Consider the following 57,671-nt stretch of genomic DNA (forward strand, 5'->3'; position numbering starts at 1 on the left):
AATGAAGCGCACGAGTCGGTTGGTGGACAACCCACTTGTATTGCTAGTGTTGATGTCAAATCTCTGGTACTTGCTAGTGGTTATAAGCAATATGTTAAGTTAGAATCAGAAGCGAAGTTGGACTGTTTTTGGAAAAATACCAGATTCAATGATGGCCCTTGGTTTGTTGAGGTAGTAGTCCGGGTAGGCTCCAGAAAAGACCTGGGAAGACCAAAACAATCACCTTTAGAAAATGCCAATTCGTTCCTAGAGTTTGCATTGCAAGAATAAAACTACAAAATGTATGCATCCAATCTACATAACCCGAATGTTACTGAAAGTAATGATATTAACACTACACTAAAAGAAAACTTGTTACCGGGGGAAACCCTACTGATTACAAGTCCTGGGTTTACTCGACGAGGAGTAACACCAAATATTCTTGAAGGTGTCGCTGATCGGGTACATCTATTGGACGATGTCAGTTCACACCCTCAATTAGAACAAATAAACAATTGGTTTGAGAAACTCAAAGGGGGTAACGTTGCCAATGTCATCGGCTTGGGGGGCGGCAGTGTTATTGATGTGAGTAAAATTTTAACAGGACTATTGGCTTCGCCACATTTTACATTCGAAGAAGTGATGACTCAGCAATTGGCGTTACCCAGGAGCAATACTAAACTATTAGTCATTCCAACAACGGCAGGAACTGGGGCAGAAGTAACCGCATTTGCTACAATTTGGGATCTTAAAAAAGGGAAGAAACACTCGATTAATTGTGCAAAACCAGATCTTGTTATTTTTGAGCCTGGACTTCTGTTTTCTTTACCTCCTGATGTAGTTCTCTATTCGGCTCTTGATGCTATATCACATGCTGTGGAATCGCTTTGGAATGTAAATCGCGATAAGTTGAGTGAACAACTAGCAATTCAAGCGTTAACAGCTTTAATTGATGGTGTTCCAAAAGTACTCCAGAACGCGAACGACCGGGAAGCCTGGAAACAAGTTCAATGGGCTGCTTTTAAGGCAGGTGCCGCGATAAATATTACAAAAACGGCTATTGCTCACGCAATATCTTACCCTTTAACAATACATTACGAAATTCCACATGGGTTGGCATGCAGCTTTACTATTAAAGCCATCATTGAAGATGTCGGGCCTGCAAGATTAAAGATTCCAGTTGACCTGGCCGATAAGCTTGTAAAGTTGCTTTCGAGCTTGCGTCTATCTGATGAAATGGCGCGATACCAAAATTGGCAAGACATTTTTGTTGACAACAGGTTTTATCTGGAGCCGAGCAGATGTGAAAACTTTATCGCGTCTGTGGATTCTAAATGGGCAAAAAATATCGCGTTGAAAAGTGGCTGAACCGAGTAAATCTTGTTTGCCGAAGTTTCAAATATACTATTGAGAAAAAATTGTTAGAAAATAAACCTTGCAAAGTACATGAACACAGAGGTGTCCTGATTTTCGGAGCAGGTCAGTCAGGTTTGTGTGCATTTACAAAACTCAAAGAATTGCATCACATTTTGGGGTTTGTTGACAATGACGAGACTAAACATGGGCAAACAATAGAAGGGCTTACGGTTTATTCACCTGATGTTCTTAAAAATATTGATTTTCATCTGATCTTTATTGCAAGTGAATATATCGAAAGCATACAGCAACAACTCATAGATGAATTTCATATCCCAAAGTCAAGAGTTAAGTCATTGCCTAGTTATATGACCCGGCCAATGCAAATTGGACAAAGTAACGACTCAACAAGAGCTGCCACTAAATTATTGCGATGGCTGTGTAGTACATTTAATACAGCCCAAATTCACTACTTTTTGGATGCAGGAACGTTGTTAGGGGTGATACGAGACGGGGCGTTGATCCCTTGGGATGATGACCTCGATATCGGGATTCCTCTGTCAGAGGTAGAGAAAGTGACTGAGTTATTACAGGCAAATTTGGATAGTTTGAAGCAACTAACAGACAAATATTGGACGCTAACCAAAGTATTCAGTAACACTGAATATGGTGTCATTAAGTCTGGTTATCTTCGCAGTCTGAAACTCAGTTGCGAGCAAGAGAACGTTTTATTTCCTATGGTCGATTTGTTTGTTAAGTATCCAAACGGGAAAGTTGCTGATTATGCATTGGCTTCCAGAGGCATTAGTATGCCGATAGAACATTTTGTGTCTACCGAGGTGAAGAAGTTTAACGGCGTCAACATGAAAGTGCCTGCATCACCTGAACTTTATTTGGAACGTTATTATGGGGATTGGAAAAAACCGAAAAAAGACTGGGATATTGGCATGATAAAAAGTGCCTGCAGTTTTACTTAATCATTGTGTAAAAGGCTAGACAATACATCCGTAAAGTAATGGTGAGACTTTGATTCAAAAAGTGATTTTATATGGTAATGGTGCATCAGCTCGAGGTTTTTTAACATCGGGTTTGACAGGCTATCAAGTATTGGCTGCGGCAACTGATTCCCCAAAAAGCAGTAGCTTTGAAGGAATAAAAAATATTTCCACAGAAGCAATTACAGATTGTGATTTTGATATAGTCATTGTGGCATCTTGGGCAATTCATGAGATTGCGCAGCGTTTGAATCGAATTGGCATCAATAACGAAAAAATCCATTGGTTTCAACATCATAAAAATCGCGTTTTGACTTGGGAGCATCCTGATTTCTATATGTCTCATCAGTTCGTACCTGAAGATGAGATATTGTATGCAGTTTACGATATGAACGTGGCAAGAGCTACTTATGATATTATCGGATTTTTGTGTCTCGCTGAATGCGAAAGATTAAAGCGAGGTCTTTCAGCCATACATGTTGTAATTGTTAACGCCAGTAATAACGAGTTTAATAAATCGAGACTGGGACTGCAAAATATAGCAGAGCATCAATGGCGTATTAATCATATTTTGATGCAATGTTGCGCTTTGTTACCTTCGTGCAAAGGGAGCAGCAAAACGGCTTCACGAGGGGAGGTTAGTAAATTAATTCATGGAAAGCAGACATACCCAGAATACTACACTGAATCCTGTCCAGTAATTGAATATGAATTTGACCAGTTGTTTTGCCGAGTGGAAAGCGGAGAAGAAATCGCGCATCTAAAAGCGAATCAGGAGGCTTGCAACTTCATAGGTCAACTCTTTCGCAGAGTAAACCCTGGAAATAAAAAGGTTGTTACTATTTCCTTGCGAGATTCAATTAGTAAACCGCTTCGCAATAGCAATAAAAAGGAGTGGCTGACATTCCTAAAATGGTTAGATAAAGAACAGTTTCTGCCTATTGTGATCCCTGATACAGAAAATGCTTTTGCCTCCACAGTTGACGAGTTTGGGCAGTACCTTTGTTTTGATGTCGCTGCATTTAATGTGGAGTTGCGCATGGCTCTCTACGAAATGAGTTACCTCAATTTGGGAGTTAACAATGGGCCTATTCATCTTTGTGCTTTATCAAAAAACTGTGCATATATTATGTACAAACAAGTGGTCGAACAATATCCACACTCTTCTAGTCAATCGTTTATAGACAGAGGTTTTACCCTAGGGGGTGATTTTCCCGGAGCTACTTCAAGACAAAAGTTTGTTTGGCAAGACGATGAATTTGCAGTGATTAAACATCATTTCCTTGACTTTGTAGGACGCGATGAACGGGCAGAATAATGACGATTAATCAAAATGAACCAACGAAAATACCTGATTTGATTATATGGGGGACCGGGGATTTGTGTGACCGGTTTTGGCAAGTATTTCCTTTCAAAAGTCAGGTAGCACGTTTTATCGATTCGAATTTGAGGGGCGAAAAATTTGGAAAGCCTATATTAGAACCTGGTAGCCTTAATAAAGTACCATGCAAAAAATTGTACATTTGCTCAACATGGATTGATGAAATAGTTAAAAATTGCCTGCAACTTGGGATTTCCAAAGAGGTGATTCATGTTGTTATGCCACGTTCTCTGGAAGTTATCCCGTTAACTCAATTCGAACAAATTTCTGAGGGCAGATACTACTTTCTACCATGGAAGCTGCAAATAGAAGACATTGAACAATCATTGAGCAGCGATATTGTCCACCCTGATGTATATAAAGATTTGGTGAAGAGCATCAGCTATTGCTTTATTTCTTCTGTTCAGGGGGATTTCGCTGAATTTGGAACTTGCTCTGGTTATACCGCATCTCTGATAGCTTTTGCTATTGATAAGTACACAAAAACTTTGGCAAAGCATGAAGCTGCTCACAAAATTTCTCCTCGTAAGTTGTGTTTGTTTGATAGTTTTGAAGGTTTTCCAGAAGCTAGCCTGCCAGAAGATACCGATTCACCTCACGTTGCATCAGGGATATGGGGGGCAGGCACTGCAAAGGGGCTTAGCGCGAATGAACTTAAATCTTTGATACATCGGTATCTGGTGAAGGAAAGAGTTTCGGTTTATGAGGGGTGGTTCAAAGATACCCTAACGCAAATAAATTCAGAAAAAAAGTTCGCATTTGTACATTTGGATTGTGACTTATACGAGTCTACTTTTGATGTATTGCATCACCTTTTCAGCTATCAACACTTGTCCGAAGGAGCAATGTTACTTTTTGATAATTGGTATTGCAACAAAGCCAGTAAAGCTTATGCTGAGCGACGAGCGTGGTTAGCCCTCTGCGAAGAATTTGATGTTGACTATACCGATTTGGGAATGTACGCATGCGTTGGGCATCGAATGATTATTCACAGCTATAACAAAAAATGACTAAGGTACAAATTGAGATGACATTATGAGAATATTGGTAACAGGCGCATGTGGATATAAAGGGACAGTATTGGTCCCTAAATTGTTACAAAGTGGTCATGACGTTATTGCTTTGGATACTCAATGGTTTGGGAATTTTTTGCCACAACATGCAAATTTAAGAGTATTAAAGCAAGATGTTCGTGCTACCAACAATATTAATTTAACTGGCGTTGATGCGATCATACACTTGGCTTCAATTGCTAATGATCCATGCGGAGACCTTAACCCAAAACTTACCTGGGAAGTGAGTGCGCTTGCAACAATGCAACTTGCTGACCGTGCCAAGCGCGAAGGTGTCAAACATTTTATATATGCATCTTCCGGCAGCGTTTATGGCATAAAGGATGAGGATCAGGTAACTGAAGACCTTACTCTTGAACCTATCTCTGAGTACAATAAAACCAAAATGGTATCGGAACGGGTACTACTTAGTTATGCTTCAGATATGGTGGTACAAGTAGTTCGCCCGGCCACAGTTTGTGGTCTCTCTCCACGAATGCGGCTTGATGTTTCAGTAAATATGCTGGCGGTACAAGCACTGGAAAATAAAAAGATAACCGTTTTTGGCGGCAATCAAACACGTCCCAATATTCATATCGATGACATCACGGACTTGTATGTTTTTCTATTGGAAAATCCACAGGTAACAGGCATTTTTAATGCTGGATTTGAAAATATTTCGATTCTCGATATTGCTAAGCATGTTAATGATTACGTCGATGCTGAAATAATTGTCACTCCTTCTAATGATCCCAGATCCTATCGAATAAACTCAGATAAGCTGTTAGCAACTGGCTTTAAACCTAAAAAGAGTGTCAAAATCGCAATTGAAGAGATTATTGCAGCCTGGAATGATGGCAAATTAGCAAATGAGAGCAGGTTTCATAACCTGAGGTGGATGCAGGAAAATAATCTGGCATGAAACAGCATATTAATAAATATATTGAGCAGTTAAACTCTGTTTTGAAGTCTTTTGATTGGGAACCTGTAGAGCATCTAGCAGAAGTGTTATTTAACTCCGTTGTTAGCGGTAAAAAGGTTTTTTTGTGCGGTAATGGGGGCAGTGCGGGGAATGCAATGCATTTGGCCAATGACTTTTTATATGGAATCTCACCCGATGGAAAGGCCCTGCAAGTTGAAGCTTTGCCATCGAATAGTGCAGTGATAACCTGCCTGGGCAATGATATCGGTTACGAAAATATATTCTCACATCAGCTCAAGGTAAAGGCTCAACGCGACGACGTGTTAATCGTTCTGTCTGGAAGTGGTAATTCACCCAATATTGTTAATGCACTGGCTGAAGCAAATGATTTGGGAGTAACTTCAGTTGCACTATTGGGCTTTTCAGGTGGAAAGGCCAAGGAACTGGCAAACATAGTGATTCATTTTGAAGTCGATGATATGCAAATATCAGAAGATACGCAGTTAATTGTTGGGCATATGCTTATGCAATACTTAAACGAAAAGCTAGACTGCAAAAAGGGCCGGAAGCAATGACAAACAATACAGCATGCGTAATTGGCAGTAATTCCTTTTCTGGCGCTAGTTTCTGTAAATATTTATTGGACAATGATTATCAGGTTATTGCAATAAGCCGCTCAAGAGAACCTATAAGGCCATTGCTGCCGTATAGTTGGAGTGAAAAGGCGGCTAATTTGCAATTCTATCAACTGGATATCAATCATAATTTGGCTGAAATAGAAGCAGTTTTTGACAAAGTTCAGTGTGGACATGTTTTTAATTTCGCTGCTCAAAGTATGGTTGGCCAGAGCTGGGAGTACCCTGAGCATTGGTTTCAAACCAATGCAGTAGCTACCATAAAATTGCACAATATGTTACGCCACAAGGATTATCTTGAACGTTATATCCATATTACTACACCGGAAGTTTACGGAAATTGTGAAGGCTTTGTAACAGAAGCGCAGCCATACAATCCTAGTACACCCTATGCAGTTTCAAGGGCTGCTGCCGACATGAGTCTCAAGACTTTCTTTGATGTGCATCGTTTTCCTGTTGTGTCTACCAGAGCTGCGAATGTTTTCGGGGAAGGACAACAGCTTTACCGCATTATTCCCAAAACCATCATGTCCATTCTGGCTGGTCAAAAGTTGCCTCTACACGGTGGTGGTCATTCTGTTCGCTCGTTTATTCATATTGATGATGTCTCTGCTGCAACCCTGGCAATAGCATGCGAAGGTTCCATTGGGGATTGCTATCATATTTCCACCAACGAGATGATTAGTATCCGTGATTTGGTGGCCAGAGTGTGTGAACGTCTGAATGTGGATTTTGAGCAGGTATGTGAGATTACCGAGGACAGGCCTGGGAAAGATTCTGCGTATCGACTGGATTCAACCAAATTACGATCAGAATTAGGGTGGTATGATCGAATCTCACTAAATGAGGGCTTAGCGCGCACTGTTGAGTGGGCGAAGGCCAATGTTTCTGATTTAAAACTGCAGCCATTAAGTTATGTTCACAAACCCTAAGAGTGTCGGAGTTTATGGAAATCGATTTACTAAAAAATTATCCAAAGAGTAAGCGCGATACCAAAGGCCGCAGCGAGATTATGTCTGAAGAAGTCAAAGCAATTGCGCGTCAGTACGGAAAGGATTTTTTTGATGGTGACAGGCTCTACGGATATGGTGGATTTAGCTACCATCCTCGTTTCTGGAAGCCTGTAGTTCCTGATCTTGTAGCGTATTTTAATCTTACCGCACAAAGTCGACTTTTAGATATTGGTTGCGCAAAAGGGTTTATGTTACATGATTTACGAGAACATATTCCCGGGATACGTGTTACTGGGATTGATATTTCAGAATATGCCATTGAGCATGCGAAAGCGGAAGTTAAGCCATTTTTGCGAGTTGGTGACGCGAAAGCGTTACCGTTTGAAGATAATTATTTTGATGCAGTAGTTAGCATTAATACAATCCACAACCTGGAACGTGATGAGTGCGGACAGGCACTCAGAGAAATAGAACGCGTTTCCAAAGGACGGTCGTTTATTACCGTTGACGCTTATCGTAATGATATTGAGAAAGAAAAGATGATGCAATGGGCGTTGACTGCCAAAACCATACTCCATGTTGATGAATGGAAGCAGTTCTTTAAAGAGAATGGATATACCGGGGGCTACTACTGGTTTATCCCCTAAGGTGCTCAATGAAAAATTATCGCATAGCCAGAATCAGCCCGTTAGTTAATCCGGTGTTGAAAAAGCGTTTAGATCAGGATCCTGAGCTTTCCGCACTCAATTATCAGGAAAAACTAGCCAAAATACACAGTTACCACTTTAACTACTCCAACAGTTTCAGCATTGAAATGGATAAGTTGGGCAATGAAAGCGTAGAGATCATTAGTGACCTTGAATCATTGCAAAAAACATGGGCAATTGAAAATGGAGTGAAAATAGCACCCAATGAGCGTTGGCAATTCAAAATTATTGCCGAGCAACTGAAACAATTAAAGCCAGACGTAGTTTTTTTACAAGGTATAACCAATATAACCGCAGTTGACATTGAGCGACTGGCTATAGACCTTCCAGAAATTAAACTAGTAGCCGTTCATACCGGATATCCTGGTGGGTTGGATGTGGTAAGTAAAAAAACTCTGGTGTTTTGTGCCACGCCTTCTATATATCAAAGTTTTCGAAATGCAGGGCTATCTGCGTATTTGCTATACCATTTTTTCGACCCAAGGGTAAATGACCTCCTCAGTTCTGGTTATTCACGGCACAGGTTTACGTTCGCAGGATCTTCCGGATACGGGTATGGAGCTGGACATATGTCTCGATACTGGGAGCTTCTGAAATTATCTTGCCATAGCCCATTAGAAATGTGGTTAGATGAAAGAGGGGTTGATATGGGAGCGTTGCGAGAAAACCCATTTCAAAAACGTCCTTTAAAAGAGCGTTTTTATGATCTATATGATCAAAATTGGCAAGAATATCCAGCACCATTTGCACCCTTATCCATGTTTGTCGACGCAGCACAAATAAATAAACCACTTTATGGGTTGCCATTTTACCAGTTATTAAAAGATTCAGAGGTAACTTTACACCGCCATACTAATGCTGTGCACAATGAAGTAGGCGCTATTCGGTTGTTTCAGGCTCCGGGTGTTGGGACCTGCCTATTAACTGACAGTGGTGACAATCTCAGAGATTTGTATGAACCCGACAACGAATTGGTAACCTATAATAGTGTTGATGAGTGTATTGAAAAGTACCGATACCTTGAAAGTAATCCCACTGTTAGGGAAGAGATAGCTAGTCGCGGCCAACAAAAAACGCTGAAAGAGCACACTGCGGAAAAAAGATACGAACAGGTTCATGAAGTAATTTCACAACAACTCAAGATGTTGTAGATATTCAATAAATCCCTGTTGGCGAAAATTAGAAGTTCAACGCACTTTTCATTAGGTGAAGCAAATTGAGTATGCATTATCAGTGTCACGAATCAGCCTGGGTTGATAGTGGCGCTAAAATTGGCAAGGGTACAAAAATCTGGTTCTTCTCACATGTTTGTGACGGAGCTGAGGTTGGTGAAAATTGTATCCTGGGTCAGGGGACTTATGTGGGTAGCAATACCAAAATCGGCAATGGTGTTAAGATTCAAAACAACGTTTCTGTCTACGACAATGTCATTCTCGAAGATGATGTTTTTTGTGGTCCCAGCGTTGTTTTTACAAATGTCATAAATCCCCGGGCATTTATCGAGCGGAAAACTGAATTTAAAACCACACTGGTGCGAAAGGGGAGTACGCTGGGGGCTAATTGTACGATCGTTTGTGGTGTTGAACTTGGTGAATATAGTTTTGTTGGTGCTGGGGCCGTCATTACAAAGGACGTACCACCTTATGCTGTCTTTACCGGTGTGCCGGCGCGACAGTCCGGATGGATAAGCAAAGCTGGAGGAGTGCTGGATTTACCTATTTCGGGTAAAGGTAAGGCAAGCTGTCCAATTAATGGAGAGCGTTACATTTTAAGAGGAAATCGGCTATTTCCTGAAAATGAAATGAGTACATTAGTGGAATAAATCCTGAAATCGGCGACAAATATTTAAATCTTATTCAATTTTTGCCGATCTAATAATAAAAAGAAGAATCGGAGTTTTCGATTGAACACTAAAATTGTAAGAGTTGCTCTGATCGGATGTGGCCGAATCAGTAAAAAACATGCTGAATTACTTGGCAGAGGGCACATAACAGGAATGTGCCTTGATAGCGTTTGTGATTTAGACAGTTACAAATCTAATGCCATTGCAACACAGTACCATGTGCCTGCATTTACAGATTATCACGAACTTATGCGAGAAAGGCAGCCGGACGTTGTAGTCATTTTAACTCCTAGTGGTTTGCATGCAAAACATACGATAGATCTGGCTCCTTACGGAAAAGATATTATTGTTGAAAAGCCTATGGCATTGCGACTTTGTGATGCGGATCAAATGATGATGGCATGTTCGAATCACGGATGTCGATTGTTTGTAGTCAAACAAAATCGCTTTAACATGCCCGTGGCCAAATTAAAAGAAGCATTAACGACTGGACGCTTTGGTAAATTGGTATTGGGCACAGTGAGAGTGAGGTGGTGTCGTCCACAAAACTACTATGACATGGATGATTGGCGAGGGACCTGGTCACAAGATGGTGGTGTACTCACTAATCAGGCAAGCCATCATATCGATTTGCTGGAATGGATGATGGGGGAAGTCGAAAGTGTTTTTGCAAAAAGTACAACTGCCCTCGTGGATATAGAGACCGAGGACACAGCGGTAGCGACATTAAAATTCAGAAATGGAGCATTGGGTATTATCGAAGCTACTACTGCCACCAGGCCCAAAGATCTGGAGGGTTCAATTTCTATATTAGGTGAAAAGGGTACAGTAGAAATTGGGGGATTTGCAGTAAACGAAATGAAAACATGGAGTTTCATTGAGCCTATGGAAGGCGACGAGACTATATCGGAGTTTTCTGAGAATCCTCCTAACGTATATGGTTTTGGTCACAAGGCATATTATGAAAGCGTGTTGTCGACAATCAGGGAAGGAAAGCCAGCGTTGGTAGATGGTTTACAGGGTAGAAAAAGTCTGGAATTGATCAATGCGCTCTACGAGTCAATTGAGACTGGGAAAGAGATAAGGTTGAGGTTTTCCCCGCAAAAATGTCGGTTGGGAGAAAGTGGATGATAAAACTGGCGAATCTTAATGCTCAGCACTCACAGTTGTTTACACAAATTCAAGATGCGATATATACAGTGATAGACAATTCTAGATTTGTAGGTGGTGATCCAGTTGTCGATTTTGAGAGGAATTTCGCTAAATATTGCCAGACTGAATACTGTCTTGGTGTTGGTAATGGCACGGATGCTTTGGAAATTGCTATTGCGTCTTTAGATTTGCCATTAGGTTCGGAGATCATTGTACCGGCAAATTCCTTTGTTGCAAGTGCTGAGGCTATTGTAAATACCGGTCACATTCCGGTTTTTATAGATTGCGATATTAACTCTCATGGGCTTTGCATCGAACAATTAGAAAGTGTAATTAACACAAATACACGTGCCATTATAGTTGTTCATCTATTCGGAAACCCGGTAGACATGTGCAGAGTTATGACACTTGCCAAAAAATTTGGTTTGAAGGTGATTGAGGATGCTGCTCAGGCACACGGTGCAAGATGGAAAAAACAATCGGTTGGCAGTATCGGGGATATCTCAACCTTTAGTTTTTTTCCGGGAAAAAACCTTGGAGCAATGGGGGATGGCGGGGCTATTTGCACTAATAATGAAAAATTATTTGAGCGCAGTAAGATGATCGCCAATCATGGCAGAGATAGCAAGTTTGATCATAAAATGTTAGGACGAAACAGTCGTTTAGATACACTCCAAGCGGCTATTTTGAATGTTAAACTACCCCATCTGGAATCGTGGAATCAGACCAGGCAAGCTAATGCTGATTTTTATTTTGAAGCGCTTTCTGGCTTGGATGGAATTGAAGTATTGACACTGTCACCAGATGCGACAGGCGTTTTTCATCAGTTTGTGGTGCGGTTATCCCAAAGGCAAAAGTGCCAACAATTTATGGCGCAACATGGCATAGAGACTGGGGTTCATTACCCTCGCATAATCACCCAATATCCACCATTTGCACACTTCGAAAGCTCAACACCTAATAGCAAATTGTTTGCCGACACTATGTTGAGCATACCCGTTCATCAATACCTGAGTAAATCTGACAAGCAACATGTTGTTGATACTATCAAGCGATTTGTTGAGTCAAACCTAAAGCTAAAATTTTCTGAATACGAGAAAGTAGATGTTAGACATAACGCATAGATTAACTGAGATCAATCAAGGCGCCGGTTATTCTGTCGGAAGGCTTGCACAAGAAGAGTTAACTATTTTAAGAAGTTTAGTTACTTCACAATTTTTACAAGTTATTGAACGTGTAGCACCACAATATTTGGACGCCTACCGTGCATCAGAAATTGATAACTATCACAATGTATACCAGTGTGAGCACTTTAATCACGCTGATGTTTGGGAAAAAAAACATCGCATCTTTCCTGCTCAGTTTGCAAAAACTACGCTGGAATTGCAGACTATATCGGACCTTTTTTGCCAATTAGGAACAGTCCATATCTCCGATGAAGAAAAACTGTTAAGACCAAATATTTATTGGCGTTTAGTGCGACCAGGAAGCTCGGATGTTGGCCCTGTGCATGCAGATCGGTGGTTTTGGGACTTAGGGCACGGTGAAACCCCTGCGAATTGTTACAGATTAAAAATCTGGATTGCTTTATATACAGTTTCAGGAGCAAGTGGACTCAGAGTCGTTCCAGGTTCCCAGAAGCGAAACGACTGGCCATATCATGGAGAAATTAAAGGTAACAAGACCAAACCTGTTCTGGACCTGAGCGAGGAGCAGCTTGATTTAGTCAATTTATCGCTTAATGCCGGTGATTTTATTTTATTTCATGACTCACTGTTGCATGGAGGGATGCCAAATAGAAGTGATAAGTCAAGAGTCAGTCTGGAATTCACATTACTAATTAAAAAGACTCCTTGAGTCAAATTAAGGAGGATTAAAATGGTAGATTCTAAACAATATATTATTAATCAGATTAGAAGTCAGTTAGTTGAGGTTTCGTTACGAAACAAAGTACCACATCTGGCCTGTTCGCTTTCATGCGTTGAAATTCTGTACGCATTATTTTTCGAAATTATGCGTATCAACCCGGGAGAGCCAAAATGGCCAGGACGGGACCGGTTCTTATTGGGTAAGGGCCATGCTGCTGCAGCACTATATAGCGTACTAGGCTTTCGAGGCTTTTTCGCCAAGAATGACATATTTGAACTGGGAAAGAATGGCAGTATGTTTGAAGAACATCCCGGTATTCATTCTCCTCCTGGAGTTGAGAATATATCGGGTTCTCTGGGACATGCTCTTGGCTTGGCGACAGGTATGGCGAAAGCAGCGAAAATCAAGGGGCTGAATAACCATTTTTATGTTTTGGTGGGGGATGGTGAACTCAATGAGGGAACAAACTGGGAAGCAGCCTTGTTTGCTCCTGCACATCAGCTTGATAATCTGACAGTGATAATAGACTTCAATAAATTACAAGGTACTGGAGCGAGTTGCGAAATCATGCAGTTGGAAGATATGGAGAAAAAGTGGTCCTCTTTTGGATGGTGCACCAGCCGGGTTGACGGTCACAATCTTTCAGAGTTAACAAACGCGTTGGCGGTTAGAGAGGACTCAAAACCCAGAGCAATTGTTGCAGATACCATAAAGGGGGCGGGTATTTCATTTATGGAAGCTGATAACAATTGGCATTACAGAATCCCTACAGAAGAGGAATTAATCAAAGTAAATCAAGAGCTAAATCTTTTACCTGGGACTGTAGAATGAGAAATAAGTTCGCACAATGCTTAACCAAATTAGCGCAGAATGATGATACTTTGTGCTTACTCTATGCTGACATTGGAAATCGACTTTTTGATGAATTGAAGACAGTAGCTGGTAAGCGAATTATCAATGCAGGAATCGCGGAAGCAAACATGGCGACAATGGCTTCCGGCATGGCATTGATGGGGTTTCGTCCATTCATTTATACCATAACACCTTTTACAACTGCACGAAATTTTGAGCAAATAAAAATTGATTTGGCTTATGCAAAGCAACCCGTTGTAATTGTTGGTACTGGGTCAGGGTTAAGTTACGCCAATCTCGGGCCTACGCATCATTCGTTTGAAGATATTGCATTGATGCGAGTTTTACCTAACATGCAGGTGGTATGCCCGGCAGACTCTGTGGAGTTGGAAGTTTTGATGCCCCAATTGACAAAGGTAGCCTTACCAACTTATTTACGCATAGGCAAAAAGAATGAACCACTCAATTACGATGAAGTTCCAAATCTTGTTATAGGTAAGGCTCACGTCTTGTGTAAGGGAGATGATATAGCTTTGTTGTGTACAGGAACTGCATTACATATTGGCAATCAGGTGCAGCGCATGTTGACTGAAATCGGATTCTCCGTTGAGTTGGTTAGTATGCACACGGTCAAACCATTAGATGAAGATTACCTTTATTCTATCAAACAGCGTAAGCTAATAGTTACTATTGAAGAACACAGTATAATTGGGGGGGTTGGAGCAGCCGTTTGCGATTGGTATAACTTCAGGAATTTATCTGTTCAACTATTGCGTTTTGGCATACCAGATCAATTTATTGACCAATTGCATTCTGCAGAAGCCGCTCGAGAGAGAATAGGTCTAACCAAAGAGAATATTTTTCAAAAGATTATTAGACGATTAGATTAGGATGAGAATTGGAATAGATTTTGATAACACCATCGTAAATTACGATGGTGTTTTCTACAATACAGCATTGGAGCTGGGGTGGCTAGGTGACATAACTAAAGATATTTCAGTTGGTAAGAGTAAAAGCGCAGTAAAAAATATACTTGTGGGCCAAGGAAAAGAGGAGCTTTGGACCCGTTTGCAAGGTATTGTTTATGGCAGCACAATAGCTGATGCGCTTCCATACAAGGGGCTTGAAGAGTCTTTGGATAAACTGAAACTAATCGGACTAGAACTATATGTTGTTAGCCATAAAACTCGGTATCCTATACTGGGTGAAAAGCTGGATTTTCACCAAGCTGCGCGTTCATGGATTAAAAGTAACGCGTTGGGTAGTTATTTTAGTGATTACTATTTTTGTCCAGAAAAAGATAAGAAAATTGCGAAAATAGTTGAATTAAATGTTGCCTGGTTTATCGATGATTTGATGCCAATATTAACAGCAAAGAGTTTTCCACAGGCAACGAATAAGATTCATTTTAGTCCTGACGAAAATAATTTGGTGGTTAAGCTGGAAGATGGCTTTTATAGGGCATCTGAATGGGCAGATATCGTGGATATTATTTTAGTCAACTCATGATAGACGCAGAATTATTCAACTGGGTCACTGTTTTTGCTGGAACCACCGGGGTTTGCTGGGAACGAGTGTCCGTTGGGAAAAATAATGCTGCATTCAAGCTATCAGTTAATGGAACCCCATTTTTTGTTAAACAGTATCACAAAGCTGATTTGTCAAGGTTTGAAAGAGAGGTTGGCTTTTTAACTTTACTAAACAAAAAGTGTATTAAACTTGTACCGGAATTAATAGCTACAAATAGAGAGATAGGCGCTGCAATATTGAGTCATATACCAGGCGCGCTTCCGGAAAAAGTGACTTCTGACCTTATAAGACAAAGTGCTCAGTTTATAGGTTTGATCAATGACGCGCCTTCTGGTCAATCAAAAACGTCTTCAATTCGGTTTGCGCGTGGGTCATTGATGAGTGGAGAGAGCTTTTTTAGTGATATTGACCAAAGGATAGATTCACTATTGCAACTAAACGCTGTGGATGAAGTTGACAGCATTATGCAACAATTTGTGCGCAACAACGTCATTCCTGAATTTACCAAATTAAAAAAGCTTTGTGGCGCTATATCTGCGGATAAAGCAAATTTTGAAGCTATCTTGTCCCCTTCAGACTTTGGCTTTCATAATACCTTATTAGACAATTCATTGAGATTTGTAGACTTTGAATATGCTGGTTGGGATAGTGCCGAAAAGTTGACTTGCGATTTTTTCGCTCAGCCTCGGTATGTACTCTCACACGAGCATCTTTCCGAATTTATTCAACTTGCCTTTCCATACCATTCAAACCCTCTGGGAATATCTCAACATTGTAAATTGTTGGCCCCTGTTACGAATTTAAAGTGGTGTTTAATTTTCCTCAATGAATTTAAAGTGCAAGAAGGTTGCAGGCGAGCATTCTCTGCTAATCAAACAGTGGGATTACAGAACAAGCTTTTACAATTGAGAAAGTCGCAAAACAGGTTGCAATATGTTGCTAAAATGTCTGGAGAATTGCTTTGAGCCGTGCATTACAACTTAAAATTCTGTATCCACGGGACAACCTTGTGGTGAGACTGCTCAGGGTTAAAATGGCAAAGTACACAATACCCCCCCTGGAGCGACAGTTGCTCAATCAAGGGGGAGTGTTGGCATTGGTTGGCTTTAAATAGATTGAATGGAAACAGATTTGCAAGTAAAAAAGATACTCATTATCGGTCCCGAGAGCCGATTAGCAATTCAGTTGCTTAACCAGCTTTCCGATCTTGACGGTTTTATAGTTAAGACGGCAGGTAAAAGTATCGGAGCTGATTTTTACATTGATCTTGCGAATTTACAGCAAGCTGCAATCACAATAAACGAACATTTTGATTGTGCTGTTGTTTTTGGGGGAATGACTCGAATAGTTGAATGTGAAAAAGCTCCTGAATTAGCAATGCGGATTAATCGGGATGCCGCTGTTAATTTGATGAACGTGTTAAACGTCCGACACTGGGTCATGTTTTCCACAAATTTGGTGTTTTCAGGGGAACAACCTGATGTGGATAAGTATACACCGCATTTTCCGAGATGTGCCTATGGACGAAGTAAAAGCGAGATGGAGGCGCAGGTGTTGAGTGGAAACAAATCTGTCGCCATTATTCGTATGACTAAGGTGCTACAACCAAATATGGCGTTGTTCGACGGGTTTATCAGGAAATTAAAGCTACATCAGCCGGTTGAAGTCTTTCATGACATGGTAATATCACCGGTGAGTGGGGTCGACTCAACGCGCTTTCTTATAAGTTTATTGAGTAATTTTAAACCCGGTATTTACCAGTTATCGGGTGCAGGAGATCACAGTTATTATCATGTGATTAAATATTGTGCTCAAAAATTGAGATTGGATGAAGATTTGATTGTCGCTGTTTCTAAAAACATGAACTCGCCTAAATACACTTCACTTAAGGTCGATAACATAGAAAAGCAGTATCAGTTTAATGCAAAAGCTTTTTCTGAAGTATTTGATGAATACTTGTTACTATCCAAGTGGCTATCGCCTGATTTTTAGTTAATTCAAGTACTATTGGCGGGAAGCGGTAAAGAGACGATCAGGTAATGGTATTTACTAAGAAGAAAACACAAGAAGTTATATTTGTCTCCGGTATTTTTAATGTATTGCATCCGGGACACATCCGAATGTTTCGCAGAGCTTCAGAGCTTGGTGGGAAACTGATAGTTGGTTTACAAAAAAGGAAGTCCAGCGATGCAGATATACTGGACGATGATGAACGCCTACAGGCGCTGCGCTCAATAAGTCTAATCGATGAAGTTCTGATGGTTGAAAGTCTGGAACTTACGCTAAAGCAATTACGACCAGATATCATTTTAAAGGGGAGGGAGCACCGAAACAGGGTAAATGTAGAATACGATATTATCTCTGAATGGGGAGGTCGTATTATTTTCAGTTCAGGTGAAACAAAGAGTAGTTCCTCAAGCTTTCTTCCAAATGGTCATTTTAAAGCTGATTTTAAATTCCCCAATTCTTATATTAACTTTGCGGCCCGTCACAATATAAATCGAAACGATATCATTCCGGCAATTGAAAAAATTAAATCTCTAAAGGTAGCCGTAATTGGGGATATTATATTAGATGAATATGTGGACTGCGACGCCGTTGGATTGTCTCGTGAAGATCCCACAATAGTCGTTACACCAACCGACAAAAATACATTTATTGGAGGAGCGGCAATAGTTGCCCAACATGCGCGCTCTTTTGGGGCGGCAGTAGACTTCTTTTCCGTAAGCGGTGTGGACGAATCAGCAGATTGGTTGGAATCAGAATTAAAATCCAAAGGGGTTCAATGTCATATTGTTAGAGATGATTCAAGACCAACCACTATCAAGCGTAGGTATAGAAGCGAAGGAAAGACATTACTGCGAGTAAATGATTATCGCAGCCATTCACTTGAAACGGACCTATCGAAACAACTCCTCAAAAACTTTGAATCACAGATCAATGATTACGATGTGGTTATTTTTTCAGATTTTAGTTATGGCCTGTTGCATTCAGGTTTAGTAGAAGCCTTACAAAAAGCAGCATACGAACAGGGTGTAGCAATGGTGGCAGATAGCCAGACTTCATCTCAACGAGGTGATTTAGGGAAGTTTAAAGGAACCCAGTTAGTCACACCAACAGAAATGGAAGCCCGTCTGGCAGCAGATATTATGGACAACGACGTAGGACTAGCTGTTGTTATCGAAGAGTTAGCGAATAAGATATCAGCCAAAAATGTAGTGATTACATTAGGTGCCGAAGGCGCCCTAATTTTGGATAACAGTGAACCAGATAATCCGCGTTTAGACTCTTTACCTGCACTGAATAAAAACCCTGTTGATGTTTCTGGAGCTGGAGACTTATTGCTGATCAGCTCAACACTTTTAATGCAGTCAGGCTGTAACCTTTGGCAGGCCTGTTTGATGGGAATGGTAGCTTCATCAATTCACATCAGTCGAGTTGGAAACTCTCCCATTGATTTGGATGAATTAATGCTGCATCTGGAAGCATTGTGAAAGCCTTTTTGTTAGCTGGGGGACTCGGAACCCGACTCAGGCCATTGACAGATAAAGTTCCTAAGTGTTTGGCTCCGGTATTGGACAAGCCGCTATTAGATTATTGGATTGAGCAGTTAATTGAGCAGGCCTGCTGCGACAGTATTCTTATTAATACTCATTATTTAAATGAACAAGTAGAATCGCATGTGCAACGCTCACCTTATCGAGATTATATAACATTGACACATGAAACAAGGTTATTGGGGACACTCGGATCTGTTAAAGCTAACGCTGATTTTTTTGAAGATGATAACTTTATTTTAGCCCACGCTGATAATCTTTGTGTCACCGATTGGTCAGAGTTTATCAACTACTTCAATAATCGACCTTCAAAATGCGATTTAACTATGATGCTATTCCATACCAATACGCCGGAAAGCTGTGGTATGGTAAAAATTGATGGTGATAATGTTTTAAACTCATACAAAGAGAAGCCTGCATCCGGTTGGAATGGAACATTGGCAAATGCTGCAGTGTTTATAATGAGCCCGGAAGCTTTGCTCTCTATCGTGCAGACCCCTGAGTACTTTGTTGATCTGTGTGGTGAGTTTATTCCTCAGCAAATCAGAAAGATTAACACATACATAAACAGACATATTTTAATTGATATAGGTACACCTGAAAAATTGGCCCTGGCCAATAAAGTCGTAAACAGAGACACAGTTAAGTGGCGGAAAGACAAATGACCAATTTGCGAAATGGGAAGTTCGACGCTATGAATTCAGATACAGATGTTGTGTTTGAACTTCTAAAATTGGAAGATCATACCGAATTGCAGCGGTTTCGATTTTCTACAGATGGAATTCACATGTGGCCGTTTATACGAATTGCCACACTATTAACTTGTCGTGATCAGGTCTTTGAGCTTAAGTACAATAAATTTGTTAATCCTCCTCTCAATACGCCAACAGAACGTAAACGCCTCCTGGAAGATACTACAATAGAGCAAATTTATGAGGAGGTAGATAGTTTAGTACCTGTTCAGACTATAGTGTTTACCAATGCCAGCAATTCAGCAGAAATTAACGGAGTAAAAAGAAACAAGTATTCGTACCCCTTCGAAGAAACTGTTGATAATTTTTTGCTGGTGGAAGATTCACCGACAGGCCAGATTTCAAGGCACACAGAAAACCTGTTCTGGCATGAAAAAATGTTTCACTTGGCGAGGCTTCAGGCAAAAGACGTTGCGATTTCCCAATTCGACGCCAGTAATATTGAAGAAATGATTTTATATTTACAATCGGTGTATGGAGATTTGTGTAATCCAGATTTTTTGAAACGTATCAAGAACCAGTTAACAACATTGGCTACGCGTTTACCTTTTTGGAAACAGTTTTACTTTCGATTACTTGAAAAAACGAAGCCAAAGTTTGTGGTTATTGATAATGCATCCTACGGCCACAGGGCAGGTCTCATCTTCTGGTTAAAGCAGATGAATATACCGGTTCTGGAATTGCAACATGGAGCCATCAATGAAGGAACACCCGCATATCGCCACAGAGGTTTACCAGTAACACAATGGTTTCAAAGTTATCTACCTGATAAAGTACTGTTTTGGGGGGAGTTTTGGTTAGATAAATATCAAGCTGAATTAGACAAAGTTGCGGTCGGCAATCCATTTTTCTTAGAAAGCACCAAAGGTTTTAAACGAACAAAAGAGCATGTATTAGTTTGTATTGTAGGTTTCAATCCAGACATAACATTGCCGATAATACATGGTTTGGCTGAGAGATTTCCTGAGCATCGGTTTAAGCTTAGATTACACCCCATTATTCGTAAAAACTGGCAATATTGGATCGACAGGTTGCCGGACAACTGTTTTTTCTGTCAGAATTCAATAAACAGCTCGTTATATGAAGATCTGTCTAAATCCTCATTAGTCCTTTCGGAACCCAGTACTGTCATATTCGAGGCTTCTCAATTGGGGATTCCTACATACCTCATGCAAACCAGCAATTGGCAATATCCTGTACCAATGGCAGAACAACTATTTAATGATCTCCAGCTACCTACTGAATTGCAACTTGAAATAAACCGTGAATATTATTTTGGTGATGATTGGCGCTCTGCGTTTCTAAAACATTTAAGCCCATTGTGTCAGTAATTAGGTTTGTACAAAGTATCGGTTTATAGAGAAGTATTGAACTAGTTTTGAAATTTCATCTGTTATCCTTTAACCAAAGTTGATTTTAATCAGACGTAAGCTACCAGCTTTGGTTTCACAGCGAGTTTACAAATGAACAACATTTCCAAATATATCTGCAATAGTAGATTTAAACTAAAGGAAAATTTTGAAAGGCCGATAGCTTGTGTAAAATTAGACGGGTGTAGTGAGGGAAGTTAGCAAGGGAGCTTTTCTATTCAAATTCGTTAGTTAATTAACCTGAAGGGTATCTATTTTGAGTCTTACCAAAGAGCCACAATACGAAGAGATTTTTGAACATCAACCAACTGAACTTGGTTTTATGACTAATCAGGTTTGGCATGACGATCCTAAGCGTCTGGTTTTTGTATTGGCTAGATATAAATTCGTAGCGAAGATGTTAGCGGGTAAAGGACGTGTAATCGAAATCGGTTGTGCCGATGCTTTTGCTTCAAAAATAGTCGCTCATGAGGTCGGCGAGTTGAACGTTAGTGATTTCGATCCTTACTTTATTGAAAAGGTGAGAAGTGAAGCAAAATCCGAGTGGCAGAAAAATGCAATTTTGCACGATATTACCCATTCAGCCCTTAATTCGAAGTATGATGCGGCCTATTGCCTTGATGTATTTGAGCACATTGAACTCGAACTTGAGAGTCAGGTATTATCTAACCTTAGAAACTCTGTTTCAGAGGATGGTGTTGTCATTATAGGTATTCCTTCGCTGGAGAGTCAGGTTTATGCTTCAGAACAGAGTAAAGTCGGCCATGTTAATTGCAAATCTGGAAATGAATTTAAATACTTGCTTGAGTCTCATTTTAAGCATGTCTTTCTTTTTTCTATGAATGACGAAGTTGTTCATACTGGTTTTTATCCAATGGCGCATTATTTACTGGCAATATGCATAAAGTAGGATTGCGCACTTCAATAGTGGTAACCAGCATTCAGATTTCTGGTTACCAGGTCTAGTAATCATATGTGTTACTTTTTTTCAGATTATATAGAGCGATTTGAAATACTATTCCGGCAAGGCAATTACCAAAAATTGCTCGACGAATGCTCCGCTCTTTTAAAAAGAGATCCGAACAATTCGCAATTATTACAATATAAGCTAAGAGCATTGCAAAACTTAGGGCAATCATTGGACGATCTTGGATTTTTGCGGAAATATTGCTGGTATTTTAGTCTGGACCCTCAAGGGTTTGAATGTCTTGCTCGGGGCTATTGGCAGGAAGGTGACTGGCGAAATGCTGTGATTGCATTGCTTTTTTTGTTGAGTGTCGACAAAGGGAATAAAGTAGCCAATAAAATGCTGAGCTCGATTTTACGGGAACATGGTTTTATTGACGCAAAACTGTCTGTGTTGCGAATTGAACGTATGGGGCATATGGTTTTGGAAGCTGACTTGTGGCTACGCAGATTGGCGTTGTCGGGGAAATTATCAAAGACATTGACCTTGTTTCTCTGCGATAGTGAAGATAAAGTCAGCAATAAATTTGCTTTCGACTTATTGTCCAGGGAAATTGACATTGTTCAAAATCCCTTCTGGCTGAAAATATTTCACTCCAGACCAGAGTTGCTGAATCCTGGATTTTATCAACAGTTACCTTATGACTCTTCCGGATGGTCAAAAGGTTTTGGAGCTTCTAATCTGTCGGTTTTGGAACGTCACAGAGAATCACAAGAACTATACGGATTGTGCCCCTCAGTTGTTTCGTTATCGGAATCTGAATTGAGAATAGGTTGGAACTTGCTAGCAAAAAAAGGGCTTTCTCCCAAAAGTAAAGTAGTGTGCTTGCATGTTAGAGATAAGGCGTTTATCGATCAGCTTTCGGGGGACAGTAATTCTCAGAGACTTAGCTATCACGATTACCGAGATGCAGATATTCGCACCTACGAAAGCGCGGTGAAATACTTATTAAAAAATGAATATATAGTGTTTCGTATGGGCAGTGTAAGTAACCAAAAGCTCTCCATAACACATCAGAACTATTTTGACCTCGATGAGCATTTTTCAAAGCAAGACGCGCGCTTTCTAGATGTCTTCCTTGCAGCTATTTGTACTTTTTATATTGGCACTACGAGTGGACCATTTGCCCTGGCTGCGCTTTTTGATACCCCTTTTCTCGTTACTAATGCTGTTCCTTTGGTTCCATATACTCTTCGTTATTCTATGTGTTTACCTAAAGTATACTTAGCTGATGATAAAGGAGCCTTAAACTTTGTGGAGGTTATTAATGGTGAACACCAAGAATTGGAAAGTGGTGATTCCTTGTTAAATTGTTTAAATGGTAATGAGCTGGAAAAATCGGGCTATAGTGTCAGAAACAATACCGAGAGGGAAATTCTGGAAGGGGTAGTTGAGTTTGAACAATGGGTGACGAAAAAAAAATTAAGTAAAATTATGTTACCTCTACAGAAAAAGTTTAAAAATCAGCTTAAGGAAGGTCATCCGTTAAAAGAGTCCAGCAGTTTGGTAATGGAAAGTTTCATGCGACAAAACCCGGGATTGTTTTAAGCTGATAGTTTTAATGTCGTGTTGTTGAAAAACAACAATAACTGTTTTATCTGGAGTTTGGGCTTTGCTATTAATAGTGATCTATTGCGATGAGAGTTAAGAAATTTAACGATGAAGTCTATTATCTGGAAGATAACATTCCTGTACTGACAGGTGAGGTCTTTGAATTTTTAAAAAGTAAAGCACTTCAAAATGAGCGTGCGAGGTGCCGAATATGTACGCACGAGTCTCCAGAGTCTTCGTTACATGAAATGTTTATATTGCATTCTAGAGGCAATTATGTTCCCCCCCACCGTCACCTTCGCAGTGATGAATCATTGACTATTATTTCGGGGGAAGCAGCAATGATATACTTTGAGCACGATGGACCAGTCCGCGAAGTTCATTATCTTAACCCGGCTCAAAAGGGGGCGGCTATGTATCTCCGAACCCCAAAAGGTGTATTACATTCTTTATACATTGAAAGTGATTTTTGTCTGTTTAAGGAGACTATTGAAGGTCCATTTTCACCTGATAATAACTTTGAACCGTCGTGGTCCCCAGATAAGCTGGGTTCAAAGACTGTAGCGGATTTTATGAAACGTTCTAAGGAGCTATTCGATTTTGCACGTGATAAAAGCCTATCAAAATCTGAGTAAATCTGCCGAAAAACTATATAACTAGAATATAAATTTGTTTCTTATCGTTGCTCAAGAGTCGAACGTTAGGGAAAGTAACTGGAGTTTACAATGCAAAGTCGCTACGAAGTCCCTTTTTTGGATTATTATGGTGCTCATCAGATCTCCCCTGTCTCACAGGAAATCTCTGATTTGAAAAAGCACTTTGATCGAAGAGAGGCATTATTTAAGCATTGTGGTATACCACCGGGCATGGTGGCAGGTAAGTCTGTTCTCGAGGTAGGACCCGGGACGGGACACAATGCATTGTATACTCATTCATTGGGGCCTATGCGATACTTACTGGTTGATGGCAATCCAACCAGCGTCGCGGAGACAACACAACGACTGGAAGAGTATTATCCTAACGATACTGCATTTGAAGTGGCCCTATCTACCTGGGAGTCTTTTGAAACTGACGAACAGTTTGATTTGGTAATTTGTGAGGGTGTTATCGCAAATCAGTTAGAACCGATAAAGTTCCTTAAGAAATTAGCTTCATTTGTCAAACCTTCAGGGATGCTTTTGGTGTCATGTATGGACTCTGTGTCTTATTTACCGGAGCGTTTGCGTTCCGCGATGTGCCACATCACTTTGCATGGCAAAACATTGTCTGAAAAAGAAAAAGTAGAATATCTTCTTCCTTTTGCCATAAGAAGTGTAAAACATTTGCCGGGAATGTCTCGTCCTCCTGAAGATTGGATCTATGACAATTTATTGCAACCCATGATTGGTAAACTTTTTTCGATTGAAGACGCCATTGTGAGCCTCCAGGACGACTTTCAGGTCTTTGGTACATCACCTCAGTTTATCCAGGATTGGCGATGGTACAAAGATATCTACGGCGACAATAAAAGTAACGGCGTTTCTCTAACTGGTTTCCTCCTGCAATTGCATAATTTATTGGATTTCAGAGAGATTCTTCCTCCACGCGAAATTGATCAAAATAGAAAGTTGCAACAACTCACCAATGCCTGTGTAGATTTGACAGTTGAAATAGTTAAAAAGCCAGGAGAAGTTTCTCTCATACAAGCACTACAACTTGAGTTAGAAAGGTTACTATCTGACGTTGAATCATTTTCACCAATTACGGCAAATGCTATCCGTGAATTTGAGAGGGCTCTACATGCATATCTTGTTGAGGGGCAGTTTCCTAAAGAATTGCCTCATTTTGAGTCATGGTTTGGCAGAGGGCAGCAGTATATTTCACTGCTAAAAAATCGTTAACCTAGAATAATAATGGCGAACTTTGGTTTGCAAGATATTTGAGTAGATTCATTATGTCTGACGTTTTTCGTGTTTTCCCCAACGATCCTATTCCTCCATTTGTTGATTATGCTTCGGGTATTTACGTTCACACCAAAGATGGGCGCAAGTTATTGGACACTACGGGCGGAGGAACTGCATATTCGATCGTAGGGTGGGGACATCCTGATGTTAATGAGGCCATGCAAAAACAGTTGCGTCGATTTGGGCACATGGATTACAAGATTTGGTCTGACGATAATGTGGAAGAACTTGCTTCGTTACTACTTTCCAAAGCAGAACATGGGCTGAACAAAGTATACTTTTCAGGAAACTCTGGCGCGGAAGCTTGTGAAGCGGCCATGAAAATGAGCTATCAAGTCCATTATGACCTTGGCAAAAAAGAAAAACGTTGGTTTATATCAAGAGAACAGTCCTATCACGGCTCATCAGCTGATGCATTAGTCTTGGGTGAGAGGCCAAATCTGGAATTCTACCGTCCGATGTTGTCTCCTTACAGAGCGAGAATAAAAATGCATCATCCATTATACATGATGGAGCAAGGAGAAAGCGTTGATGCATATGCGAGACGAAGTGCTGAGCAATTGGAAGCAAAAATACTCGAAATAGGGCCTGAGAAAGTGTGTGGGTTTGTCGCTGAAACCATTATGGGAGGTTTAGTAGGGGACGTGCCACCCGCACCGAACTATTGGAAATATATTCGTGAAGTATGTGATAAATATGATGTTCATTTGATACTGGATGAAGTGTACTGTGGGACGGGGACCTCCGGTAAAATATTTTGTTGTGACTGGGATGGTATTAAACCCGACTTTGTTTTCATAGGAAAAACGCTGGCAGCCGGTTATGGTGCGTTAAGTGCAGTCTTAACAAGTAGTCACATAGAATCTGTTATAAGACAGCATCAAGGAAGGTTACAGGTTACAACTACATATCAAGGGCATTCTTTAAGTGTCGCAGCTGCCTTGGCTGTCCAGAAAATTGTGCACAACGACACCCTGCTAAATCATGTTGTACAACTGGGTGAATATATGCGCTCAAGGCTAAAGAATGAATTAGGTCAACATGCCTTTTTCAGAGATGTGAGAGGGAGGGGACTCAGGTTTTCAATTGAATACAGTTGCCATCACCAAAATAAATTTGGTCAGGCCTTACAAACAGCGATGCTCGAGAAGCACAATATTTTAATCAGTGGTAAGTGGCATAGAGTTAGCTTTACACCGGCCCTGACTATATTAAAGACAGAAGCGGATCATGTTTTAGATTGTTTTATCGAGGAGTTCAAAACGCTTGCCAGTAGCGGGAACTATTAGCTTTAATATTGATAGAGCCTGAGCAGCAGCATGACATTTGCGTCTCAAAGGGAAAGAACATGAAAAATAGTACCATTGTTGAAGTTGTTGCTCCCAAGATTAACAACAATGAAGATACTGTCACACTAATTCAGTGTATGGAAAATTATCAATTCGTTGGCGCGGGAGATTTACTAGGCGTTGTGGAGTCCACTAAGGCGACATATGAAGTTACAGCACCGTGTAAGGGGTATGTCTATACTCTTTACACAAAAGGACAAGCTGTCCAGGTAGGAGATGTATTGTTTCTGGTGTTGTCTGAAAAAGAGGCCGATCTGACACAATATAGAGGCTGTGGAGCAGCAGTAGGAGAGCGCCTCATCTCACAGAAGGCTCAATCGTTGCTTGTGGAGCATAAAATTGATCAAACCATGTTGCCTGGGGACGGAGTAATCTCTGCACAGTTGGTAAGTCAATATATTGCAGAGTGTAGTGCAGCGCAAACAACATTACCTGAAATTAAAAAAAACTCATTATTGATTTATAGTGCTGGAAATCATGCTGAAGTTGTTTACGAAGCCGTTGAGGCTGCTGGTGTATATGAAGTTTTGGGGTTTGTTGATTATTCTGGACTACCTCAAACAGAAAGCTTATTTGGTTTACCCGTGTTTTCCCGGTTTCAACTTGATGCTCTTTTAGCTGCGGGTATTGATAAAGTTCATGTGAATAGCAATGATTTTAAAGAAACCCGACGGGTGGCAGACACAATTAAATCTTATGGGGGACTATTGATAAGTGTTATCCATCCAAGTGCCGTTGTCTCTCCCAGTGCGATACTTGAGGAAAATGTGTTTATTGGAGCTAATGCTGTTATCGGAACAAACGTTAGCATTGGTGCTTTTTCAAAAGTATTAAATTGTGCATCTGTCGCCCATCATTCTGGAATTGGGCAAAATACTCAGATTTCCGATGGTGCGCGTGTGGCCGGTTCTGTAAGCATTGGCAATCATTGTCTGATTGGGTTAGGCGCCACAGTTAATATGAAATTACAAGTTTGTGATGATGTGACGGTAGCCTCAGGAGTGAATTTATATAGCAGCATTACAAAAGCGGGGTTCATCACACAGTGAATGAAGTAGCGGTTCGTTTATACTCTCGCATGCTCACTATTCGAAAATTTGAAGAAATGTTACTCGCACTTTTTTCGAAAGGAGAATTATTCGGAACGACTCATAGTTATATTGGTCAGGAGGCAATTGCCTGTAGTTTAATTCCCCACCTGGAGCCACAAGACATCGTGCTTAGTAACCACAGATGCCATGGACATTACATCGAAAAAACCGATGATATTGAAGGTTTGTTGGCTGAAATCATGGGCAAAGAGGGGGCGGTTTGTGGCGGAGTTGGTGGTAGTCAACACATAAAAACGGGTGATTTCATATCCAATGGGATTCAGGGAAATCTAACCCCGGTCGGAGCTGGAATGGCATACGCGAATAAGCTATTAAATAAAGATCAAACCATTGTACTTTTTATAGGTGATGGAACTCTTGGTGAGGGGGTGGTTTACGAAACCTTAAACATGATCGCGTTGTATTCACTGCCCATATTGATTGTTGTCGAAAACAACCGATATGCACAGTCTACACCCATCGCAAACAATTTAAGCGGAACAATTTGTAATAGGTTTACTGCATTTGGACTGAGTTGTCACGAGCAGGTAGCTTCTGATGCTTTGCACCTTTACCACTACTTTGAACAATTAATTGCTCAGTTAAAGCTGACCCGACGACCTCATGTTGAAGTGCTTAACACTTATCGATTAGGACCTCATTCCAAAGGCGATGATTTCAGAAGTTCCAAAGAGATAAAGTATTGGCAAGAAAAAGATCCATTAATGACGATAAAAAGCCATCTTTCTGAACAACAAACAGGAGCAATTGAGGAAAGAGTGGCGAAACAACTATCTCAGCTATATGAAGATGTAAGTAGCCGGGAAACATTAGAATGAGATACATTGAATCAATTAATAGTAGTTTACATTCTCTGTTTGAAGAGGATGATAAGGTTGTACTTTTAGGTGAAGATATCTTGGACCCTTATGGAGGTGCATTCAAAGCTTCGAAGGGGTTGTCCGAAAAGTTTCCTGATAGAGTGATTAGCACCCCCATAAGTGAAGCAGCATTTACCGGAATGGGAGTCGGTATGGCATTGCAAGGGATGAAACCCATTGTTGAAATAATGTTTGGCGACTTTATTACACTATGCACTGACCAAATAGTAAATGGTGCTGTAAAATTTCCGCTAATGTATGGTAAACACGTGCCTTTGCATCTGACAATTCGAACTCCTATGGGAGCACGACGAGGATATGGCCCTACTCATAGCCAGACATTGGAGTCTATTTTTTTGTCTATTCCCAATATTCGCATCGTAGCCCCCTCTCATTTTCATATTCCCGGTTTACTTTTGATTGATTCTGTATATCGTGATGGCGTTGATCTATTTATTGAAAACAAGGCATTGTATGCAGAAAAATTATGGGAGTTGAGCAATGGTTTATCCTCTCAAATCAATGTTTTAAAAGACAAAGATCATACTATTGCAACCCAGTTAAAGGGGACTCAAAAAGCAGAACTGGCAATAATTGGGTATGGAGGAATGTCTCCCCTGATGCTGGAAGCGATGAAAAGGTTATTTGTTGAGCAGGAAATAGTATGCAAATTGATTTTACCGGCACAAATAAAACCCCTGAATCTCGATACTATGATAGGTCATTTGACTGATGTTTCGAGTGTGTTAATTATCGAAGAGGCTTGTAGTAATTTTAATTGGAGTGCCGAAGTTGCTTTTCAGATATACAGTAATTGTCCCAATGTGAAAAAGGTAGAAAGGTTGGGGGCTAAAGACTATCCCATTCCGAATGCGCTACCATTGGAAAATTCTGCATTGGTACAAGTCTCTGACATTATCACTGCGGTACTTAAAATGGTTTGATCAATATTTTCGACATCACTGAGTAGATGGAGCAAATAGAAAAAACTAATAATCATGACCAGTCAGCCGAATAAGAATATAAGCAACCTAATCGATGTTAGGTTCTTTTTTACTTGCAGTAAGCGCGAAGGTATGCCGATGCTGAAAAGTGTTTTTGAATTGTATCAAAGGATTGAAGGGAGAAATAATGACTGTAAAAGAAAAGTTCATGAATAATGGCTGGATGATACACAAGTTATCCAATGTTGAACCTGTGGAGCGTGCAAGGAGAATTTTGGATTCTCATTTCTCAGGAGAGCCAGATACTCATTGTACAGATCTATACAGAGAGCGGCTATTGGCCTGCCAGGACGAAATAAATGCTGCAAAGGTTCATCGTGATATTGTAACTAACGAAAAATCGTTATTCGATAACCTTTTCGATAGTGTACCTCTCGCATTGCAGTCAGTTGTCTATTTACGAGGGGTTCGGCCAAAATCTGATGAAATGATGGAATTTTTAGATTTTCATCGAGAGAATTTCTATTGCGATCACGATTATATCAATAGCCAGATAAATATGGTGGTGCCGTTGCGAAACTTTAATTCTATGACCAGCATGGAATATATCGATAAATCGCACAGAGTTCCGGACTCAGCGATAGTGACAAAAAAGTATAGTTCTGAAGAAAGTGGGGTAGAACGTTTTTCAACAGGACATCGATTGGGACTGAGTTATAACCCCAAAAAAATAACTGCTGGTGTGGATCTTGAGAGCGCAAAACGTATTAATTTAGCAGATGATGAAGTGTTCATATTTTCCTCCAGATTAATCCATGGTGGAGGTTCCAATCTCACCAATAAAGTTCGTTTTAGCCTGGACTTTGGCATCATCAATGATTCTGCAATTGGTGAAATGAAAAAAGAGCATTTTGCTGCCTATAACAATATAAAGAGTCATTATGTTGGCTTAGCTGAATATTAAGGATAGTACGGATGAAAATACTCTATTTAACTAACCCGGGTAACAAAGCTTCTCCCATTCCAAAGATTGTCTCGAATAAAGATTCTGGGGAAGTAGAGATTGTGGAATCTGTTGAGCGAGTGTCTGCGGCATTCATAAGAGATATATCACCAGATTTAATTATCAAAGATAAATATCATTTTCCCGTTGAGGATGAGGTATTTACTTTGGGCATCGACCTGCTTAACTTTATACCTGCTTTTTTACCACATAATAAAGGGAAAAACTCTAATCTTTGGAGTTTTATCGATGATACCCCTAAAGGAGGTTCCATTTATCTGATGCGGGACAACCATCAAACGATGGACCTTGTGAAAAGGTTTAAGGTTGAACTCAAAGATGATGACACGTTGAAAACCAGTTTCGACAAGATCTATTCAGAGATCTATCGCCATTTTGAGATCGAGTGGACCAAAATTAAAGCCGGTAAAATAACATTTTTGCGCCTGGAAACAGGTGATGGCTCCTACCATACTCCGGAGCAGACAGATCCATTTATGGCATCTTTAGAGCAAGGGTATGATACAAAAGTTGGAGATGTGAGAACTCTATGGGAATCCTTTAATAATAAATTATGAGGGTGTACGGAAAATGAGCAAAGAAAAAGAGCTGTGGTTCAATGCCACACCTCATTACAACGAAAACCCCGAAACCTATGAGGTTGGGCCATACTTTTCGCATTTTATAAACCATGATCCAAAACACCTGGTTTTTACTTTATCGCGCTATAAGTTTGCGATGAAAATGTTAAAAAAAAGCTCCAGAGTCCTTGAGTTAGGCTGTTCAGATGGATTCGGCAGTTTGGTTTTGAAGGAGAGGGCCAGCTTTTACATGGGAGTTGACTTTGATGACAGAGTGATTGCCTGGGCTCAACGTAACCTTCAAAACGAGCAGCGCTCCTTTCAGGTGGGGGACATTCTCACTGATCAGTTCGGAAAGTTCGATGCTATTGTTTCTCTGGATGTCATAGAGCATATCTATCCTGAAAATCAAGATGGTTATATGCTAGGCATAATGCAAAATCTGGCTGAAAATGGTATCGCTATCGTGGGTACTCCTAATATAACTGCTGAGCAATATTCTTCCAGTGATGACCAACATGTCAATTTATTTACCGGTGATCGATTAGTAGAAACATTTGAACAGTATTTTCACAATGTGTTTCATTTTGGAATGAATGATGAAGTGCTGCATACGGGGTATTCTCCTATGTGTCATTACCTGTTTGTAGTGGCTGCTAATCCGAAACAACAAATGAAAAAATGAATTCAATTTTTGTAATTGAAGAAAAATAATGCAGGGTAGTAGAAATTGACCAATCAAATAATTGACTTCAATTACGTACAAAAGCATTGCGATGCTTGCGGCTCGGATGATTTTGAGAGTTTGTGGAATTACGAACACATTGCTAAAACTAAAACTAAAGAGTTCCGTTTTAAGCTTAATAATGGTATCTGTCAGAATTGTGGGTTCGTTTATGTAAACCCTGTGCCTGTTCAGGAACAACTTTTGCGGTATTACAGTGATTGTCATGCAAAATTTGAAGGTCAAACACCAACGAGTGACGTTCAAATCCGAATGGATAACTGGTTAAGAGTTGCTCCACAAAATGGGGCGATGGTGGAAATAGGGAGCAATCGGTTAATAGGCTTGCATAATCGCTTGGGTCATCATTTTTCTCGAATTGATGCAGTTGAACCGAATTCAGATATTGATAGTGTTTACAGTTCGATAGAAGAGTTACCAACCAGTACTTATGATCTTGTATGCCACTATTATATGTTGGAGCATGTTTCTGATGTAAATGCGTTTTTATTTCAATGCCGCAGGGTTATCAAATCAGGTGGGTACATGATTTGTGAGGTGCCTAATTTAAGATTGTTTCCTCTAGATCCTAAAGAACTTTTATGGTGGGAGCACTTAATTCACTTTTCGCCTGAGTCGCTTGCTCAGGTAGCTCACAATTCCGGTTTTGAATTGGTTGAATTAGGCTATGGAAATTGCAGTATAGATGTTGGATTTATGGCAGTATTTCGTGCCGTTGAAGTTTCAGAAGAGTCGCTAGTATACAATGGTAAATTGCAATACATTGACGCAAAATCCCACTTTCTGGATGGCGTAGAAATTATCAAACGATTTGAGCAAGAAACACTGGACTTACAAAATACACTCATAGAAGAAGCTGGAAATGGTAGACAAATCGTATTTTATGGCGCAAACGATTTACTTAGACGTTTACTAAAACCAATTCAGAGTAAGATGAGTGGAAAAATCATAATTATCGATGATGACGAGCAGAAGTCCGATTTTATGGAGAGTTTTCAGGTAAAGACTATGGAGCATCATGCACAGAGCCTGAGTTATAATGATTTCTATGTTTTTACCAGTTTTCGATTGAATCAGGTGCTTAGAAGTAACGTAGAGCGAGTTTTAGGGAAGCCGCTTTCTTTAAATAATTTTCGAATTTATGACTATCCGAAGTCAAATAATCAAGTATGAATTTGCAATCCCACTACCAAAAGCATGGATATGTTGTAGTAGAAGGACTCTTAAAAGAATGTGATGTGGATAAACTTTCCCAGGTGACACAGCGCTGGGTAGACTACATGATCGACGTGTGGGTGAAAGAGGGATTGCTAACAGAAAAGCTAATTGGCTTGGATTTTCAAACTCGCTTTTTGCAACATTGGGAAATGGCTGGAAAACCGCAATTCAGACGTGCTCCCTATTTTCATATGATCAATAAGGAAATTTACCAGTTTTTAACGTCAGCAGTAGTACTGGATGTTATTGAAAAACTACTCGAATCTGGTGAAATAAGTGTCCATGGGATATTTAATACCAGGTTCAAATTTCCCGGCGAAAATTGGACTACAACGCCCTGGCATCAGGATGGGCAGTTTTATACCAGTCATGGAGAGTTGGATGCAGAACGTTGTTATTCTGCCCACGTAGTTACTGTCTGGGTACCTTTACAAGATGTTAAAGAACTGCAAGGGTGCCTTAAGGTAGCATCAGTGAAACAAACAGAAGGAAAAGTATTCCCGCTTGGGGATTCTCCAGAAAATTGGATGCCGCATTCAATTGTTTCGAACATTCAGCCTCAGATTTTACCTATGAAACGTGGTGATGTTCTTTTCTTCAATCAAAAATTAGCTCACGCTTCAACAGGGAATACGACTGACAAGTTATTATGGTCTGTGGATGTTAGGTATGAATCTACTGAAAATCTCACAGTATCTGGACAAAAATATGGGCTTATTGCTCGCAGCAGGACTGATCCGGATTCGGAAACCTCGCTTAATGCATGGCTATCAAAAAGAGAAAAAAGCCCACAATACTGATTCCTTTGAGTGGAAGTTGCACTTTCAGTTGACCTCTTTAATAAAATATAATTGAGGTAGATAGAAAATGTTTGTAACTATGTTAAACACTCAAAATTTTAGGTTTACAGCTTTCCCTCACTGAAAACTTAGACTTACCTTCAGGCAAATCTAAGATTTGATCGGCAGTTAAGCACTAAACTGTAGTAGTTCAACTTCATTGTGCAGTGTATTTTTGCTGTTGATTGTCAAAAGTTAAGGTTATGGAATGGGTTAGATTTTCATTGGTTTTAAATACTGGCAAGTTTTCTGCGTAAACCGCCACCCAATGATCAAATCTTTCCCTGGGTACTTCAATATAAGTAAAGTCGCTGAATTTTGCATTGTAGAGCCGTTTGCCGCGCATACCATAATTGTTGACTTCTGGAGCGGGTTTGTAATCAGGAACAATTGCAATGTACTCTTTGAAATCGTAAAAATTGGTGTCCCGTAAATGGAATGGGGTGTAGATTTGTTCTTTGTCTTCAGAAGATAAATCATTGGGTAGTCGATATTTTGGAAATATATGCATATTTTTGTCGACCACAAGAAAGCAACGGACTATGAAATATGCCAACATTATTGTTGAATCAACTATTTTTTCAGGTGTATTAAAGTCAATAAGAGTCGCACACGACAGACCCAGTGAATCAAGCTCCTGTTTGTACATAAACTCCGAGTCTATTAAGTTGTTTGTGCAAAGAAGCGTACCCTTTTCAGCTCTAAGGTTTTCATCTGGGTTTAATAATATTCTGTTGAACTTTGATTCTGGAGGATGTGTGGAATTTGCGTCAAAATAAATCAGGTAGTCACTCTTTGGAATATCAATATTTTCCAGATTATCAATTGCGATAATATTTAGTTTGGCAATATGCTGGCCCTTAGTTCGTGATTCTTCCAACCACCATTGAATAGAATCTTTAAATAGGACTGAGTTGGTCACTATGGTTAGTTCAACATCATGATACTGCCTCTTAACATGCCTATCCCATGTTCTGAACCAATGCAAAGATGAAGATGCATCATATAATGTTTGAGGTGAAGATAGTTCCTCAACTATCATACCAAGATATTTATACCAAATAGTTTGTGCGTTGTTGAAGCGAGTCGTACAAATAGTTTCGTCAGAGGACGAAGATAATAGTCTTGAAAATACTGCACTTGCATAATTAGACGTACCAAACAAATAGTAAAACATAAGAGATCTACCGGAGCTGTAAGAGCTAAACAAATGCTGCTTTTGGTTCTCAATCTTTTTGTGGGCTTGCTCGGTTGATGTCGTTTCATCAGCGAATAGATTTTGAAATCTACTTAGGTCTGACATGAGTGCTTCTTGCTGATATTTTCCTTCATATTTTAATCTAAAGTTCTCATAATCTATTTTGCTAAAGGCATCACCTTTGATTTTTTTAAGCGCGGCTGATTTTGCAAGCTTATCGCTTACAATCAACAAATGTTCTATCGGCAAAGGCTCCGTACCATGAATTTGTGCCCCATCGCTACAATTGTATACATGTGTAGATTTGTGTTTATTGGCAATAGAACGCTCCATCATGGATTTTGATATTTTGAATTCAGATTTTGTCAACACGGTTTTTCTGAAGTTCCCCGGAACAACGATAGCGGTGTTATTTGCTTCGTGATAATTATAAAGCTCGTTGCCATTTTCATCGTAGTAAGCGGATTGTTTTGAGTGATGTTGTTTATTGTCGGTAAAACCTAAGTCGATACCGAATAAATAGATATTTTCCAACCCTAAGCTGAGACAAATGTTAAGGGCCAAGTTTGCCACTGTCGGAAATGCAAACTGAAGTATTTCAAAGTCTTCTTCTCCGGCGACTTCAAGTGTTGATACAGTAGAAGATTCGCCTTCTTTGAACGCGATAAATACATCATTGAATAAATCCGTCGTATCAGGATGGATTCCATTGCAACTTAGCAAATCCAACGTGCTCAAAAACTGCTCATCGCCAAAAGCTTTACACCATTCATAGGTTGTTCTGTTTTGTTCAATTTCCGCATGAAAGTCAGGTTTGATTCCATTCTTATGCAGTACTTGTAGTGAGGTTCCACAAGATATAACTATTGCCCTGTCCTGAAATTCCTTTATCGAAGTTATAGATTGATCCAATGATGGCCCATTCCCCACCAGGAATACCGGCACCGATTTGTCAGAGTAGGTTAGCTTATTGTTTGGTGACTTGCGTAGATGAGCGTAATTGTTAGCAATAGCGTGTGTTGTTTGACTAATTCCAAAACGCGCATGATCATAGTATTCACCCATAGCTACGACAATTTTCAGCTGTTCACGTAGATTTGCAATGGACTCATTTATACGGGCATTGTAATAACCGGGATAAAAATAGGTATCATTCAGTAAGTATGGGCCAACAGAGTAAAATTGGTTCATTAAATCCCTTACCAAATTGTTGCCGTCGTCTCCAATATTTAGATAGATTCTGGCACCTTGGGCATCGATGTCTTTTAATAAACTAGCCCAGTCAATTGCAAAAAGAGAGGCGTAAAAAAAATCTTTGTTGGGCTCACATAAAAATAATTTATCTACATTATGTTTCTCTAATAATGTTTCCAATTGATAGCCAGCACCAATCCCAAACATGATGATTGATTTAATCGTGTTTGGCAGTGCGCTTTCTTCATCTGAAATCTCAGACAGATATGAATCTATCTCATTTACAAATCTGTAGTGCAGGTAATGTAGCAATTTTTTGCCAGTATATTCTAAAATCAAGCCATCTTTGTAAGGGTGTTTCGCAAACTCTTCAAAGTTGGTTTGGCAATCTTCTTTGGGTGACTCGCCATACCAGAATACGCCACTCACTATCTGAACAAGATTTATTTGCCCTTCTTTGTTTTTTACCGGTATCCAATCTTTAGGGCGGTAGTCCTGAAATTCTTTTGCAATTTCCGGAAAATATTTATTCAACGCATTTAGATTTGATCTGTATTGGATATCATTTGTCGAGGTTAATTCGATTTCGTTGAGACTGGTTGCCTGAGTCCAATGTTGGACATAGTTATATATGGTTTGCTGGGTACTGAATCGCATTCCATTAGTAGTTAGATTTTGCCATGAATTCGTAAGAAGTTGCTGATACACTTCGTCAAAAACAACATGGTTATAATGTTTGTAAAGGTAAAAGCCTTCTATTGCATTAGTATTGTTTAATTCTTCAATATCCTGAACCAAATCACGTGAGTCTTTTCCCAGTTGCACATATAAGCCGGTCGAATTTTTATTGGCAATATCGATAATTGACTTCCAGTCGGTAACAGAACTTGAAATGGCAAAAAATTGGATCTCAGGCTCGTAAATAATTAAGTGCTTTATTTCAATATCATTAAGCAGTTGCAAGATATGGGTTCCTAGCCCCAACCCCATGACAACGAGGCAGTTCACTTTATTGGGCAAATTCGCCCATTGTCTTTTGTATAGAATAAAAGGGTTCTCAGCAGTAAAGTGATCTGTCAACTCCATTGAGTTTTTGGCACCGGTATTTCTGTTTTCTGCAATGGAAATGTAACAAGGATTTTGGTAAAAATCATGTAGATGTTGAGTGACTTCTTTACTGGGGTGCAAACCGTAAAATGTCCGTCCTTGTCCAAACTCGACAATATTATATTCCCCATCTTTGTTGCAAAACACGGAGTAATTAAGTTTATTCTTGTTTTGTGCAAAGGGTACCAGACTTGGAATATTCCTTTGAAAAACATTGATGTTACTACGATGCGTCTCACTCATGTATTCCGCGAGTTTTGACTCTAAATTACTTTGTATTTCTTCGTTTACGTCAAGATGAAGGCTTATATTTTTTAACATTGTTTTATCTCTGGCCTTTTGAATATTATCCTACTTTTACGGAGAATCTATATATCCGGAAGTTGGTCGCAGTTTGACATATCTCTGTACGGAAACTATTTGCAGAATTTTACCAGCTATCACTAAAGTGAAATTGGCCCGCAATAAGCATTTTCAAACAGTGATGATAGAACATCGTACAATTGCTTATTCTTTATTGGATATGGTCGAGTATATTCAAACTTCACGAAGCTTGCCTACCATGTCGTTTTCTTACGTTAAACGTTATCGTTATTTTTGTATTCAGTTGAGAGCTAATCATAGGACGTTACCTAACCGTTCAAATAAATCTACAGCAAGAATTAATTTACAATGAACTATGTAGTGTCTCAAGTCAGTAAATTGAGTATTCATTTTCAGTACACCCAGGATAAGTTGCTCTCTCCTGCTGCACCAGTTGCCCGTTTGTTTTTATGTCAATTGGGAGTTTTGGTAAAAAGTTGGTGATTGTAAACTGGTTCACAAATTATTGCTTATGTATTGCTCGAATTATCTGCTAATATAATTTTGAGGTATAGGAGGTATGTATGGTAGGCATAGTCTCAAATAATTCCGGCAACTCGATTTTACAGCAGGTGCAGGAACGACAAAACAATCTTTTAGAACGTCTGGCCAGTGGTCGTCAGATTAATAGTGCGTCTGATGGTGCAGCGGCACAGCAGATTATTGACCGTCTCACCAGTGAGATTGGCGGTAACCAGCAGGCGTTAAATAATGTATACGATGGTATTTCGCTGGCACAGGTTGGCGATGCGGCTTTATCCGGGGTAACAAACGATGTTAACCGAATCCGGGAACTGTCGATTCAGGCCGGGAACGGGCTGCTGACAGATGCTGATCGCAGCGCGTTGCAACAAGAAGTCACCCAGTTGCAAGATAATATCCGTAGCACCCTGGAGAATACTGACTTTAATGGTAACCAGCTATTTACCGCTGACAGTACCATTAATTTTCAGTCAGGCTCTCAGGCCGGTCAGACTATTGGCGTAAATACCCGTGATTTAGGCAGTGCTTTATCTGGCATTTTAAGTGCAGATATCAGTACTCAGTCAGGTGCTCAGGCAGCATTAGACTCTGCTGATGACGCTGTTGAAACTGTCGGCAGTAACAGAGCTGAGTTTGGTGCGATTCAAAATCGTTTTGAGAGTACCGCCCGCCAGCTAACCGAATCAACGGTAAACGAAGCTGCTGCACGCAGCCGTATTCAGGATACGGATTTTGCTCAGGCTGCATCTGATCTGGCAGCGAATAATATACTGAGTCAGGCTAACATTGCGGTGCAGGCGCAATCTAATCAGCAACAAAGTCAGGTGTTATCCTTATTGGGATAATCATCGGCTGATTTACTAACCCAAATACTTAAAGGCGCGTTCAGCGCCTTTATCATACTTATGTCTTATAGTCCCGGAAACGTGCTGCGGGTATGCTTTTTATTCGTCTTTTTGTTTAATTTGTTGCTTATAATGTAGATATTTCATCTACTTACTTGAAAGTCTTCGCGATCAGAAGCAAACTAGGCAAAAAGCAATAATAACATTATCGGTATTACGGATTTTCAATGAGTCGCATTCTGGTTATAAGTTCGCAAGAGTCCAGACGAAATAATCTTTCCACCGTGATCAGCTTTTTAGGTGATCAATCTGAGACGGCCAGTTTCGAACAGGCTATTGCAACGTTGAAACGCGAAGCAGCATTAGATGCTGTACTGATTGATGGCGATGCCGGCGAGCTGGCGTCCGATGTTATTGAAAAATTTCCAGCCTTTCCTTTTATCGCTGTAGGCAACTCAGAAAAGTTGGTGTCCATTCCTAATGTTATGGGCTTACTGGAAGAACCCATTACCTATCCTGTTTTAACCAAGTTATTGCATCGCTGTCAGGAATATGTGCGACGCAAGCCGGGACAAAACAAAAGCACGCAAAAAACCAAACTATTCCGGAGTCTGGTGGGTAAAAGTCAGGAAATTCAGAATGTACGCCGGATGATAGAGCAGGTTGCGCCGACAGATGCCAATGTGCTTGTGCTGGGGGAGTCCGGCACAGGTAAAGAAGTGGTAGCCAGAAACGTACACTTTTTGTCACAGCGCAAAGAAGGGCCGTTTATTCCGGTAAACTGTGGGGCTATTCCCGGTGAATTACTGGAAAGCGAATTGTTCGGTCACGAAAAAGGTGCATTTACCGGCGCGGTCAGTTCCCGTAAAGGCCGCTTTGAGCTGGCCGAGGGCGGTACTTTATTTTTAGATGAAATTGGCGACATGCCACTGCAAATGCAGGTGAAACTGTTACGTGTGTTGCAGGAAAGAACCTATGAAAGAGTGGGCGGTACCAAACCCATTCCTTGTAATGTGCGCATTATTGCGGCTACTCACCGCAATCTGGAAGATATGATAGAAGCTGGCAAGTTTCGTGAAGACTTGTTTTATCGATTGAACGTTTTTCCAATCGACAGCCCGGCACTCAGAGAAAGAAAAGAAGACATACCACTGCTGATGCAGGAATTGGTGTCCCGCTTTGAAAACGAAGCCAGCAAAAGCATCAAGTTTACTGAAGAAGCGCTGGCGTCATTGATGGAGCATAAGTGGGCGGGTAACGTACGTGAATTATCCAATCTGGTAGAACGACTCACCATCCTTTGCCCTAACCAGGTGGTTGATGTCAAAGATCTGCCCATCAAGTATCAACACATTTCCGTTGAAGAGTTTAATCCTGAATACCCAGAAGAATTGTTAGAGCGCGAAGCTCTGAACAGTTTGTTTAGTGATGATGGCGACGATTACGACGATGATGTGGATACAACCGTCGAAAACGGACGGTTTATCGACCCCGATTTACCGGCAGAAGGGGTAAATCTTAAAGAGTACCTGTCAGATCTTGAGGTGAATATGATCACTCAGGCGTTGGACCAGCATGATTGGGTAGTGGCCCGCTCGGCGGAGTTTTTAGGCATGCGTCGCACCACTTTGGTAGAAAAAATGCGTAAATACAATATTGCCAAGCAGCTATGATAACCGGGTTGCTTTGCTGAATTGACAAGAAATTGACTCCGTTACTTACAAACACCACCACTTGTTAGTAACTGAAACCTTCCCTAACTTACTGACTTTTGAATAAAAAATAGTTGGCACAACCTGTGCATTGGATGGTCATTCATATTGATGACTTATTTTTGACATGCAGGTGAACAACATTCAGTCAGGTTATATTCAACAGTTCGGTCAGGCCGGTAATTTAAGCTTTGAATCGCTAACTGATTCTGGCGCCTGCCTGTCAGAAGAGTTACGTGCTGCCTTTCAGGCTATTCCGGCGGGGATCGTGTTTATCAACCGCTTGGGGGTTGTGGAATTAGCGAATAAAGGCGCGAGGAAACTTTTTCAGAAAGATATTCACGCCATGCCCTGGCGAGAGGTAATTCGTCATTATTTTGTGCCTCAAAAAGATGATGGCCTGGAAGTGTCGCTGGTCAGCGGACGTAAAGTGAAGTTTTCCATATCCAAAATTCCCGGTATCCCCGGGCAACTTATTCACCTGACCGACCTCACTGAAACCCGTGCATTGCAGACCAAAGTTAGCCACATGCACCGATTGAGTTCGCTGGGGAAAATGATGGCTTCACTGGCCCATCAATTGCGAACCCCTTTGTCAGCAGCTTTGCTTTACGCGCGAAACCTGCAATCTACCGGATTGGCTTGTACCAGGCAGACACGATTTAGTGAAAAGTTAATTACCCGACTTAAAGACCTTGAAAAGCAAATTAACGATATGTTGCTGTTTGCCAAAAGCGGTGCTGAAAATATCATTGAAAAAGTTGACTTAATAACACTTTGCCAACAACTCTCCTGTGACACTCTGGAAGAAAAAACCGATCTGCAATTGAAGATTAACTGCCACTCCGCGAATGGCAATTATGTAATCCTCGGTAATTCAACTGCGATCTCTGGTGCACTAAATAATTTGCTGCAAAACGCCCAATCGGTGGGGGCTACAAGTATCGATATTGGCCTTAGTCAAGACGACTCCTGGTTGGCGTTATCGGTTTGTGACAACGGGCCGGGAATACCAGTAAAAGATCGGGAAAAGTTGTTTGAATCCTTTTATACCACTCGAACCCAGGGGACAGGGCTTGGCCTGGCGGTAGTGAGGGCGGTAATGGCCAGTCACAAAGGTCAGGTAACAGCAAAAAATAATGATGCGGGTGGCGCTACTTTTACGTTGCGCTTCCCGGTTGCGCTGCTAAGCAATAAAGCAAATGAGCATGGTCCTAAGCAATCAGACCAATCAGAACTATCTGAGACAACAGACTCCGTGAATATGGCAGGAGAATTCGCATGAACCAGAAATGTGTAATGCTGGTGGAAGACGACCAGGGATTACGGGAAGCACTCTACGATACGCTTGAGTTAGGTGGTTATAAAGTTGTTGTCTGTGAATGCGCGGAAACAGCTATCTCTCGCATTAATGAAGTTAAAGTCGATCTTATCGTCAGTGATATACAGATGACCGGTATGTCCGGTATTCAGTTATTACAGGTAGTGAGAAACAAGTTTCCAAACCTCCCTGTCATTTTGATGACGGCCTACGCTCAAATTGACGACGCGGTAACGGCGATGCAATCCGGGGCAACAGATTACATCGCTAAGCCTTTTGAGCCGGATGTGTTGTTAAACCTTATTGCCCGATATGCACCGGCCCAGTCAGAAGATGGCTTCAAGCCGGTAGTGGGGGACGAGTCCAGTCAGCGCCTGTTGCAACTAGCACAAAGAGTGGCGAAAACAGATGCTACTGTGATGGTGTTAGGACCCAGTGGTTCGGGTAAAGAGGTGTTGGGGCGCTACATCCACGAACAAAGTAGCAGGGCAGACGGCCCATTTGTAGCAATTAACTGTGCCGCTATTCCTGAAAACATGCTAGAAGCTACCTTATTTGGATACGAAAAAGGCGCTTTTACTGGTGCTCTACAAACCTCGATTGGTAAATTTGAGCAGGCTCAGCAAGGTACTATTATGCTGGATGAAGTGACTGAAATGGATTTAGGGTTGCAGGCCAAATTGTTGCGGGTCTTGCAGGAGCGAGAAGTAGAACGCTTAGGCAGTCGTAAGACCATAAAACTGGATGTGCGTGTGATCGCCACCAGTAACCGGGACCTAATGCAGTCGGTACAAAACGGTTTGTTTAGGGAAGATCTTTATTATCGACTGAATGTCTTTCCGCTGCACTGGTTACCGCTTAATGAACGAGTTGGGGATATTGTACCATTGGCGGAACACCTGGTAGAGCGCCATGCACTGCGTCAGGGATACCGGATACCGGATATCAGCTTTGCCGCCAGACAAAAGCTATTGCTACATCCCTGGCCGGGAAATGTCAGGGAACTGGAGAATGTGATTCAAAGAGCCTTAATTCTCTGTGACGGAAATCTCATCACAGAGCACGAACTGATGCTGGACAATCATATTCATGACATAGAGATAGCTTCCTCTGCAGAGCTGGAACCTCAAAGTAGCGATCTGCTGGGACAGGAACTTAAACACCAGGAAAACCAAATCATTCTGGAAATGCTTATTTCCTGTAATGGCAAGCGCAAGGATGTCGCCGAAAAGTTGGGAATTAGCCCCAGAACCCTACGCTACAAACTGGCAAAAATGCGGGAAATGGGTATCGACCTACCGGCTTGATAAAACACCTATTTATATAACTAAACTTCCGGTGACATTTTTCTGTCACTGGCGGTTTTGCCATGCCTGCAGTACTGTCAAATTTATCTATATTGACGCTTAACTTACTGTTAAATAACAATAAAATATTGTTGGCATCATCATTGCTTTACAAAGGGAAATTGTCAAAGTGACAGATTCCTGGAGAGAGTGATGGATATCAAAGCAGATTCCTTATACAGAGAAATGCAAATGCTGGCGGCTCAAACGAAAACTGAGTTGACGCCCTCTGTAGACTTGCAAACCAATCCTTCCCGTGAAAATTTTGCCGATATGCTCAGTTCAGCCATCAATGGTGTGAATAATATGCAGTTACATGGCAAAGAGATGGCTAACCGGTTTGAAATGGGGGATACCACATTAAGCCTGGCGGATGTCATGGTGGCAAAAGAGAAAGCTGGCATTGCCTTTGAAGCGACCGTTCAGGTACGTAACAAAGTGATGGAAGCTTATAAGCAAATTATGCAAATGCCGGTATAACGGAGCGATAACAGATGGCTGACGCAACTACAGACTTAACCGTTCCAGGCGATAACCTGGACCTGGAATCGGCAGAACAGAAATCCGGCTTTATGGATGCTTTGGGCAGCGTAGATATGTTGCGCCAGATTATCCTGGTAGTAGCCCTGGTGATATGCGTAGCAATTGCCATATTCATCGTGATCTGGGCACAAGAGCCGGATTATCGTCCGCTCGCGAAACTTCCCACTGATGAACTGATCCAGACGCTGGATCATTTAGATGTAGCACAGATCCCCTATCAGTTGGAAGGCAATACGATTTTGGTTCCGGAAGACCAGTACGAAGCCATTAAATTGTCTTTGGCCAGACAAGGTTTATCTCAGGCTCCGAATTCCGGTACTGACATTATTATGCAGGATATGGGGTTTGGTGTTAGTCAACGCGTTGAAAAAGAACGCCTGAAACACGCCCGTGAACAACAAATTGCTCGCACAATCGAAGACATGGCAAACGTCAATAAAGCCAAAGTCCTGTTGGCTATGCCACGTGAAAATGTATTTGCCCGTAAACAATCTCGCGGCAGTGCCACAGTGGTTATAACTATGCGCCGTGGTGCGATTCTTAACAGTGAAGAAGTGGATGCCATCGTGGATATGGTGGCTTCAGCGGTAGAAACCATTGATCCTGATCGTGTCACGGTAACTGACAGCAATGGTCGCTTATTAAATTCGGGTTCACAGGATTCCATTTCCGCCCGTTCCAGAAAAGAGTTTGAAATCGTTAAGCAGCGTGAAGCGGAATATCAGGGTAAAATTGATTCTATTTTGATCCCGGTTTTAGGTTTGGGTAACTACACCTCTCAGGTGGATGTCAGCATGGATTTTACTTCCACTGAGCAAACCCAAAAACGTTACAACCCCGATTTACCGGCAGTACGCAGTGAGATGACGGTAGAAGAAAACAGTGTGGGTAGTATGATTGCCGGCGTACCCGGCGCACTGACTAATCAGCCTCCGTTGGATGCCAATATTCCACAGAACAATGCCGGTGCAAATTCCACCAGAACTTCGCCGGGCAGAACCCATAAAGAAGCAACACGTAATTTTGAGCTGGACACCACCATTAGCCATACCAAGCAGCAAACGGGTGTTATTCGTCGGCTGAGTGTGTCGGTTGCGGTAGATTATAAAAATACGACTGATGCCGAAGGCAATGAAACCAATGAACCACGCTCACAACAAGAGTTGTTAAATCTGCGTCGCTTGTTACAGGGCGGTATCGGTTTTGATGTCACCCGTGGTGATTCACTGGAAGTCGTTACCATTCCATTTAGTCGTATTGATACAGGCCTGGAAAAAGAAATCCCATTATGGGAGCAACCATGGGCAATGCGCGCCTTGAAGTTAGTAATGGGTGGTCTGATTATTATCGTATTGATTCTGGCGATTGTGCGTCCAATGCTGAAACGTCTGATTTACCCAGAAGATACCACTGAACAAGAAGAGTTCAATGTGGATCAAAGTCTTGACTTGGGTGATGAAACCATCACTATGTTAACTCAGGAATTTGATGAAGATGCAGTAGGCTTTGCCGCAGATGGTTCTTTGATGTTACCAGACCTGCATAAAGATGAAGATGTATTAAAAGCCGTACGTGCATTGGTTGCTAACGAACCTGAACTGTCAGCGCAGGTAGTGCGCGGATGGTTGATGTTGGATGAATAAGTTATGGCTGAAGAAGCAGAAGATATTGGCTACGACGTTGGTAAACTGGAAGGGGTAGAGAAAGCAGCAATCTTGCTTCTCAGCCTCTCAGAGGAAGACGCGGCGCAAATCCTGAAACACATGGAACCTAAGCAGGTTCAGAAGCTGGGTCAGGCCATGGCCACCATGGATGACATGACCCAGGGGAAGATCACCGCAGTCCATAAGCACTTTATCGAAGAGATTCAAAACTACAGTACCATTGGTTTCCACAGTCATGACTTTGTGAAGAAAGCCCTGACGGCTGCCCTGGGTGAAGATAAAGCTGCCAACCTGATAGACCAGATATTAGTGGGCGGTGGTGCGAAAGGTCTGGATTCACTCAAGTGGATGGATTCCAAACAGGTGGCCGGCATAATTCGGAACGAGCACCCGCAGATCCAAACCATTGTATTGGCTTACCTGGATCCCGAACAATCTGCCGAAATTTTGTCGCAGTTCCCGGAAAAAGTTCGTCTGGATTTGATGATGCGTATTGCCAACCTGGAAGAAGTACAGCCAGCTGCATTGCAGGAGTTAAACGAAATTATGGAGAAACAATTTGCCGGCCAGGCCGGTACCCAGGCAGCCAAAATGGGCGGCCTGAAATCTGCCGCAGATATCATGAACTACCTGGATACCAACATCGAAGGCCAGTTAATGGATGCCATCCGTGAACAGGATGAGGAAATGAGCCAACAAATTCAGGATCTGATGTTCGTCTTTGATAACCTGGCAGATGTTGATGACCGGGCTATTCAGTCGATCTTGCGTGAAGTTCAGCAAGACGTACTGATCAAAGCTATCAAAGGTGCCGATGAGGGCTTGCGTGATAAAATTGCCAGCAATATGTCAAAACGTGCCGCAGAAATGTTACTGGACGACCTGGAAGCCTTGGGGCCTGTACGGATAAGCGAAGTGGAAACGGCACAAAAAGAAATCCTGTCTGTGGCCAGAAGGTTGGCCGACGCCGGTGAAATTATGCTTGGCGGCGGTGGCGGCGAAGAATTCCTGTAATCAAATAGTGGTGGTGTGAGATGGTTGATTTTGTTGATGATAAACAAAATGAGGAATTTAAAGCCTTTGATATTCCTTATGTAGAAGATCCGTCGCCCAGATTTAAGAGTGAAAGTAACGCTTTCAATAAAACATCTGACTGGAAGTGGGAGCCACCGGAAGAGGAGGAAGAAATTCTGCCTCCTACAGCAGAAGAAATAGAAGCCATCCGCAAGGCAGCTTACGAAGAAGGATTTTTACAGGGACTGGACGAAGGTCAGTTGAAAGGTCATGAAGAGGGCCTGGCCAAAGGTATTGAAGAAGGCCAAAAGCAAGGTTATGAGCAGGGGCTTAATGAAGGTTTGCAGGAAGGACGCGACATTATTCAGCAGCAAATGCAGGCCTGGCAGTCACTCAATGCTTCGCTACAAGAACCCTTATCTTTAGTGGAAACTGAGCTTGAAAAAGAATTGACACAACTGGCCGTGGCATTGGCTCGCTCTGTGATACGCACGGAAGTACAGCTCAATGACAACGTCATATTTGAAGCATTGAAGTCTGGCCTCAAGGTGTTACCGGTCAGAGAAAATGGTTACCAGATACACCTGCATCCGGAGGATTTGACACTGGTTAAACAACATTTTTCCGATGAAGAAATTCAGCAGCACAACTGGATTTTGGTGGAAAGTGTTAGCCAGTCACAAGGCGGCTGCGAAATAGTAACGGATTCTAATGCGGTCGATATTTCTATCGAACGTCGGGTAAGGGAGACTCTGGACAAGTTTTTATTAGAACAGGGCCTCAAAGAAAGAGAGACCAAATAATTTTCCGGCCGGATGCTATGACGCAACGAATTCTTTCCAAAATTAAAGAACTGCAATCACAGGTACCACAATCAACGACAGTGGCCGCGGGCAAACTGGTGCGTGGCATCGGATTGACTCTGGAAGCCGTTGGTTGCCAGTTGCCGGTGGGCAGTCAGTGTCTGGTACAGACAATAGACGGCGAGATTGAAGCTGAAGTGGTGGGCTTTGGTGACAGCGTTACATATTTGATGCCTACCGAAGCTGTAAAAGGCATTGTACCAGGTTCCCGGGTCCAACCATTGGCGCGTCAGCAAGGTATCGCAGTGGGTATGGGATTGTTGGGTCGTGTGGTGGATGGCAACGGTCATCCTATCGATGGCCTGGGCGCCCTAAAAACCACGGAATATGTGCCTTTTACGCGACCTCCCATGAATCCGCTGATCCGTAAACCCATCAAACAACCCATGGACGTTGGTGTTCGCTCAATTAACGCAATGATAACGGTTGGCATGGGACAGCGTATGGGCCTGTTTGCCGGTAGTGGTGTTGGTAAAAGTGTCTTGATGGGCATGATGACGCGAGGAACCACGGCCGATGTGGTGGTGGTTGGCCTCGTGGGTGAACGGGGCCGGGAAGTGAAAGAGTTTATTCATGAAATTCTTGGTGAAGAAGAGCGTCACAAGTCTGTGGTGGTAGCCGCCCCGGCTGATACTTCACCCTTGATGCGCTTAAAAGGTTGTGAAACGGCAGTCAGTATTGCTGAGTATTTTCGTGATCAGGGTATGAACGTCCTACTTTTAATTGATTCACTTACGCGTTATGCCATGGCCCAACGGGAAATTGCCCTTGCGGTGGGAGAACCTCCGGCCACCAAAGGTTATCCACCTTCGGTGTTTGCAAGATTGCCAGCGTTAGTGGAAAGAGCGGGTAACGGTGCGGAAAACCAGGGATCTATTACCGGTTTTTATACCGTGCTGACCGAAGGTGATGATTTGCAAGATCCGATCGCGGATGCTGCTCGTGCCATTCTGGATGGGCATATAGTATTGTCCAGAACGTTAGCTGATTCTGGTCACTATCCTGCCATCGATGTTGAATCTTCTATCAGCCGTGTTATGCCTCAGGTGGTCAGCGAGGAACATCTGCAGACGGCGCGTCGTATCAGGCAGGTATACTCTACCTATCAACAAAATCGGGATCTAATCAGTATTGGTGCCTACAACAGAGGGACGGATCCTCGAATAGATCTGGCAATCAAGGCCGAGCCTGTGATCAATCTTTTTCTGCAACAGGGTATGAAGGATATCATCCCCTATGATGAGAGCCTGACCGGTATGGTGCAGTTAGCACAGAAATTTGGAGCTAAAGCCTGATGACGAAGCAACTGCAAATGGTCGCTAAATGGGAAACCGAAAAAGAAGAAAAAGCCGCGTCTGATTTTCAAAAAGCTCAGGCTTACGTATTACAAAATCAGGAAAGATTAGATGGGTTAATGCAATATCGACTGGATTACTTTAAGAAAATTCAGGAAAAGGCCGCCAATGGTCTGGAAGCCTTGTCTTTTTCTCATCATCAGTCCTTTATTACTAAACTCGACAGAGCCTGCGCACAGCAACAGCAAATTATTCAGGATGCTAAAAAAGCAGCGGAACAACGAAAGCAGTTGTGGCTGGAACAACAAAAAAAACGCAAAGCGGTTGAGATGTTACTGGACAAAAACGCCAGAGCCCTGCAGGCAAAACTGAACCGACAGGAACAAAACATGCTCGACGAATTTGCATTGCAAAAGTTTTTACGTTCAGCAAAACCCGCTTTCTAGTTAGCAAATTCCAATTTCATTATCCCAACCCTGACTATTCTTCAAAAACTGGCCTGCTTTATGCTTTCAGTTGTTTCAGAGTTTAAACACCACAGAAATTTGACGGTAAATCGCTGTTCTGACCGCATAAAGCGGAATTTCTGGCTTAATCAGGTGAACAAATATGCAACAAGTTGCCGCTTCTAATAATGATGTTGCCGCCAATAAACTGTTTGTCGGTGATGTGAGCCCTGAAGTTTCAGGGACTGGTAGTGAATTTGCCAAGATCATGATTGGCGGGTCTGATGCCGGTGCTTCGGACGCCGGTTATCGTGGTTACAGTGACGTAAAGTCTGAATCAGGAAAATCCAGCAAAGCCAGTGAAGCTGTGTCCGGTGACAAGGCTGAGTCAGGATTTGTACTGCAAAAATCACCTGGCAGCGATGGCGCTGAAGCGGGTAATTCGACCCCGGGTAAAAAGCAGCAAGGTGATGAATTGCATGATGAGTGGGTCAGTATTATTCAAAAACTGAATGGTCATTCCGGCGCCGAACCACAAACTCAGGCAGTGGATACGATAAAATCTGAAATTGAGATGGATACGGTAAAGCCCGACGTTGAAACAGATGCGCCTGCTCCTGAATCACCTGACGGTGGCAAGTCGGTTTTGTTGCAAGATATTCCGAATGACACTATTGATGTTGGGAGTTCAGATGATGCTCAAACCAGAATTGATTCGGAAGCGAGTAGCGATGACAATTTTCTGACGGCCGAAACCGAAAATTGGCGACAGCAGCTTAAAGACAAACTGCTTAATGCCGGGCAGCCTCTCGATATGCATCAAATGAAGTCGATGGATAAAACTATCCGTAGCCTGTCAGATGAAGAAATTAAGCAGTTGCTCAACGATGATCTGGCACTAAAGCAAATGATGTCTGACATATTGAAAGTAGAAGAGCCCGACCCCCAGGACGTGGCATTGCTAATGTTATTGGCTGAACAAAATAATGAACCTGGCGGTCAAAATACAGTAAGCCTGGAAGAGTTGGCTGCGCAGTCGGCGCCAACGTCAGGGACGCAGTCGGATGGAGAAGATACTGAGCATGAAGGCCAGGGGCAATCACCTGCGGATTTACTCAACGAGACACTGGTAACAGAAGTGGAAGATGAGGTCAGAACAGACACAGAAACTGCGCCTATCCCTTCGCCTCAACCTGAACCTGAAGTGAGCCTGCAAGGTGGAGAAAATACAGCTTCCAGTACCTTGTCAGATCAGGAAACGATTAAACAGGAGCAGTTGAATTTGACTCAGCTGTTAAATGAATTAGACAAGGCTTCTGAATCTGTTGAAGGTAAAATTGCCGCCATTGATAATCTGACTCGCAGAATCGAGTCTTCTGATGTTGGGCAAACCGAGGCGGGTAAGAAGTTTCTGGATAGTCTGAAAAATGTGACCGCCGAATTTAAAGAGCAGTTAAAAGCAGGGCATGAACCTGGTATTAATATCAGTAAAGTCGTGGCAGAGGCGATGCAGGCTGAAGCTGGCGCCGTGGATGGCATCGCACTGGAAAAGCGTATAGGTAGTGCGTTGCAACAGATGGTAAGTGTGGCTCAGACACAAAGTGGACTGGATACACAAGCCCGGGAAAGCATGCTTACCAGCTTTAACAACAGCGTGGCTACGCGTGAGTCAAATGCGGCTCAGGTAGAGGCACAAAAAACACAGCAGCAAACTTTGCAAAATCAGGCGTTCGACAAAGCGGTAAATATCCAAAAGCCGGAAGCTGCCCAGGAGCTGGCCAATAAAGTTCAGGTGATGATGAACCAGAAGAATATGGTGGCGGATATCCGACTGGATCCACCAGAGCTGGGTCAGATGCAAATTAAAATTAGTATGCAAGGCGATTCTGCCTCCGTGAGTATGGTGGTTCAATCTCAGGCCGCTCGTGAAGTGTTGGAACAAAACCAGCCCCGCTTGAAAGAATTACTGGAACAGCAGGGGATTGAATTAGGCCAGTCTTCGGTGCATGAAGAACAGCAGGGTCAAAAAGGAGAGGGCGATGGACAAAACTTTGCTTCAGGTAAAGGGCAAGAAGCAATGGATGACCTGGAAGCCGAATCTAATAGCGATGTTAGCTCAGTAACCGTCGATAAACCGGAAGGAATTGATTATTTTGCTTAAATCGTGGATAGATTGCGCCAGGATGTTGCGTTACACATAGGGTGTTATCCATAATAAAGCTAATTAACTAGCAGAGAACCAGAAAATGGCTGAACAAGAACTACAAATGGAAGAAAGCGCCCCGAAAAAAGGCAAGATGATGATTATAATCGCCGCCGCTGTCGTAGTGATCATTGGTGCCGCGGCTGCATTTTTTCTGTTGGGGGATAGTAGCGATGAATCTGCCCTGGATGAATTAGAAACCGAAGAAGTTGCACAGCAGCAACAACAGCAGGTGAGTGGTATTGGTAGCACGAATGTTGGCACGGCACTTTATGTTGCCATGCCTCGGCCATTTGTATTCAATGTTACCGGCTCCGGACGCGACCGGTTAGTGCAAATTAAAGTGCAATTAATGGTGCGGGGCACTGATGCCGAGGAAACGGCAAAAATGCATATACCTATGATTGAAGGCACATTATTGCGGGTATTCAGTAGCTCCAATGCGGATGATCTGGTTACCGAAGCCGGAAAGATTGCTATGAAAGAGCAGTCATTGCGCGAAGTACAAAAAGCGATGCAGGAAATTGCCGGTAATCCTGTAATTGAGCAGGTATTATTTACCGGTTTTGTAATGCAGTAAATTACGAGATAGTTATCAGAGGCTGAGACAGTGAGCGATTTATTATCACAAGACGAAATTGATGCCCTGTTGCATGGGGTCGACGAAGTTGAAGAAGAGGATGTAGAAGAATCGGATATGTCCTCCTCTGCGATGGAATATGACTTTTCGTCGCAGGATAGGATCGTTCGGGGTCGGATGCCTACCCTGGAAATGGTGAACGAGCGATTTGCAAGGCACATGCGGGTCAGTCTGTTTAACATGATGCGGCGCTCTGCAGAGGTGTCAATCAACGGTATCCAGATGATTAAATTTGGTGAGTATATTCACACCCTGTTTGTTCCTACCAGCCTGAACATGGTGCGTTTTCGTCCATTAAAAGGCACCGGTCTGATCACCATGGAAGCCCGACTGGTATTTATCCTGGTGGACAATTTCTTTGGTGGCGACGGTCGTTACCACGCTAAGATTGAGGGAAGGGAGTTTACTCCCACAGAACGACGTATTATCCAGATGCTGCTGAAAATAATCTTTGAGGATTACAAAGAAGCGTGGGGTCCGGTGATGGATGTGTCATTCGAGTATCTGGATTCGGAAGTTAACCCGGCAATGGCCAATATTGTCAGTCCCACCGAAGTGGTGGTGATTAGCTCCTTTCACATTGAGTTGGACGGTGGCGGTGGCGACTTCCATGTAGCTTTGCCCTACAGCATGTTAGAACCTATTCGCGAGTTGCTGGATGCCGGTGTTCAAAGTGACAAAGAAGACACCGATTTGCGTTGGAGTAAAGCACTGCGCGATGAAATTTTGGATGTAAACGTCGCTCTGACGACCCATATGTTGGATTTAGAGCTACCGTTGGAAGCCATTGTAAAAATGAAAGTGGGTGATGTGATCCCCATAGATATGCCGGAATACATTACCGTATTGATAGAAGGTCTACCTACCTTCCGCAGTAAATTGGGACGCTCCAGGGAAAATATCGCATTGCAAATTGTAGAGCGTATCCCCAGACCGGTTTCGGTTAAATCGCAGTTACACCTGTTAACTAAAGGTGGGCGCAGAATAGATTCTGACGCCGAACTGCAAACCCTTGAAGATGATTTAGTGTTGTAAAGAGTAAGAGGAAAGCAAGATGAGTGGTGAAGATGATGCAATGGACGATTGGGCTGCGGCAATGGCCGAACAAGCCGAGTCGGAATCTGAGGATTCAATTTCTGGCGATGCCGCTTCTGGTATGTCCGGTGTGCAGGTGGCAGAATTGGATGAATTTTCTGAATCGGGTGGCGTTTCCGGAGAAGAAGAGAAAAAACTAGATACAATTCTGGATATTCCTGTCACTATATCAATGGAAGTCGGCAGAAGCCTGATCAGTATTAGAAATTTATTGCAATTGAACCAGGGCTCAGTGGTGGAGTTAGACCGGGTGGCAGGTGAGCCACTTGATGTACTGGTAAATGGTACGCTGATTGCGCACGGTGAAGTTGTAGTGGTCAATGACAAATTCGGGATCCGATTAACGGATGTTATCAGTCAAATCGAACGTATTAAAAAGCTCAAATAATCCTTATTTTCCGACGTTAGTATGGCTGCTATTCAGTTTTCTGATGGCAGTCTCCCCTTTTTCTTTCGCGCAAGACAGCGCCCCTGGTACCTCACTGTCTGCCTGGTTATCTGTAGGATTTTCATTACTATTGGTGATAGCCGTAATCCTGTTATTGGCTTTTATTATGCGCCGTTTTTCTGGTGTGCAAAGTTCTGGTGGGCAAATCAAAACGGTTGCCAGCATGATGGTAGGCACCCGGGAACGGATAGCCGTTATTCAGGTTGGTGACGAGCAACATCTGGTGGGCGTGACCAGCCACAATATAAATCACCTGGCGAAACTGGAGACCCCAATTTCTGCAATTCGCAAAGAAGAGTCGTTAAAACAAACATTTGCCGGATTTTTACAACAACAAAAAAAGCTTCAGGGCGAAACCAATGATAAAAATACTTAGCCTGTTACTGCTGTTGACGGTAGCAATATTCCCTGAATCAGCATGGGCCAATCCTGGAATTCAGGCGCTGACGGTCACCACCAATCCCGATGGTACGCAGGATTACACCATGACCCTGCAGGTACTGGGAATTATGACGGCGCTGTCATTGCTGCCAGCGTTTTTAATCATGATGACAAGTTTTACCCGCATTATTGTCGTGATGTCAATTTTGCGCCAGGCGATCGGTCTGCAACAGTCACCTTCCAATCAGATACTGATTGGCCTGACGTTGTTCCTGACGATGTTCATTATGGCTCCGGTATTTGAAGAGATGAATGACAAAGCCTTGCAGCCCTATTTGAAGGAGGAAATGACCGCCAGAGTAGCTATTGATGAAGCCATAATTCCCATTCGTGCTTTTATGTTGTCTCAGACCCGTATCAAAGACCTGCAAACTTTCGTGCAAATGGCGAATATTGAAGACTCAGTGAGCTCCCCGGAAGAAGTCCCCATGACAGTGTTAATCCCGGCGTTTATCACCAGTGAGTTGAAAACTGCTTTCCAGATAGGGTTTATGCTGTTTATTCCTTTTCTCATCCTGGATCTGGTGGTGGCGTCAATCCTCATGGCAATGGGTATGATGATGTTGTCCCCCATGATAGTGTCGTTACCCTTTAAACTGATGCTGTTTGTCTTAGTGGATGGTTGGAATCTGGTGTTTGGCACCCTGGTCAACAGTTACGGTATGGGGTAAGGCGCTATGAGTCCTGAGGTCTTTGTTGATATTCTGAATGACGCTCTGTTTATGGTGATCCTGCTGGTGTCCGCCATTATTGTACCCAGTATGATTGTGGGTTTATGTGTGGCGGTATTTCAGGCGGCCACCTCCATCAATGAACAAACCATTAACTTTCTGCCGCGACTGTTGGTGACTTTACTGGCGCTGAGTTGGGGCGGCCATTGGCTGGTGAACAAACTCATGGACTTTACCTTTGAGATTGTCGCCCGCATTCCGGAAGTCGTCGGCTAGCGTCATGAATTTCAGCGAAGCCGAAATCATCCAGGCCATTGCTGATTATGCGTTACCCTTTATGCGCATCAGTGGCATGTTGGGAGCAATGGTTGCGCTCAGTGCTAAAACAGTTCCAACCCCCATTCGGGTCTTGCTGGCCGTGACTCTGGCCATAATGGTCATGCCTTTGGTGCCACCTGTCCCCATGAAAGATCCGGTTTCTGTTGAAACTTTTGTTATGGGCATTCAACAGGTTATTATTGGCTTGTCTATTGGTTTTATTTCAACCCTGGTACTGGAAACCTTCGTGATTGCCGGGCAGGTTGTGGCCATGCAAACGGGACTGGGCTTCGCTTCCATTGTTGACCCGGTCAACGGCATCAACGTTCCTGCGGTCGGTCAGTTTTATCTGATCTTAGCTACATTGCTGTTTTTAGCCTTTGATGGCCATTTGAATATGATTCAGATGCTGGTAATGAGCTTTGAAGCCTTTCCGATTGGCGAAGCCTGGTGGAGTGCAGATCAATTCAAAGCCATGGTCAACTGGAGCGCCTGGATGTTTATTGCGGCGCTGACCCTGTCTTTAGCCCCTATTGTATCCTTACTAATCATAAACCTCGCCTTTGGCGTAATGACCAAAGCCGCGCCACAGCTCAATATATTCACTATTGGTTTTTCCTTTGCGCAAATTGGTGGCCTGATCATTATCTGGTTAACCTTAAACAACTTCACCAATCACTTCGGGCAACAATGGAACAGAGCACAACAGCTGATGTGCAATCTGTTGAATGTGTGTCCTGGGTAGGTAGAAGGAGTGTAAGCAATGGCTGATGAAGACAAATCAGAAGAACCCACGGCAAAACGCCTCGAAGACTCCCGTAAAAAAGGTCAGTTGGCTCGCAGCCGCGAGTTATCTACCGTACTGGTGCTGATTTTTAGTGCTGTTACCTTATTTTTTCTGGCTGAAGGCATTGGTCGGGCGTTGCTGGGTATTATGCATCGCTTTTTTGATCTGAGTCACGATGAAGCCTATGACTACACCCATATGCTCAATTCTCTTGATTGGGCACTGGACGTAATCGCGGTACCCATCCTGACCTTTTTGCTGATAGTCAGCGCTGCGGGTGTTTATGGCAGTATTGCTCTGGGTGGGTTCAATTTTACCTGGTATACCGCTTCTTTTCGCGCCTCAAACCTGAGTCCTATCAATGGCTTAAAGCGCATGTTTGGGGTCAATGGGTTGGTCGAGCTACTCAAAGCGATTGCCAAATTTGGCATAGTAGCAGCCGTGACTTATGTGATGCTGGCTTACTATATGGAAGAAGCCTTGCACCTGGATCAGGAATTGTTTCCCAATAGCCTGTTTCACGCCCTGGATTTAATTGGCTGGACCTTTATTATCATTTGTTGTGCCCTGATCCCTATTGCGGCCTTTGACGTGCCGTATCAGAGTTATACCCACAATGAACAAATGAAAATGAGTAAACAGGAAGTCAAAGACGAGCGTAAAAATGCAGAGGGGGATCCGCAGGTTAAAGGTCGCATCCGGCGATTACAGTATCAGGCGGCCGCCAGGCGTATGATGCAGGAAGTGCCCAAAGCGGATGTGGTGGTCACCAACCCGACTCATTATTCTGTGGCACTTAAATATGATCAGGAAGGCAACAGAGCGCCTTATGTCGTAGCCAAAGGGGCAGATGAACTGGCGATGCATATTCGTAAAATCGCAGAAGGTAATGGCGTTCCCTTGCTGGCCTCTCCTGCGTTAACCCGGGCCATATATTACACCACGGAAATTGATGAAGAAATTCCCGAAAAGTTGTTTCAGGCTGTCGCGCAGGTGTTGGCCTATGTTTATCAGCTAAAACGGTTTAAATCGGGCCGTGGTCATCGCCCTAAACCATTAGCTAAGGATCTGCCAATTCCACCGGAACTCAGGCACTAATAGCACCATTCTTACCTTCTTAAAGGGGATAGTCTGTCCAAATTACGGTGTTGGCCTGGTTATTGCTGAATATCCGCAGTTGTGTCAAATAATTAACATGCAGATATGTCAGTAGCCACTTATTTCAATCGCATAGACCAAAACAAATTAAAAGAAATTACCTCCGGGCTGGGGACGCCTATGGTGCTTTTAGCCATCATGGGGATGGTCATTTTACCTATGCCGGCATTTCTGCTGGATGTCCTGTTTAGCTTTAACATTGCCTTGTCGCTGATCGTCATCCTGGTGTGTGTGTTTACTCAGCGCCCGGTAGATTTCGGGATTTTCCCGCTGGTACTGTTAATCGCCACAGTATTGCGGCTGGCCCTTAACATTGCGTCAACACGGGTGGTATTACTGGAAGGTCACGAAGGTGGTGATGCCGCCGGTAAGGTGATCCAGGCCTTTGGTGAAGTGGTAATTGGCGGTAACTTTGCAGTGGGTATTGTGGTGTTTGCCATCTTACTGATCATCAACTTTAAAGTGGTTACCGCGGGTGCAGGACGTATATCTGAAGTAA

The 57,671-nt window shown here is 42.2% G+C and carries 56 protein-coding genes (2 of these 56 running past the window's edge); 55 read left to right on the forward strand and 1 reads right to left on the reverse strand.

The window, feature by feature from the left end:
* The 35 genes from aepY to AC0J20_RS00925 all read left to right on the forward strand — a co-directional run.
* A protein-coding gene (gene aepY, locus AC0J20_RS00755) for a phosphonopyruvate decarboxylase (RefSeq protein ID WP_473020223.1) crosses the window boundary here: on the forward strand, positions 1-270 show its 3' end. It extends 852 nt beyond the left edge of the window; the window shows 270 of its 1,122 coding nt (coding positions 853-1,122); its start codon lies beyond the left edge, outside the window; it ends in the stop codon at positions 268-270.
* A gap of 9 nt (positions 271-279) precedes the next feature.
* Positions 280-1,347 carry an iron-containing alcohol dehydrogenase gene (locus tag AC0J20_RS00760; RefSeq protein WP_473020224.1) on the forward strand — a complete coding sequence of 356 codons (1,068 nt, stop codon included), beginning with the start codon at positions 280-282 and terminating at the stop codon, positions 1,345-1,347.
* Positions 1,314-2,312, forward strand: a complete 999-nt coding sequence (locus tag AC0J20_RS00765) for a LicD family protein (protein WP_473020225.1) — start codon at positions 1,314-1,316, stop codon at positions 2,310-2,312. The genes AC0J20_RS00760 and AC0J20_RS00765 overlap by 34 nt, the downstream gene beginning before the upstream one ends.
* A gap of 49 nt (positions 2,313-2,361) precedes the next feature.
* Positions 2,362-3,648, forward strand: a complete 1,287-nt coding sequence (locus AC0J20_RS00770; RefSeq protein ID WP_473020226.1) for a hypothetical protein — start codon at positions 2,362-2,364, stop codon at positions 3,646-3,648.
* The gene (locus AC0J20_RS00775) at positions 3,648-4,721 is read left to right on the forward strand and encodes a TylF/MycF/NovP-related O-methyltransferase (RefSeq protein ID WP_473020227.1); all 1,074 of its coding nucleotides are present in this window, start codon (positions 3,648-3,650) and stop codon (positions 4,719-4,721) included. Before AC0J20_RS00770 ends, AC0J20_RS00775 begins: the two co-directional genes overlap by 1 nt.
* Positions 4,722-4,746: 25 nt before the next feature.
* Positions 4,747-5,685, forward strand: a complete 939-nt coding sequence (locus AC0J20_RS00780; protein WP_473020228.1) for an NAD-dependent epimerase/dehydratase family protein — start codon at positions 4,747-4,749, stop codon at positions 5,683-5,685.
* Positions 5,682-6,260: an SIS domain-containing protein gene (locus AC0J20_RS00785; RefSeq protein WP_473020229.1), complete on the forward strand. Its 579-nt coding sequence runs from the start codon at positions 5,682-5,684 to the stop codon at positions 6,258-6,260. Before AC0J20_RS00780 ends, AC0J20_RS00785 begins: the two co-directional genes overlap by 4 nt.
* A complete protein-coding gene (locus tag AC0J20_RS00790; RefSeq protein ID WP_473020230.1) occupies positions 6,257-7,252 on the forward strand; it encodes a GDP-mannose 4,6-dehydratase in 996 nt (331 codons plus the stop codon). Before AC0J20_RS00785 ends, AC0J20_RS00790 begins: the two co-directional genes overlap by 4 nt.
* A 14-nt stretch (positions 7,253-7,266) precedes the next feature.
* Positions 7,267-7,920 (forward strand): class I SAM-dependent methyltransferase, encoded by a 654-nt coding sequence (locus tag AC0J20_RS00795; protein ID WP_473020231.1) that lies wholly within the window; start codon positions 7,267-7,269, stop codon positions 7,918-7,920.
* A gap of 8 nt (positions 7,921-7,928) precedes the next feature.
* Positions 7,929-9,131, forward strand: a complete 1,203-nt coding sequence (locus AC0J20_RS00800; RefSeq protein WP_473020232.1) for a glycosyltransferase family protein — start codon at positions 7,929-7,931, stop codon at positions 9,129-9,131.
* A gap of 71 nt (positions 9,132-9,202) precedes the next feature.
* A complete protein-coding gene (locus AC0J20_RS00805; protein WP_473020395.1) occupies positions 9,203-9,802 on the forward strand; it encodes an acyltransferase in 600 nt (199 codons plus the stop codon).
* Between the two features lie 81 nt (positions 9,803-9,883).
* Complete coding sequence (locus AC0J20_RS00810) at positions 9,884-10,954, forward strand: Gfo/Idh/MocA family protein (RefSeq protein WP_473020234.1); 1,071 nt, start codon at positions 9,884-9,886, stop codon at positions 10,952-10,954.
* On the forward strand, positions 10,951-12,099 hold the full coding sequence (locus tag AC0J20_RS00815) for a DegT/DnrJ/EryC1/StrS family aminotransferase (RefSeq protein ID WP_473020235.1): 1,149 nt from the start codon (positions 10,951-10,953) through the stop codon (positions 12,097-12,099). The genes AC0J20_RS00810 and AC0J20_RS00815 overlap by 4 nt, the downstream gene beginning before the upstream one ends.
* Entirely contained in the window at positions 12,080-12,832 is a 753-nt protein-coding gene (locus AC0J20_RS00820) for a phytanoyl-CoA dioxygenase family protein (RefSeq protein ID WP_473020236.1), read from the forward strand. Before AC0J20_RS00815 ends, AC0J20_RS00820 begins: the two co-directional genes overlap by 20 nt.
* Before the next feature lie 21 nt (positions 12,833-12,853).
* Positions 12,854-13,675: a transketolase gene (locus AC0J20_RS00825; RefSeq protein ID WP_473020237.1), complete on the forward strand. Its 822-nt coding sequence runs from the start codon at positions 12,854-12,856 to the stop codon at positions 13,673-13,675.
* Positions 13,672-14,586, forward strand: coding sequence for a transketolase family protein (locus AC0J20_RS00830; protein WP_473020238.1), 915 nt, complete (start codon positions 13,672-13,674; stop codon positions 14,584-14,586). Before AC0J20_RS00825 ends, AC0J20_RS00830 begins: the two co-directional genes overlap by 4 nt.
* A 1-nt stretch (position 14,587) precedes the next feature.
* Complete coding sequence (locus AC0J20_RS00835) at positions 14,588-15,205, forward strand: HAD family hydrolase (RefSeq protein ID WP_473020239.1); 618 nt, start codon at positions 14,588-14,590, stop codon at positions 15,203-15,205.
* Positions 15,202-16,191 (forward strand): phosphotransferase, encoded by a 990-nt coding sequence (locus tag AC0J20_RS00840; RefSeq protein WP_473020240.1) that lies wholly within the window; start codon positions 15,202-15,204, stop codon positions 16,189-16,191. The genes AC0J20_RS00835 and AC0J20_RS00840 overlap by 4 nt, the downstream gene beginning before the upstream one ends.
* A 166-nt stretch (positions 16,192-16,357) precedes the next feature.
* Entirely contained in the window at positions 16,358-17,218 is an 861-nt protein-coding gene (locus tag AC0J20_RS00845; protein ID WP_473020241.1) for a sugar nucleotide-binding protein, read from the forward strand.
* 47 nt (positions 17,219-17,265) lie between these two features.
* Entirely contained in the window at positions 17,266-18,720 is a 1,455-nt protein-coding gene (locus AC0J20_RS00850; protein ID WP_473020242.1) for a PfkB family carbohydrate kinase, read from the forward strand.
* Positions 18,717-19,448, forward strand: coding sequence for a nucleotidyltransferase family protein (locus tag AC0J20_RS00855; RefSeq protein WP_473020243.1), 732 nt, complete (start codon positions 18,717-18,719; stop codon positions 19,446-19,448). The genes AC0J20_RS00850 and AC0J20_RS00855 overlap by 4 nt, the downstream gene beginning before the upstream one ends.
* A 29-nt stretch (positions 19,449-19,477) precedes the next feature.
* Complete coding sequence (locus tag AC0J20_RS00860) at positions 19,478-20,866, forward strand: hypothetical protein (protein WP_473020244.1); 1,389 nt, start codon at positions 19,478-19,480, stop codon at positions 20,864-20,866.
* A 295-nt stretch (positions 20,867-21,161) separates the two neighbouring features.
* On the forward strand, positions 21,162-21,815 hold the full coding sequence (locus tag AC0J20_RS00865) for a class I SAM-dependent methyltransferase (protein ID WP_473020245.1): 654 nt from the start codon (positions 21,162-21,164) through the stop codon (positions 21,813-21,815).
* A 63-nt stretch (positions 21,816-21,878) separates the two neighbouring features.
* Positions 21,879-23,420, forward strand: coding sequence for a TIGR04372 family glycosyltransferase (locus AC0J20_RS00870; protein WP_473020246.1), 1,542 nt, complete (start codon positions 21,879-21,881; stop codon positions 23,418-23,420).
* 89 nt (positions 23,421-23,509) lie between these two features.
* Positions 23,510-24,058: a WbuC family cupin fold metalloprotein gene (locus AC0J20_RS00875; RefSeq protein ID WP_473020247.1), complete on the forward strand. Its 549-nt coding sequence runs from the start codon at positions 23,510-23,512 to the stop codon at positions 24,056-24,058.
* A gap of 90 nt (positions 24,059-24,148) precedes the next feature.
* Positions 24,149-25,303 (forward strand): class I SAM-dependent methyltransferase, encoded by a 1,155-nt coding sequence (locus AC0J20_RS00880; RefSeq protein ID WP_473020248.1) that lies wholly within the window; start codon positions 24,149-24,151, stop codon positions 25,301-25,303.
* Positions 25,304-25,356: 53 nt separating this feature from the next.
* Positions 25,357-26,655 (forward strand): aminotransferase class III-fold pyridoxal phosphate-dependent enzyme, encoded by a 1,299-nt coding sequence (locus AC0J20_RS00885; RefSeq protein WP_473020249.1) that lies wholly within the window; start codon positions 25,357-25,359, stop codon positions 26,653-26,655.
* A 59-nt stretch (positions 26,656-26,714) separates the two neighbouring features.
* Positions 26,715-27,764 (forward strand): DapH/DapD/GlmU-related protein, encoded by a 1,050-nt coding sequence (locus AC0J20_RS00890; protein WP_473020250.1) that lies wholly within the window; start codon positions 26,715-26,717, stop codon positions 27,762-27,764.
* Positions 27,761-28,645 carry a thiamine pyrophosphate-dependent dehydrogenase E1 component subunit alpha gene (locus AC0J20_RS00895; RefSeq protein WP_473020251.1) on the forward strand — a complete coding sequence of 295 codons (885 nt, stop codon included), beginning with the start codon at positions 27,761-27,763 and terminating at the stop codon, positions 28,643-28,645. The genes AC0J20_RS00890 and AC0J20_RS00895 overlap by 4 nt, the downstream gene beginning before the upstream one ends.
* A complete protein-coding gene (locus tag AC0J20_RS00900) occupies positions 28,642-29,631 on the forward strand; it encodes an alpha-ketoacid dehydrogenase subunit beta (protein WP_473020252.1) in 990 nt (329 codons plus the stop codon). The genes AC0J20_RS00895 and AC0J20_RS00900 overlap by 4 nt, the downstream gene beginning before the upstream one ends.
* Positions 29,632-29,818: 187 nt before the next feature.
* The gene (locus AC0J20_RS00905; protein WP_473020253.1) at positions 29,819-30,595 is read left to right on the forward strand and encodes a hypothetical protein; all 777 of its coding nucleotides are present in this window, start codon (positions 29,819-29,821) and stop codon (positions 30,593-30,595) included.
* 11 nt (positions 30,596-30,606) lie between these two features.
* Positions 30,607-31,212 (forward strand): hypothetical protein, encoded by a 606-nt coding sequence (locus tag AC0J20_RS00910; RefSeq protein WP_473020254.1) that lies wholly within the window; start codon positions 30,607-30,609, stop codon positions 31,210-31,212.
* A 13-nt stretch (positions 31,213-31,225) separates the two neighbouring features.
* Positions 31,226-31,900, forward strand: a complete 675-nt coding sequence (locus AC0J20_RS00915; RefSeq protein ID WP_473020255.1) for a class I SAM-dependent methyltransferase — start codon at positions 31,226-31,228, stop codon at positions 31,898-31,900.
* A 45-nt stretch (positions 31,901-31,945) separates the two neighbouring features.
* Positions 31,946-33,133, forward strand: coding sequence for a class I SAM-dependent methyltransferase (locus AC0J20_RS00920; RefSeq protein ID WP_473020256.1), 1,188 nt, complete (start codon positions 31,946-31,948; stop codon positions 33,131-33,133).
* On the forward strand, positions 33,130-33,978 hold the full coding sequence (locus AC0J20_RS00925; protein ID WP_473020257.1) for a phytanoyl-CoA dioxygenase family protein: 849 nt from the start codon (positions 33,130-33,132) through the stop codon (positions 33,976-33,978). The genes AC0J20_RS00920 and AC0J20_RS00925 overlap by 4 nt, the downstream gene beginning before the upstream one ends.
* Positions 33,979-34,174: 196 nt before the next feature.
* Here AC0J20_RS00925 and AC0J20_RS00930 read toward each other — a convergent pair whose 3' ends face one another.
* Entirely contained in the window at positions 34,175-37,837 is a 3,663-nt protein-coding gene (locus tag AC0J20_RS00930; RefSeq protein ID WP_473020258.1) for a motility associated factor glycosyltransferase family protein, read from the reverse strand.
* 566 nt (positions 37,838-38,403) lie between these two features.
* On the opposite strand from AC0J20_RS00930, the gene AC0J20_RS00935 reads away from it, so the two are divergent.
* From AC0J20_RS00935 to flhA, 20 genes are all read left to right on the forward strand, one after another.
* Positions 38,404-39,207, forward strand: coding sequence for a flagellin N-terminal helical domain-containing protein (locus tag AC0J20_RS00935; protein WP_229529449.1), 804 nt, complete (start codon positions 38,404-38,406; stop codon positions 39,205-39,207).
* Between the two features lie 227 nt (positions 39,208-39,434).
* Positions 39,435-40,880: a sigma-54 dependent transcriptional regulator gene (locus tag AC0J20_RS00940; RefSeq protein ID WP_229529448.1), complete on the forward strand. Its 1,446-nt coding sequence runs from the start codon at positions 39,435-39,437 to the stop codon at positions 40,878-40,880.
* 172 nt (positions 40,881-41,052) lie between these two features.
* A complete protein-coding gene (locus AC0J20_RS00945; protein ID WP_473020259.1) occupies positions 41,053-42,204 on the forward strand; it encodes a sensor histidine kinase in 1,152 nt (383 codons plus the stop codon).
* Complete coding sequence (locus tag AC0J20_RS00950) at positions 42,201-43,547, forward strand: sigma-54-dependent transcriptional regulator (protein WP_473020260.1); 1,347 nt, start codon at positions 42,201-42,203, stop codon at positions 43,545-43,547. The genes AC0J20_RS00945 and AC0J20_RS00950 overlap by 4 nt, the downstream gene beginning before the upstream one ends.
* 192 nt (positions 43,548-43,739) lie before the next feature.
* A complete protein-coding gene (fliE, locus tag AC0J20_RS00955; RefSeq protein ID WP_473020261.1) occupies positions 43,740-44,066 on the forward strand; it encodes a flagellar hook-basal body complex protein FliE in 327 nt (108 codons plus the stop codon).
* Between the two features lie 14 nt (positions 44,067-44,080).
* Entirely contained in the window at positions 44,081-45,772 is a 1,692-nt protein-coding gene (fliF, locus tag AC0J20_RS00960) for a flagellar basal-body MS-ring/collar protein FliF (RefSeq protein ID WP_473020262.1), read from the forward strand.
* A 3-nt stretch (positions 45,773-45,775) separates the two neighbouring features.
* A complete protein-coding gene (fliG, locus tag AC0J20_RS00965; protein ID WP_473020263.1) occupies positions 45,776-46,807 on the forward strand; it encodes a flagellar motor switch protein FliG in 1,032 nt (343 codons plus the stop codon).
* A 20-nt stretch (positions 46,808-46,827) separates the two neighbouring features.
* Positions 46,828-47,610 (forward strand): flagellar assembly protein FliH, encoded by a 783-nt coding sequence (gene fliH / locus AC0J20_RS00970; protein WP_229529442.1) that lies wholly within the window; start codon positions 46,828-46,830, stop codon positions 47,608-47,610.
* A 17-nt stretch (positions 47,611-47,627) separates the two neighbouring features.
* Positions 47,628-48,965 (forward strand): flagellar protein export ATPase FliI, encoded by a 1,338-nt coding sequence (gene fliI / locus AC0J20_RS00975; protein ID WP_229529441.1) that lies wholly within the window; start codon positions 47,628-47,630, stop codon positions 48,963-48,965.
* Positions 48,965-49,411, forward strand: coding sequence for a flagellar export protein FliJ (gene fliJ, locus AC0J20_RS00980; RefSeq protein ID WP_473020264.1), 447 nt, complete (start codon positions 48,965-48,967; stop codon positions 49,409-49,411). The genes fliI and fliJ overlap by 1 nt, the downstream gene beginning before the upstream one ends.
* Before the next feature lie 163 nt (positions 49,412-49,574).
* The gene (locus tag AC0J20_RS00985) at positions 49,575-51,572 is read left to right on the forward strand and encodes a flagellar hook-length control protein FliK (RefSeq protein WP_473020265.1); all 1,998 of its coding nucleotides are present in this window, start codon (positions 49,575-49,577) and stop codon (positions 51,570-51,572) included.
* Positions 51,573-51,657: 85 nt separating this feature from the next.
* A complete protein-coding gene (gene fliL, locus AC0J20_RS00990) occupies positions 51,658-52,194 on the forward strand; it encodes a flagellar basal body-associated protein FliL (RefSeq protein ID WP_473020266.1) in 537 nt (178 codons plus the stop codon).
* Positions 52,195-52,224: 30 nt separating this feature from the next.
* The gene (fliM, locus tag AC0J20_RS00995; protein ID WP_473020267.1) at positions 52,225-53,289 is read left to right on the forward strand and encodes a flagellar motor switch protein FliM; all 1,065 of its coding nucleotides are present in this window, start codon (positions 52,225-52,227) and stop codon (positions 53,287-53,289) included.
* A gap of 19 nt (positions 53,290-53,308) precedes the next feature.
* The gene (gene fliN, locus AC0J20_RS01000) at positions 53,309-53,737 is read left to right on the forward strand and encodes a flagellar motor switch protein FliN (RefSeq protein WP_229529436.1); all 429 of its coding nucleotides are present in this window, start codon (positions 53,309-53,311) and stop codon (positions 53,735-53,737) included.
* A gap of 43 nt (positions 53,738-53,780) precedes the next feature.
* Positions 53,781-54,173: a flagellar biosynthetic protein FliO gene (gene fliO, locus AC0J20_RS01005; protein ID WP_473020268.1), complete on the forward strand. Its 393-nt coding sequence runs from the start codon at positions 53,781-53,783 to the stop codon at positions 54,171-54,173.
* Positions 54,157-54,909, forward strand: a complete 753-nt coding sequence (gene fliP, locus AC0J20_RS01010) for a flagellar type III secretion system pore protein FliP (RefSeq protein WP_473020269.1) — start codon at positions 54,157-54,159, stop codon at positions 54,907-54,909. Before fliO ends, fliP begins: the two co-directional genes overlap by 17 nt.
* Positions 54,910-54,915: 6 nt before the next feature.
* The gene (fliQ, locus tag AC0J20_RS01015) at positions 54,916-55,185 is read left to right on the forward strand and encodes a flagellar biosynthesis protein FliQ (protein WP_229529433.1); all 270 of its coding nucleotides are present in this window, start codon (positions 54,916-54,918) and stop codon (positions 55,183-55,185) included.
* A 4-nt stretch (positions 55,186-55,189) separates the two neighbouring features.
* Complete coding sequence (gene fliR, locus AC0J20_RS01020; protein WP_473020270.1) at positions 55,190-55,972, forward strand: flagellar biosynthetic protein FliR; 783 nt, start codon at positions 55,190-55,192, stop codon at positions 55,970-55,972.
* An 18-nt stretch (positions 55,973-55,990) separates the two neighbouring features.
* Complete coding sequence (flhB, locus tag AC0J20_RS01025) at positions 55,991-57,112, forward strand: flagellar biosynthesis protein FlhB (protein ID WP_473020271.1); 1,122 nt, start codon at positions 55,991-55,993, stop codon at positions 57,110-57,112.
* Between the two features lie 105 nt (positions 57,113-57,217).
* Positions 57,218-57,671 carry the start of a flagellar biosynthesis protein FlhA gene (flhA, locus tag AC0J20_RS01030; protein ID WP_473020272.1) on the forward strand. It continues 1,646 nt past the right edge of the window, so only the first 454 of its 2,100 coding nucleotides appear in the window; the start codon lies at positions 57,218-57,220; the stop codon falls past the right edge of the window.

It is taken from the genome of Planctobacterium sp. R6, assembly GCF_055755215.1.

What these genes read in the sequence shown, in the direction of transcription:
- AC0J20_RS00760 (WP_473020224.1), top strand. Translation starts at nt 280, where the DNA reads ATGTATGCATCCAATCTACATAACCCGAATGTTACTGAAAGTAATGAT.
- AC0J20_RS00765 (WP_473020225.1), top strand. Translation starts at nt 1,314, where the DNA reads ATGGGCAAAAAATATCGCGTTGAAAAGTGGCTGAACCGAGTAAATCTT.
- AC0J20_RS00775 (WP_473020227.1), top strand. Translation starts at nt 3,648, where the DNA reads ATGACGATTAATCAAAATGAACCAACGAAAATACCTGATTTGATTATA.
- AC0J20_RS00780 (WP_473020228.1), top strand. Translation starts at nt 4,747, where the DNA reads ATGAGAATATTGGTAACAGGCGCATGTGGATATAAAGGGACAGTATTG.
- AC0J20_RS00785 (WP_473020229.1), top strand. Translation starts at nt 5,682, where the DNA reads ATGAAACAGCATATTAATAAATATATTGAGCAGTTAAACTCTGTTTTG.
- AC0J20_RS00790 (WP_473020230.1), top strand. Translation starts at nt 6,257, where the DNA reads ATGACAAACAATACAGCATGCGTAATTGGCAGTAATTCCTTTTCTGGC.
- AC0J20_RS00795 (WP_473020231.1), top strand. Translation starts at nt 7,267, where the DNA reads ATGGAAATCGATTTACTAAAAAATTATCCAAAGAGTAAGCGCGATACC.
- AC0J20_RS00800 (WP_473020232.1), top strand. Translation starts at nt 7,929, where the DNA reads ATGAAAAATTATCGCATAGCCAGAATCAGCCCGTTAGTTAATCCGGTG.
- AC0J20_RS00805 (WP_473020395.1), top strand. Translation starts at nt 9,203, where the DNA reads ATGCATTATCAGTGTCACGAATCAGCCTGGGTTGATAGTGGCGCTAAA.
- AC0J20_RS00815 (WP_473020235.1), top strand. Translation starts at nt 10,951, where the DNA reads ATGATAAAACTGGCGAATCTTAATGCTCAGCACTCACAGTTGTTTACA.
- AC0J20_RS00820 (WP_473020236.1), top strand. Translation starts at nt 12,080, where the DNA reads ATGTTAGACATAACGCATAGATTAACTGAGATCAATCAAGGCGCCGGT.
- AC0J20_RS00825 (WP_473020237.1), top strand. Translation starts at nt 12,854, where the DNA reads ATGGTAGATTCTAAACAATATATTATTAATCAGATTAGAAGTCAGTTA.
- AC0J20_RS00830 (WP_473020238.1), top strand. Translation starts at nt 13,672, where the DNA reads ATGAGAAATAAGTTCGCACAATGCTTAACCAAATTAGCGCAGAATGAT.
- AC0J20_RS00835 (WP_473020239.1), top strand. Translation starts at nt 14,588, where the DNA reads ATGAGAATTGGAATAGATTTTGATAACACCATCGTAAATTACGATGGT.
- AC0J20_RS00840 (WP_473020240.1), top strand. Translation starts at nt 15,202, where the DNA reads ATGATAGACGCAGAATTATTCAACTGGGTCACTGTTTTTGCTGGAACC.
- AC0J20_RS00850 (WP_473020242.1), top strand. Translation starts at nt 17,266, where the DNA reads ATGGTATTTACTAAGAAGAAAACACAAGAAGTTATATTTGTCTCCGGT.
- AC0J20_RS00860 (WP_473020244.1), top strand. Translation starts at nt 19,478, where the DNA reads ATGAATTCAGATACAGATGTTGTGTTTGAACTTCTAAAATTGGAAGAT.
- AC0J20_RS00870 (WP_473020246.1), top strand. Translation starts at nt 21,879, where the DNA reads ATGTGTTACTTTTTTTCAGATTATATAGAGCGATTTGAAATACTATTC.
- AC0J20_RS00875 (WP_473020247.1), top strand. Translation starts at nt 23,510, where the DNA reads ATGAGAGTTAAGAAATTTAACGATGAAGTCTATTATCTGGAAGATAAC.
- AC0J20_RS00880 (WP_473020248.1), top strand. Translation starts at nt 24,149, where the DNA reads ATGCAAAGTCGCTACGAAGTCCCTTTTTTGGATTATTATGGTGCTCAT.
- AC0J20_RS00885 (WP_473020249.1), top strand. Translation starts at nt 25,357, where the DNA reads ATGTCTGACGTTTTTCGTGTTTTCCCCAACGATCCTATTCCTCCATTT.
- AC0J20_RS00890 (WP_473020250.1), top strand. Translation starts at nt 26,715, where the DNA reads ATGAAAAATAGTACCATTGTTGAAGTTGTTGCTCCCAAGATTAACAAC.
- AC0J20_RS00900 (WP_473020252.1), top strand. Translation starts at nt 28,642, where the DNA reads ATGAGATACATTGAATCAATTAATAGTAGTTTACATTCTCTGTTTGAA.
- AC0J20_RS00905 (WP_473020253.1), top strand. Translation starts at nt 29,819, where the DNA reads ATGACTGTAAAAGAAAAGTTCATGAATAATGGCTGGATGATACACAAG.
- AC0J20_RS00910 (WP_473020254.1), top strand. Translation starts at nt 30,607, where the DNA reads ATGAAAATACTCTATTTAACTAACCCGGGTAACAAAGCTTCTCCCATT.
- AC0J20_RS00915 (WP_473020255.1), top strand. Translation starts at nt 31,226, where the DNA reads ATGAGCAAAGAAAAAGAGCTGTGGTTCAATGCCACACCTCATTACAAC.
- AC0J20_RS00925 (WP_473020257.1), top strand. Translation starts at nt 33,130, where the DNA reads ATGAATTTGCAATCCCACTACCAAAAGCATGGATATGTTGTAGTAGAA.
- AC0J20_RS00930 (WP_473020258.1), bottom strand. Translation starts at nt 37,837, where the DNA reads ATGTTAAAAAATATAAGCCTTCATCTTGACGTAAACGAAGAAATACAA.
- AC0J20_RS00935 (WP_229529449.1), top strand. Translation starts at nt 38,404, where the DNA reads ATGGTAGGCATAGTCTCAAATAATTCCGGCAACTCGATTTTACAGCAG.
- AC0J20_RS00940 (WP_229529448.1), top strand. Translation starts at nt 39,435, where the DNA reads ATGAGTCGCATTCTGGTTATAAGTTCGCAAGAGTCCAGACGAAATAAT.
- AC0J20_RS00950 (WP_473020260.1), top strand. Translation starts at nt 42,201, where the DNA reads ATGAACCAGAAATGTGTAATGCTGGTGGAAGACGACCAGGGATTACGG.
- fliE (WP_473020261.1), top strand. Translation starts at nt 43,740, where the DNA reads ATGGATATCAAAGCAGATTCCTTATACAGAGAAATGCAAATGCTGGCG.
- fliF (WP_473020262.1), top strand. Translation starts at nt 44,081, where the DNA reads ATGGCTGACGCAACTACAGACTTAACCGTTCCAGGCGATAACCTGGAC.
- fliG (WP_473020263.1), top strand. Translation starts at nt 45,776, where the DNA reads ATGGCTGAAGAAGCAGAAGATATTGGCTACGACGTTGGTAAACTGGAA.
- fliH (WP_229529442.1), top strand. Translation starts at nt 46,828, where the DNA reads ATGGTTGATTTTGTTGATGATAAACAAAATGAGGAATTTAAAGCCTTT.
- fliI (WP_229529441.1), top strand. Translation starts at nt 47,628, where the DNA reads ATGACGCAACGAATTCTTTCCAAAATTAAAGAACTGCAATCACAGGTA.
- fliJ (WP_473020264.1), top strand. Translation starts at nt 48,965, where the DNA reads ATGACGAAGCAACTGCAAATGGTCGCTAAATGGGAAACCGAAAAAGAA.
- AC0J20_RS00985 (WP_473020265.1), top strand. Translation starts at nt 49,575, where the DNA reads ATGCAACAAGTTGCCGCTTCTAATAATGATGTTGCCGCCAATAAACTG.
- fliL (WP_473020266.1), top strand. Translation starts at nt 51,658, where the DNA reads ATGGCTGAACAAGAACTACAAATGGAAGAAAGCGCCCCGAAAAAAGGC.
- fliN (WP_229529436.1), top strand. Translation starts at nt 53,309, where the DNA reads ATGAGTGGTGAAGATGATGCAATGGACGATTGGGCTGCGGCAATGGCC.
- fliO (WP_473020268.1), top strand. Translation starts at nt 53,781, where the DNA reads ATGGCAGTCTCCCCTTTTTCTTTCGCGCAAGACAGCGCCCCTGGTACC.
- fliP (WP_473020269.1), top strand. Translation starts at nt 54,157, where the DNA reads ATGATAAAAATACTTAGCCTGTTACTGCTGTTGACGGTAGCAATATTC.
- fliQ (WP_229529433.1), top strand. Translation starts at nt 54,916, where the DNA reads ATGAGTCCTGAGGTCTTTGTTGATATTCTGAATGACGCTCTGTTTATG.
- fliR (WP_473020270.1), top strand. Translation starts at nt 55,190, where the DNA reads ATGAATTTCAGCGAAGCCGAAATCATCCAGGCCATTGCTGATTATGCG.
- flhB (WP_473020271.1), top strand. Translation starts at nt 55,991, where the DNA reads ATGGCTGATGAAGACAAATCAGAAGAACCCACGGCAAAACGCCTCGAA.